This window comes from Desertivirga arenae (assembly GCF_017355785.1).
In the GTDB taxonomy this organism is placed as follows: Bacteria; Bacteroidota; Bacteroidia; order Sphingobacteriales; family Sphingobacteriaceae; genus Desertivirga; species Desertivirga arenae.
In genome coordinates this window covers 57,672-115,342 of sequence record NZ_JAFEWE010000010.1, presented here as the reverse complement: position 1 = coordinate 115,342, position 57,671 = coordinate 57,672, and the positions used below count along the sequence as shown (strand labels likewise).

General features: G+C 41.5%; 37 protein-coding genes (2 of these 37 cut by a window edge). 36 read left to right on the top strand and 1 reads right to left on the bottom strand.

The window, feature by feature from the left end; genetic code table 11:
- From J4N24_RS18455 to J4N24_RS18380, 16 genes are all read left to right on the top strand, one after another.
- Window positions 1–832 carry the end of an L-rhamnose mutarotase gene (locus J4N24_RS18455; protein ID WP_207535195.1) on the top strand. Its footprint begins 1,691 nt before the window's first position, so 832 of the gene's 2,523 nt are visible here — the last part of the coding sequence; the start codon falls outside the window, past its left edge; its stop codon occupies window positions 830–832.
- A gap of 144 nt (window positions 833–976) precedes the next feature.
- Complete coding sequence (locus J4N24_RS18450) at window positions 977–2,062, top strand: Gfo/Idh/MocA family protein (RefSeq protein ID WP_207535194.1); 1,086 nt, start codon at window positions 977–979, stop codon at window positions 2,060–2,062.
- Window positions 2,063–2,064: 2 nt separating this feature from the next.
- On the top strand, window positions 2,065–3,648 hold the full coding sequence (locus tag J4N24_RS18445) for an SLC5 family protein (RefSeq protein ID WP_207535193.1): 1,584 nt from the start codon (window positions 2,065–2,067) through the stop codon (window positions 3,646–3,648).
- Window positions 3,649–3,759: 111 nt separating this feature from the next.
- A complete protein-coding gene (locus J4N24_RS18440; protein WP_207535192.1) occupies window positions 3,760–4,524 on the top strand; it encodes a DeoR/GlpR family DNA-binding transcription regulator in 765 nt (254 codons plus the stop codon).
- 7 nt (window positions 4,525–4,531) lie between these two features.
- Entirely contained in the window at window positions 4,532–5,944 is a 1,413-nt protein-coding gene (locus J4N24_RS18435; RefSeq protein ID WP_207535191.1) for an L-fucose/L-arabinose isomerase family protein, read from the top strand.
- Between the two features lie 14 nt (window positions 5,945–5,958).
- Complete coding sequence (locus J4N24_RS18430; RefSeq protein WP_207535190.1) at window positions 5,959–6,783, top strand: transketolase; 825 nt, start codon at window positions 5,959–5,961, stop codon at window positions 6,781–6,783.
- A 6-nt stretch (window positions 6,784–6,789) separates the two neighbouring features.
- Window positions 6,790–7,755 (top strand): transketolase family protein, encoded by a 966-nt coding sequence (locus J4N24_RS18425; protein ID WP_207535189.1) that lies wholly within the window; start codon window positions 6,790–6,792, stop codon window positions 7,753–7,755.
- A gap of 44 nt (window positions 7,756–7,799) precedes the next feature.
- Window positions 7,800–8,738, top strand: a complete 939-nt coding sequence (locus tag J4N24_RS18420) for a D-ribose ABC transporter substrate-binding protein (protein WP_207535188.1) — start codon at window positions 7,800–7,802, stop codon at window positions 8,736–8,738.
- 3 nt (window positions 8,739–8,741) lie between these two features.
- The gene (locus tag J4N24_RS18415; protein WP_207535187.1) at window positions 8,742–9,380 is read left to right on the top strand and encodes a DUF2291 domain-containing protein; all 639 of its coding nucleotides are present in this window, start codon (window positions 8,742–8,744) and stop codon (window positions 9,378–9,380) included.
- A 10-nt stretch (window positions 9,381–9,390) separates the two neighbouring features.
- Window positions 9,391–10,899 (top strand): sugar ABC transporter ATP-binding protein, encoded by a 1,509-nt coding sequence (locus J4N24_RS18410; RefSeq protein ID WP_207535186.1) that lies wholly within the window; start codon window positions 9,391–9,393, stop codon window positions 10,897–10,899.
- A gap of 7 nt (window positions 10,900–10,906) precedes the next feature.
- A complete protein-coding gene (locus tag J4N24_RS18405) occupies window positions 10,907–11,881 on the top strand; it encodes an ABC transporter permease (protein ID WP_207535185.1) in 975 nt (324 codons plus the stop codon).
- Window positions 11,881–13,356: an FGGY family carbohydrate kinase gene (locus tag J4N24_RS18400; protein WP_242691718.1), complete on the top strand. Its 1,476-nt coding sequence runs from the start codon at window positions 11,881–11,883 to the stop codon at window positions 13,354–13,356. The genes J4N24_RS18405 and J4N24_RS18400 overlap by 1 nt, the downstream gene beginning before the upstream one ends.
- A gap of 97 nt (window positions 13,357–13,453) precedes the next feature.
- Window positions 13,454–15,040 (top strand): glycoside hydrolase family 43 protein, encoded by a 1,587-nt coding sequence (locus tag J4N24_RS18395; RefSeq protein WP_207535184.1) that lies wholly within the window; start codon window positions 13,454–13,456, stop codon window positions 15,038–15,040.
- 239 nt (window positions 15,041–15,279) lie between these two features.
- Window positions 15,280–18,438, top strand: a complete 3,159-nt coding sequence (locus J4N24_RS18390; RefSeq protein ID WP_207535183.1) for a SusC/RagA family TonB-linked outer membrane protein — start codon at window positions 15,280–15,282, stop codon at window positions 18,436–18,438.
- A gap of 17 nt (window positions 18,439–18,455) precedes the next feature.
- Complete coding sequence (locus J4N24_RS18385) at window positions 18,456–19,883, top strand: RagB/SusD family nutrient uptake outer membrane protein (protein WP_242691717.1); 1,428 nt, start codon at window positions 18,456–18,458, stop codon at window positions 19,881–19,883.
- 240 nt (window positions 19,884–20,123) lie between these two features.
- A complete protein-coding gene (locus J4N24_RS18380; RefSeq protein ID WP_207535182.1) occupies window positions 20,124–22,310 on the top strand; it encodes an alpha-L-rhamnosidase-related protein in 2,187 nt (728 codons plus the stop codon).
- A 55-nt stretch (window positions 22,311–22,365) separates the two neighbouring features.
- On the opposite strand, the gene J4N24_RS18375 is transcribed toward J4N24_RS18380, so the two are convergent.
- A complete protein-coding gene (locus tag J4N24_RS18375; protein WP_207535181.1) occupies window positions 22,366–23,136 on the bottom strand; it encodes an IclR family transcriptional regulator in 771 nt (256 codons plus the stop codon).
- 261 nt (window positions 23,137–23,397) lie between these two features.
- Here J4N24_RS18375 and J4N24_RS18370 point away from each other — a divergent pair, with 261 nt between their 5' ends.
- The 20 genes from J4N24_RS18370 to J4N24_RS18275 all read left to right on the top strand — a co-directional run.
- Window positions 23,398–26,532: a SusC/RagA family TonB-linked outer membrane protein gene (locus tag J4N24_RS18370; protein ID WP_207535180.1), complete on the top strand. Its 3,135-nt coding sequence runs from the start codon at window positions 23,398–23,400 to the stop codon at window positions 26,530–26,532.
- 11 nt (window positions 26,533–26,543) lie between these two features.
- Complete coding sequence (locus J4N24_RS18365; RefSeq protein WP_207535179.1) at window positions 26,544–28,085, top strand: RagB/SusD family nutrient uptake outer membrane protein; 1,542 nt, start codon at window positions 26,544–26,546, stop codon at window positions 28,083–28,085.
- 309 nt (window positions 28,086–28,394) lie between these two features.
- Window positions 28,395–31,688: a glycoside hydrolase family 2 TIM barrel-domain containing protein gene (locus J4N24_RS18360; RefSeq protein ID WP_207535178.1), complete on the top strand. Its 3,294-nt coding sequence runs from the start codon at window positions 28,395–28,397 to the stop codon at window positions 31,686–31,688.
- A gap of 54 nt (window positions 31,689–31,742) precedes the next feature.
- Window positions 31,743–32,903 carry an ABC transporter substrate-binding protein gene (locus J4N24_RS18355; RefSeq protein ID WP_207535177.1) on the top strand — a complete coding sequence of 387 codons (1,161 nt, stop codon included), beginning with the start codon at window positions 31,743–31,745 and terminating at the stop codon, window positions 32,901–32,903.
- A complete protein-coding gene (locus J4N24_RS18350; RefSeq protein WP_207535176.1) occupies window positions 32,900–34,045 on the top strand; it encodes a CaiB/BaiF CoA transferase family protein in 1,146 nt (381 codons plus the stop codon). Before J4N24_RS18355 ends, J4N24_RS18350 begins: the two co-directional genes overlap by 4 nt.
- Window positions 34,046–34,048: 3 nt before the next feature.
- Window positions 34,049–35,218: a CaiB/BaiF CoA transferase family protein gene (locus J4N24_RS18345; RefSeq protein ID WP_207535175.1), complete on the top strand. Its 1,170-nt coding sequence runs from the start codon at window positions 34,049–34,051 to the stop codon at window positions 35,216–35,218.
- Complete coding sequence (locus tag J4N24_RS18340) at window positions 35,202–36,434, top strand: extracellular solute-binding protein (RefSeq protein ID WP_207535174.1); 1,233 nt, start codon at window positions 35,202–35,204, stop codon at window positions 36,432–36,434. Before J4N24_RS18345 ends, J4N24_RS18340 begins: the two co-directional genes overlap by 17 nt.
- 7 nt (window positions 36,435–36,441) lie before the next feature.
- Entirely contained in the window at window positions 36,442–37,542 is a 1,101-nt protein-coding gene (locus J4N24_RS18335) for a Gfo/Idh/MocA family protein (protein ID WP_207535173.1), read from the top strand.
- A gap of 112 nt (window positions 37,543–37,654) precedes the next feature.
- Complete coding sequence (locus J4N24_RS18330; protein WP_207535172.1) at window positions 37,655–38,104, top strand: MaoC/PaaZ C-terminal domain-containing protein; 450 nt, start codon at window positions 37,655–37,657, stop codon at window positions 38,102–38,104.
- A gap of 10 nt (window positions 38,105–38,114) precedes the next feature.
- A complete protein-coding gene (fucP, locus tag J4N24_RS18325; protein WP_207535171.1) occupies window positions 38,115–39,425 on the top strand; it encodes an L-fucose:H+ symporter permease in 1,311 nt (436 codons plus the stop codon).
- Window positions 39,425–42,781 carry a glycosyl hydrolase gene (locus J4N24_RS18320; RefSeq protein ID WP_207535170.1) on the top strand — a complete coding sequence of 1,119 codons (3,357 nt, stop codon included), beginning with the start codon at window positions 39,425–39,427 and terminating at the stop codon, window positions 42,779–42,781. The genes fucP and J4N24_RS18320 overlap by 1 nt, the downstream gene beginning before the upstream one ends.
- Window positions 42,782–42,817: 36 nt before the next feature.
- On the top strand, window positions 42,818–44,854 hold the full coding sequence (locus J4N24_RS18315; RefSeq protein ID WP_242691716.1) for an aceric acid hydrolase: 2,037 nt from the start codon (window positions 42,818–42,820) through the stop codon (window positions 44,852–44,854).
- 29 nt (window positions 44,855–44,883) lie between these two features.
- The gene (locus J4N24_RS18310) at window positions 44,884–46,128 is read left to right on the top strand and encodes a ribulose-bisphosphate carboxylase large subunit family protein (RefSeq protein WP_207535169.1); all 1,245 of its coding nucleotides are present in this window, start codon (window positions 44,884–44,886) and stop codon (window positions 46,126–46,128) included.
- A 250-nt stretch (window positions 46,129–46,378) separates the two neighbouring features.
- Window positions 46,379–47,749 (top strand): four-carbon acid sugar kinase family protein, encoded by a 1,371-nt coding sequence (locus J4N24_RS18305; RefSeq protein WP_207535168.1) that lies wholly within the window; start codon window positions 46,379–46,381, stop codon window positions 47,747–47,749.
- A 32-nt stretch (window positions 47,750–47,781) separates the two neighbouring features.
- The gene (locus J4N24_RS18300; protein WP_207535167.1) at window positions 47,782–48,450 is read left to right on the top strand and encodes an aspartate/glutamate racemase family protein; all 669 of its coding nucleotides are present in this window, start codon (window positions 47,782–47,784) and stop codon (window positions 48,448–48,450) included.
- Between the two features lie 4 nt (window positions 48,451–48,454).
- On the top strand, window positions 48,455–49,816 hold the full coding sequence (locus J4N24_RS18295; RefSeq protein WP_207535166.1) for a bile acid:sodium symporter family protein: 1,362 nt from the start codon (window positions 48,455–48,457) through the stop codon (window positions 49,814–49,816).
- Between the two features lie 3 nt (window positions 49,817–49,819).
- Window positions 49,820–51,250 (top strand): sialate O-acetylesterase, encoded by a 1,431-nt coding sequence (locus tag J4N24_RS18290; protein ID WP_207535165.1) that lies wholly within the window; start codon window positions 49,820–49,822, stop codon window positions 51,248–51,250.
- Window positions 51,251–51,333: 83 nt separating this feature from the next.
- Window positions 51,334–53,661 (top strand): DUF5703 domain-containing protein, encoded by a 2,328-nt coding sequence (locus tag J4N24_RS18285; protein WP_207535164.1) that lies wholly within the window; start codon window positions 51,334–51,336, stop codon window positions 53,659–53,661.
- A 100-nt stretch (window positions 53,662–53,761) separates the two neighbouring features.
- On the top strand, window positions 53,762–54,817 hold the full coding sequence (locus J4N24_RS18280; RefSeq protein ID WP_207535163.1) for a nucleoid-associated protein: 1,056 nt from the start codon (window positions 53,762–53,764) through the stop codon (window positions 54,815–54,817).
- A 234-nt stretch (window positions 54,818–55,051) separates the two neighbouring features.
- Window positions 55,052–57,671, top strand: partial view of a TonB-dependent receptor gene (locus tag J4N24_RS18275; RefSeq protein WP_207535162.1) — the 5' portion only. It continues 335 nt past the right edge of the window; only the first 2,620 of its 2,955 coding nucleotides appear in the window; it begins with the start codon at window positions 55,052–55,054; the stop codon falls past the right edge of the window.

The window sequence follows — 57,671 nt, the reverse complement described above, 5'->3', positions numbered from 1 at the left end:
CCTATACACCGATGAGGGTTCCTCTTATTTCTCTGTAAAAAATAATTGGACGACTACAGACAAATATCTTCAGAATGCAAATGGACCTGGTAACGTATGGGAGAATAATGGACCGCAGGTTGCGGATAGCGTTCGGTTAAATGCAGGCCTTGAGAAAAACTATCAGTACCTGCTTAAGGACAAGAGCAAGGCGACTAGCTCGCGAGAGATCAATCATTCTGAGCGTTTCAAGGTTGTTGAGCTGATCGATGATGCGGGAAACGCTCATAATACTGCTAAAATTAAGGCGCTTTGTCAGAAGAACGAAATCGCCGGGGTAGAAATACATCGTTGGAAGAACCATTCAGTTATCTATGGCCGAATAGAGAATCCAGAATCACTTCGTCGTGAACTACTAGCCGCGTTTCCTGGTAACTCTGTCAAGATCTACAATGCTCCTTTTTATGAATTTAACAGGAAGAAGAGTTGCGGAGGTAATGGAATAGTTAAAGAGTGGGATAATATTTTCCTAACAGCTAATCTAGTGAAGGATTCTTTGTTACAGAAAGAATATCTGGATTACCACGCTACGCAGTTCAAAAAATGGCCAGAGGTATCACAGGGATTCTGCAATGCGCAGTTTCAGCAGTTACTTATTTTTAAGAACGGTCCGCAGTTAATGTTGGTAATAAGCATTCCGAAAGGGGAGAGCTTGGATAAATTGAATCTCAAAACGACAGAGAATAATCCGAGGGTAGAAGAGTGGAATAGGGTTATGAGCAAGTACCAGGAAGGCATCCCGGGTACTAAGCCAGATGAAACTTGGGTGTTTCTTGAAAGAACAGACAAATAATTAATTCGCGGTTGGCCTGAATTATCAATCAGGCTTTCCAATAAAGTAATAATTGATATTTTAACAAGGAATTCTAGAATGAATAGCTGGTGCTAACCATCAATCAAGCCCGCTTCCTTCTCTGAAATCCGTACCAGAAAACATATGCTAAAACTTGGAATACTTGGCCTTGGGGAAGGCAGAAGCACAATCTCCGCTGCACTAAGCAGCGAAAAATGGGAGTTGAAAACTATTTGTGATATGAATGAGGATACGTGTAAACAGCGCGCAAAGGAGTTCGATTTTCATAATTACACTACGAAATACCAGGATATGCTGGATGATCCGGAGATAGATGTAATTGCTATTTATACACCTGACCATCTTCATGCTGAACATATTAAGCAAGCTATGCTCCACGGCAAGCACGTAGTATGTACAAAACCTTTTATCGATGACCTTGCTCAAGCAAATGAATTGCTTGAGGTTGCGGAGAAAACAGGTAAAAAAGCTTTTGTAGGTCAGAGCTCAAGGTTTTTTGAACCAGCCAAACGTCAGCGCAAAGACTTTGAAGCTGGATTAATTGGAGAGTTAATTACTGTTGAGAGTCATTACCACGCGGATCATCGTTGGTTTTTAAAGAAGGGCTGGTCTTTGCTTAATTCTTTCAAATGGCTATACGGTGGCTTAAGTCACCCTGTAGATTTCATCAGATGGTATTTGCCAAATGTAGAGGAGGTGATGGGATATGGTATGATCAGCAGTAATGGTGTAACCGCTGGTTTGAAAAATGAAGATACCATGCATTTTATCTTCAAAGCAAGTGATGGCAGGATTGCCAGGGTTAGCGGTGCTTACACTGGTCCAACTCAGCCAGCAAGTCGCGATAGTGGAATGACTGTTATCTTAAGATGCACCGAAGGGGCTTCTCAAGCTGATTATCACGAGCTACGTTATTCTGTTACCGATAAGACCGGGGAGGAGAAAATAGTTCGTTGGGGTGACGATACAATGAAACATTATTTCCGTTTCGAAGGTCAGAGTCACCACGCCGGAGAATATCAAAACTACCTTGATTATTTTGCTGATAGCCTAAACGAAGGGTTCACTGCATACCCGGACATCAAAGAAGGTATTGGAACTATTGCTTTATTGCAGGCGATGGACCGGACACTTCAGACGGGTATGCCTGTAAAGATAAAGGATATTCTGAATGAGTTTGATATATCTCCTGAAAGCATAAGCCTCTAAGTATGAACGGAATTGTATCAAAACTAACCATTTACGACTATGCAATTGTTGTTGCCTATTTGGTGATATTAATTGTTATAGGTTACAGAGCAAGTTTCGTCGACAAAAAGAAAGACGACGAGACCCTTTTTTTAGCTAACAAGTCCCTGGGCTGGTCTAGTATAGGCTTCAACATGTGGGGGACCAATGTTGGTCCCTCTATGCTTTTAGCCTTCGCCAGTATCGGCTACAGCACGGGGATTGTTGCAGTAAACTTTGACTGGTATGCATTCGTATTCCTTATGCTTCTGGCTTTGGTTTTTGCTCCAAAATACCTAGCTGCCAAAGTATCAACCATGCCTGAATTTATGGGTAAAAGATATGGAGATTCAACTCAAAATATCCTCGCCTGGTATGCATTGATCAAGATTCTAATCTCCTGGCTATCGTTAGGTCTTTTTGCTGGTGGTTTTCTTGTTCGTCAGATCCTGGGCATTGCTATGTGGCAGTCTGTAATTGTACTAGTACTGTTTGCAGGTTTGTTTGCTTTTGCTGGCGGATTAAAAGCAATAGCGAAGGTAAATGTATTCCAGATGATCCTGCTTATTGGTGTTTCTTTAACGCTTACTATTCTTGGTATAAGTAAGGTTGGAGGCTTGGATAAAGTATATTCAAGTGTTCCTGCCGATTATTGGAATTTAATACACCCTGCAACTGATCCCAAATACCCCTGGCCCGCCATCCTACTTGGTTATCCTGTGGCAGCTGTAGCCTTTTTCTGTACAGACCAGGCTATGGTTCAGTCAGTTTTGGGCGCCAAGAACCTTGAACAAGGTCAGTTGGGAGTGAACTTTATCGGCTGGTTGAAGATCCTTTCGTTGCCGTTGTTTATCCTGACTGGAGTGCTTTGTTATATCTTGTTTCCAAATTTGAAAGATCCGGCAGAGGCCTATATGACTATGGTTACTAATCTTTTTCCTCCGGGGCTAAATGGTTTGGTGATCGTTGTATTAATTGCTGTGCTTGTAGGAACGATCGGTTCTTCTCTTAATTCATTAAGCACGGTATTTACTATGGACATCTATGTTAAAAAGATCAATCCTGCAGCATCTAACAAACAGATCATCCGTACTGGAAGAATGACCATCCTGGCCGGATGCGTATTTGCCGTATTAATGGTTCTGGCAATAGACAATATTAAGGGACTTAATCTTTTTGACGTATTTCAATCGGTTTTAGGCTTTATAGCTCCTCCATTGTCCGTTGTGTTCCTGCTGACTGTGTTTTGGAAGCGGACAACACGAAAGGCAGTAAACTTCACTTTATCTGCGGGGTCTATCTTTAGCCTTACAGTAGGAGTAGTTTACTTGTGGATATTAACTCCTGACAAGTTCCCATTCTGGCCGCATTACCTATTGTTATCATTCTACATCTTCCTGTTCTTATTATTACTAGCCATGCTAATTTCCTTAACGGACAGAACTCCTCAGGTTTATATTGCAGACGAGACTGTTGTTATTGCGAAGCCAACTGCAAGGGTTAAAATAGCTTGGGCAGCCCTGGTTATTGTTATGGTATTACTCTATCTGATATTTACGGGGCATTAGCCCCTTTTTTATTATTTCTTTCGAATAGTTTCGTTTATTAATTATTTCTTTTATTTTTGATATGTAATCATTATAACCGAAAATTGCTTTTCAACCAATTAGGAAAAGCTTATGCTTGCAAATCAAAGAAGAGATAAGATACTCGACCTGCTCAAAGAAGATGGGTCTGCAAAAGTCGCTGACCTTGCCCGGCTGTTTAAAGTAACAGAGGTAACGATCAGGCAGGATCTTGAGAAATTAGAAAAAGACGGATTAGTGCTCAGGGAGCATGGAGGTGCTTTCCTGAAAAATGTAGAGGATCAGGTACGCACATTCTCGCTTTCACATCAGGATAATATGGACAAGAAAGAGCTGATTGCTATTAAATGTCTTGAATTTATCGAAAGCGGAGATACTATCATCCTGGATTCTGGCAGCACAACCACAGAAATTGCAAAAAAGCTGAAAGGGATAAAGAACCTAACAGTTATAACCAATGCATTAAATATAGCCTTGATGCTTGGCGCGGAACCAGGCATTGAGGTAATAATGACCGGCGGTGAGTTTAAACCACCAACACTTTCTCTCACCGGCCAAAAGGCCGCAGATTTTTTTAGCGGCTTGAATGTCCAGAAGTTGTTTCTCGCAACAGCTGGAATATCTTTAAAAGCAGGGCTTACCTATCCTAGCATCAGTGACCTTGTAGTGAAAAAAGCAATGATCAATGCTGCTGACACCACTTACCTGGTGGCAGATTCAACAAAGATCGGAAAGTCATCATTAGCGAGCCTTGGTGCTTTGTCTCTAATTAATTACATCATTACCGACGCGGGTATTGAAGATAAATACAAGAATTTATTTAGCGAGAACGAAATAGAGCTAATCATAGCAAGTTAAACCAAAAATGAAAGAACAAATTAGTTTAGGTGTTATTATAGGCAACAGGGATTTCTTTCCCGACAGACTGGTAGCCGATGCAAGAACGGAAATAATCGAAGAATTAGGAAAGCAAAATATAAAACCAATACTTCTGGAAGACTGGGAATCGAAACTCGGAGGGGTCGAAACCTTTCGGGATGCTCAGAGGTGTGCAGATCTGTTTAAAAAGCACAAAGAGGAGATCGTAGGTGTTCTTGTTGTATTACCGAACTTTGGAGATGAAAGAGGAGTGGCGGAGACTCTTAAGCTAGCAGGATTAAATGTTCCTGTGCTAATTCAGGCATATCCGGATGATTTAGACAAACTTGATGTTGCGCGCAGACGCGATTCATGGTGCGGAAAGATTTCGGTGTGTAACAACCTATACCAATATGGTATAAAGTATACCCTGACTACAAAACATGTTGTCAGACCTTCTGATCCTTCTTTTCAGGAAGATCTTAAAAATTTCATCGGCGTTTGTCGTGTCGTTAAAGGTCTCAGAACGGTTCGTATCGGGGCTGTCGGTGCAAGACCAGGTGGTTTCAATACTGTTCGATATAGTGAGAAGATTCTCCAAAGACACGGTATCTCTGTAGTTACTGTTGACCTTTCTGAAATTCTCGGGGCCGCAAACAAGCTGACGAAAGATGATATCGTGGTACAGGAGCGCTTGCAGAAGATTACAAACTATGCCAATCCCGGACAAACTCCTTCGGATGCCTTAATTCAAATTGCAAAACTGGATGTAGTGCTGCATGATTTTATGCAAGACAATTCTTTAGATGCAACAGCAATACAGTGCTGGACCTCGCTACAAAAGAATTACGGCTGTAACGTATGTACCAGCATGAGTATGATGAGTGAAAATATGCTGCCGAGTGCATGTGAGGTTGACGTTACCGGAACCCTTACCATGTATGCTATGCAATTGGCATCAGGTTCTCCCAGCGCTTTAGTAGATTGGAATAATAATTACGCCTCCGACGAAGAGAAGTGCGTTTTATTTCATTGCGGCAATTGGGCAAAATCTTTCCTTCCCGACATTGAGATCAGTAATGCACCGATACTTGGTACAACCGTAGGTGTTGAAAATACTTATGGTGCCCTGGCTGGTCGTACGCCTGCAATGCCTTTAACTTATGGCAGGATCAGCACAGATGATACCCGGGGTGTTATTAAAGCATATTTTGGTGAAGGCGAATTGACAGACGATGCCCTGAACACTTTCGGAAACCGTGCAGTTGCCAAGATCAATGACCTTCAGGGATTGATGCACTATGTATGCAGGAACGGATTTGAGCATCATGTTGTAATGAATGCATCCAGAACTGCTGCTGTGCTCAAGGAAGCTTTTGGTAATTATTTAGGCTGGGAGATCTACCAACACAACAACTAAAACTACATAGAGACATGACAGAGAGGGAACTTAAAGCTAAATCGGTAGAATATCGCAAAAAGATACTTAAATACATTTATAAAGCTAAAGCCGGACACACCGGCGGTAGCTTATCATGTATCGATATCCTCAATGTACTATATAATCAGGTTTTAAATGTAGGTCCTGATAATTTTAAGTCGCCAGATAGAGATCGTTACATACAAAGCAAGGGGCATTGTGTTGAAGCGCTGTTTGTAGTGTTGGCAGATAAAGGCTTTTTTCCCGAATCAGATCTGGAAACGCTTTGCCAGTATAAATCACATTATATCGGTCACCCGACTCGAAAAGTAAATGGGGTAGAGCAAAATACCGGGGCTTTAGGTCACGGACTGCCTTTAAGTGTTGGTGCAGCTATTGCTGCCCGTCTCGATGAAAAAGACTATAGAGTCTTTACCTTATTGGGTGATGGGGAATTACCAGAAGGATCAAATTGGGAAGCTGCTTTAACAGCTTCTCATTATAAACTGGATAATCTTTGTGCGATTATAGATCATAACAAACTTCAGATTACAGGAAGGACCTCCGAGGTTTGTAATACAGACCCGATAGATCAAAAATTTGAGAGCTTTGGTTGGGCTGTGAGACATATAGATGGTAATGATGTTCAGCAATTAAAGGAGGCTTTCGAAGCTATACCTTTTGAAAAAGACAAACCTAGTCTTATACTGGCTCATACCGTTAAAGGAAAAGGGATCAGCTATATGGAAGATGTTTTGAAATGGCACCATGGAGTTCCAACCGCAGAAGAGTTTGAGAAGGCGCAACACGAACTCGATGAAGCATTAACCTTAATCTAGAAAAACATGGAAGTAATAACAGATAAAAATACAGTCATGGGAATGGCGAATCTGGAAAAATTTTCTGAGACCCTCCAATCGCTAGCCGAAACAGATAAAGATATTATTGTAGTAACAAGTGACTCCCGGGGCTCAGGAAAGCTCGTGCCCTTTGGAAACAGGTTTCCCAAACAACATATTGAGATCGGTATTGCAGAGCAGAACCTTGTTGGCGTTGCAGCTGGAATAGCATCTGCTGGAAAGAAAGTATTTGCAGTGTCCCCGGCTTGTTTCCTTACCGCACGGTCATTTGAACAAATTAAAAATGACGTAGCTTATTCAGATAATCCTGTAAAATTAATTGGAATAAGTGCAGGAGTAAGTTATGGAGCACTGGGTTCTACTCATCATAGCTTGCACGATTTTGCGGCACTACGGGCAGTGAATAATATTATTGTAGCTGCTCCTGCAGATAATTACGAAACTGAGCAAGCTATTCTCCAGGCCTCGGCCTTACGGCAGCCGGTTTACCTCCGTTTCGGTAAGAAGAATGTGCCAGACCTTCCTGGTCAGATAGAAGCTCCGTTTCAGTTCGGAAAGGGAAGGGTGATACGCAGGGGGGAAGACATTGTGCTGATCGGGACAGGTGAAACCGTTCAACCTGCACTTGAAGCAGCAGAGCAGCTGGCTGTAGATAATAATATTGATGCTACAGTAGTAAGTATGCACACGATAAAGCCTTTAGATTACGAGCTTTTAAGTCAGCTGGCCGAAATGGGAAAACCAATTATTACTGTCGAAGAACACAGTGTATACGGTGGCTTAGGTGAAGCTTGTGCTTCATATCTAATGGAAAACAATTACAGAAACAAGTTTAAGATAATGGGAATTCCTGATGAGTATACTGTTACAGGCTCTCAGAACGACATTTTCAGACACTACGGGCTTTCTTGTGAAGGCATTGCAGCGGCAGCACTAAAGCTCTTGCAATAAATAAACACCAGAATTATAACCTTTTACTAACCAATCTATCCTCAATGAAGAGAATTATTAATATACTCTTTCTACTCGTGCTTATTGTGATTACGGGAGGATGTAAGAATCAATCTACCGAAAACACACCAAAGAAAGTGGCAGTTATCGTATCTACTCTCAATAATCCCTGGTTTGTAGTGCTTGCCGAAACTGCAGCAGCTAAGACCAGAGCTTTGGGGTACGAAACGAAAATATTTGATTCTCAAAATAATACAGCTTTAGAGGCTGACCATTTTGAGAATGCTATTACCTCCGGATATAATGCCATCCTGTTTAACTCTACCGATGCTGATGGTTCTATTGTCAATGTAATGAAAGCAAAAGAGGCCGGAGTTCCTGTCTTCTGTATGGATAGGGAGGTGAATTCCACAAAAGCTGCTACATCTCAGATCCTTTCTGATAGCTACTCTGGTTGCATTGCCATTGGGAAGTACTTTGTGCAGAGCCTGAAAAAGAAAGGCAATTACGTTGAGCTTCTAGGTCTGGTGGGTGACAATAATACCTGGGCCCGTTCAAAAGGATTCCACAGCGTAGTAGATAATTACCCCGGCTTGAAGATGGTAGCACAGCAGAGTGCAGACTTCGATAGAAACAAGGCGATGGAGGTGCTGGAGTCCATTCTTCAGGCGCATCCTGATATTGATGCTGTCTTTTGTGGTAATGATGCAATGGCAATGGGAGCCTACCAGGCTCTTGCGGCAGCTGGTAAGGCCAATAGGGTAAAAGTTTTTGGCTTTGATGGTGCTGACGATGCATTGCAGGCTATAAAGGAGGGTAAGGTAATGGCTACTGGGATGCAGTACCCTAAAATTATGGCAGAGACAGCAGCCCTCTACGCTCAGAAATATTTTAATGGGAAACGGGATTTCCCCCAAAAAGTACCAGTTGCAGTTGAGATGGTAACCGGAGAAAATGTTCGTAACTATATTACTAAGAACTAAGCTATGAATAGAAGAAATATAAAATTACTTGTAGCTTTTGTTCTTGTTGCGGTAGTTGGATATAACTCTGTATATATCCGGAAATTAAGCGAGGTTAAAGCTCAGGGAGTAGGAACAAAGTTCAATACAACTAAATACAGCAGAGAGTTCTGGGATAGCAAGCTTATTCCTAATCTGGGAAAGGCCATTGAGGTTAACCAGTTGATGCAGGAGATGCATGCGGATAAAGATAGAACTTTTAATACTTATGCTCACGCCTTAGGGATAGGAAACCTTCAATATTTTATGATCAAAGGAGAAGGCGAAGTGCTGGCGGTAAATGAAAATACGGTTACTGTAAAAACACAAGCAGGTGCAGAAACGCAGAACCTGCAAATAGAAACCGAATATGTTTACGGGAACGCAGTCAGAGACGCTTCTGGGCTATTGAATATGAATGCCTTTGATAATACTACTGAATTTAATGAAGTATCTGCCGGAATCAATAAGATCATTAGAGAAGAAGTAATTCCATCATTCAAGAAAACAGTTGCCGCCGGATCCCGGATAAGCTTTGTTGGAGCAATTGAATTAAACAAGAAGTTTCTGGATACCAGTAAAATTACACTTACACCTGTTCAAGTCAAGTTTTTAACTAAATAAAAAAGCCTATATGCTTGTTGTAGAGAATGTAACCAAACGTTTTTCAGGCGTAACAGCTTTGGAAAATATAACACTCGAAATTCATGGAGCTGAAGTAACTGCAATAATTGGAGAGAACGGAGCAGGCAAGTCTACCTTAATGAAAATCTTGTCGGGAGTTTATCCTGAATATGAGGGCCGGATTATTTTCAAAGGAAATACAGTTCGCTTCTCAAATCCTAAAGAAGCTCAGGAATGTGGTATAGCTATCATCCATCAGGAGCTAAACCTTATCCCTTATTTAAGTATCACCGAAAATATATTCCTGGGAAGGGAAATGGAAACATCTTTTGGTGCTTTAGATAAAAAAGCAATGCGAAATAAAACTCGTGAATTGCTGGAAAAGCTAAAGCTAAAGGTAGAGCCTGATACCTTAATCGTCGACCTTAAGGTTGGACAGCAGCAAATTGTTGAAATTGCGAAGGCGCTTTTAACAGAATCAGAAGTGATTATAATGGACGAGCCGACCTCGGCCATTACTGAAAGTGAAGTGAAGGTGCTGTTTGAGATCATTAATAATCTCAGAAGTGAAAACAAAGCCATAGTTTACATTTCGCATAAGCTGGATGAGCTATTCAAGATAGCCGACCGGTATATTGTTCTTAGGGATGGGAAGATGATCGAATCAGGAAGGATGGATGGAATGAAGACAGATGACATCATTCAGAAAATGGTGGGAAGAGAAATCAACCTGATCCGTCGTAAAGACCTTCAGTGTACATCCGAGGACGTGCTTTGTGTTAAAAATCTGTCCTTAAAAAATCCTAATAGAAAAACCGAAGACTTTCTTAAAGACATTTCTTTTTCATTGAAGAAAGGGGAGGTACTGGGAATCTTTGGCTTAATGGGTGCGGGACGAACAGAACTTCTGGAAACGATCTTCGGACTGCATCCCAAGCTTGCCAAAGGGGAAATTACAATGGATGGAAAGATAGTGCCCATAACTTCCTCTTCCAGTGCTATCAAAGCAGGTCTTGCTTTGGTGCCCGAGGACAGGAAAAAGGATGGACTCGTACTTGGATTAGATGTTCAGAAAAACATAGGTATCACAACACTTAAGGAGAATCAAACACTTGGTGTACTTCTCAATGACGGAAAAGAATCGAAATTATGTGAGAAGTACCGCGAAGACTTGAAGATTAAAACATCCTCGGTAAAGCAAACAGCAGATAGTTTAAGTGGGGGCAATCAGCAAAAGATCGTTATCGCTAAATGGCTAGCTACTAATCCTAAAGTATTACTGCTGGACGAACCGACACGGGGTATTGACATCAATGCTAAGAATGAAATCTATAAGCTTATTCTAAGCCTTGCTGATAAAGGAATGGGTATTATTATGGTTTCTTCCGAGCTTCCTGAAATCCTTGCAGTTTCAGACCGGGTACTTGTTATGAGTGAAGGGGTGGTGACTGCCGAAATACCTATTGCAGAGGCGAGCGAAGAAATTATTCTAAAAGCTGCTATTCCAAATTCAATTTAAACTTCTAATGGAACTGAAATTATATAAGCCATATCTGGTTAAATTCCAATCACTAATTGCACTTCTGATACTGTGTTTATTAATAAGCATTCTGTCAGATAAGTTTCTTACGATGTCTAACGGATGGAACGTGATGAGGCAGATATCTGTAAACATCACCATTTCCGTAGGAATGACCTTGATTGTTCTGACTGCAGGAATTGACCTTTCTGTTGGTTCTGTACTTGCACTGTGTGGTGCTATCACTGCAGGTCTCCTTAAAAATGGAATACCTTTACCCTCGGCTGATTTGTTCGTTGGTTTTACATTATTAGGAGCTATTGTTATTGGTTTGTTACTGGGATTCTCTTTAGGAGGCTTTAATGGTTGGGTAATTACGAAATTCAAAGTCCCTCCCTTTGTAGCCACTCTGGCGATGCTTACTATTGCCCGGGGCCTTACATTCCTGTACACGGAAGGATTTCCGATCTCTGGTATGGGAGAGAAGTTTGCATATCTTGGTACAGGCTGGCTTTTTGGTATTCCTGTCCCCGTATGGATATCTGCTATAGTGGTTGCAATTGCCGGGGTAATTACCAATAAAACCAGGTTGGGTAGGTATATCTATGCTATCGGCGGTAATGAAAGTGCATCGAGGCTATCCGGGATTAATGTTAACAAGGTAAAAATAGTAGTCTATTCAATTGCAGGAGGCCTGGCTGCAACAGGTGGCATTTTGGTAACATCCCGCTTAGATTCCGCTCAGCCTAATGCTGGGGTGAGTTACGAGCTCGATTCTATAGCTGCGGTGGTTATAGGCGGAACGTCTCTGGCCGGTGGAAAAGGAAGTGTTTTAGGAACGGTTCTGGGAGCAATTATTATTGGAGTTTTGAATAATGGACTTGTGCTGCTAAATGTATCGCCTTTCTGGCAGCAAGTGGTAAAAGGTGCTGTAATTCTCCTTGCTGTAATTATTGATAAATCTAATTCAAAGAACGACTGATGAACTCATTTATAATTTCTGTTGATCAGGGAACCAGCAGTACAAAAACCCTTGTATTTGATGAAAAAGGACAGGTTTTTTCGAGGGGATTGGCGCCTCTCAAAACAGAGTATTTCGGGGATGGATTTGTTGAACAAGATCCGGAAGGAATCTACCAGAACGTGCTGGCTTCTGTAAGAGACTGCATAAAAGAATTCAGGGACAAGGGTGGACAGATCACTGATATAAAAGCTTGTGGAATCTCTAACCAAAGAGAAACATTTGTGATTTGGGACGAGGCGGGAAGACCTTTACACAATGCCATAGTTTGGCAATGCAAACGATCGATTAAAATATGTGAGAGGTTAAAGGATCAGGGAATGAATGAGGTGGTACAGTCCAAAACCGGCCTGATCATAGATCCTTATTTTTCAGGTACTAAGTTGTTGTGGCTTTACGAAAATAACGCAGCTGTAACAACAGCAGTAGATGAAGGACGCGCCTATTTCGGTACTGTAGATTCCTGGTTGCTGTTCCGCTTAACTAATGGACAGAAATATTTTACAGACTATACGAATGCATCCAGAACATTATTTTTCAATCTGGCGGAATTAAAGTGGGATGCCGAACTATTAAATTCTTTTGGTTTGTCCCGGCTCAAATTGCCTGAACCCAGGCCTTCCTCTAGTTATTTTGGAGAGTCTGACTTCGATGGGATTTTTGAATTAAAGATTCCAATTTGGTCGATGATAGGTGACTCTCATGCTGCGGCATTCGGGGAGGGTTGTTTTTCTCCTGGCACGGCAAAAGCAACATTAGGAACAGGTTGTTCCATCCTGATGAATGTTGGTGAATTACCTCCTGCATCGGGAAGCGGTATGATCAGAACTGTATGCTGGAGTTCAAAAGATAGGGTTGATTATGCATTGGAAGGGGTAATTGTTTCCTGTGGCGCTACAATAGAGTGGATTAAAAACGAATTGGGGCTCATAAAAGATAGTATGGAAACAGAAGCTATTGCTCTTTCTGTTGATAACAATAATGGGGTATATATTATTCCTGCTTTCAGTGGCTTGGGTGCTCCTTACTGGCAGATGAATAGAAAGGCTTCTATTGCTGGTCTTACCTTTGGTGCTAATAAAAACCACATTATCCGCGCGGCACTCGAATCAATCCCATATCAAATTAAAGATGTAATTTCAGCTATGGAATCAGACACGGGTATTCCGCTCAAGGAGTTAATGGTTAACGGAGGCATTACAAAGAATAAATTCGTGTTGCAATTTTTGGCAGATCTTCTGGAGAAAAATGTTGTCCATATGGGGATGCCTGATGTATCCGCCTTAGGTGCAGCATACCTGGCTGGTTTAGGAATCGGTCTTTTTGAAAGTATAGATCAGTTGAAGATGTTAAATAGCAGAAAGGAAGTGAATACGCCTGCAGCCCATCCCATGGTTCATAGGTCTTATAAAGGCTGGCTCGAAGCTATTGCATAAGATGATTAGTACATCGATGGTTAACAAGCGGACGGTAAGCTGAGCCAGCAGTGTGACTGCCGGAAGAAGGATATCGCAAAAATTATTTAGTTAGATTATGTTTAAAGTATGTCTTGGTTTCTTCATCTGCTTCATAGGTTTACCTTCTTTTGTTTATTCTCAGTGGAAATCTGATCAGGGCGACGGCACTTATAAAAACCCTATACTCTATGCTGATTATTCAGATCCCGATGTTATTAGGGTTGGGCACGATTATTATATGGTTGCATCAAGTTTTACTTGTCAGCCGGGGATCCCTTTGTTACATTCAAGAGATCTGGTTAACTGGACTATTATTAATCATATTTACTCAAATCTACCTTTAGAACGATATAAGAAACCTCAGCATGGGCAAGGGTCCTGGGCTCCGGCAATTCGCTATCATAACAAGAAGTTTTACGTTTATTTCTGTACGCCCGAAGATGGTCTATTCCTTGCAACAGCAAAAGATCCGCGTGATAAATGGAAATTACAATTGGTCCAGGATGTTGGTAACTGGGAGGATCCCTGTCCTTTCTGGGACAGCGATGGAAAGGCCTATCTTTTAAGAGGCAGGGTAGGAGCCGGACCTGCAATTTTACATAGAATGTCTGATGACGGAACAAAACTGCTGGATAATGGAAAACTGATCTATAGGGATGACAATAAACAACCGATTCTGGAAGGCTTTAAGTTTATGGAAAAGCGAGACGGCTATTACTATTTCGCGGCTCCTGCAGGGGGAGTTAGCACAGGCTGGCAATCTGTTTTTCGTTCAAAAAATATCTATGGCCCTTATAAAGATAAGATTGTTTTGAATCAGGGCAACACAGCAATCAATGGCCCTCATCAAGGTGCATTTGTAGAGACCCCAACTGGCCAGACCTGGTTTATTCATTTTCAGGACAAAGGCTTCTATGGACGAATTGTTCATATGCAGCCTGTAGTTTGGAAGAAAGGCTGGCCTATCCCCGGAATAGATAATAATAACGACGGTATAGGAGAACCTGTTGACTCTTACAGAAAACCTGATGTGGCTAGCAAACACCCTATTCAGACCCCTCAAACTTCTGATGACTTTTCTTCAGCGCATCTTGGTTTGCAGTGGCAATGGCAGTCGGCTCCGGAGAAAGATTGGTATAGCTTGATGCCTGAGAAGAAGGTACTCAGACTTAATGCTGTTTCTTCTCCAACTGATGATGGAAGTCTGTTTTACGCAGGGAACTTGTTGCTTCAGAAAATTTCATCACCTAGCCAGACTTTTACCACTAAACTGACTCTTAGTGCAAATTCAGATCTTGTCAACGCTGGTCTCGCTGTAGTGGGGAACTACTACACTTCAATAGCTGTTCGAAAATCAGTCTCAGGCTTCGACCTGGTAGTGAGTGAAGGGAAAAGAGTTGAAAGGAAATTCCAATATCCCCAAGAACTCGTTAAAATCCCTCTTAATAACCCCACTGTCTGGCTTCGCACTATTATTCGTGAAGACGCTACCTGCAGTTATTTATACAGTCTCGATGGAAGGAATTTTACTAGCATCGGTAAAACCTATCCAGTAGAAAAAGGGATGTGGATCGGGGCTAAAGTAGGTATCTATTGTATTAATGGAGGTCTGACCCCTGAGGGGGGACACGCAGACTTTAGTTTTTTTCAGGTTACCAATTAAGCCCTATCAATTTCAAATCTTTTATTATTAATTTCATTTCGCTTTTAATAACCCTATAACTGTAAATAAAAGAAATTTTGTAGTTTCTTTTATTTACGATAAATTGTTTTTAATTTGCTTTTGCTAGCTAATTAAAACATAAGGCCCTGTGCCGTATCTACTATTCAACGAGAAATAATAAGGAGATTTTAACCAATTACTAACCAGTACATGTAAATCATGCACTAAATTTTTTACGTATGAAGCGAATACTATTGCTTTTTCACTTGCTATTGCTATCGGTAGCGGTTTACTCACAGACAAGACTTGTAAAAGGTCGTGTTCTGGACTCTAAAGATGGTGAAGCCCTGATTGGGGCAAGTATTAAAATTAAGGGGGAAGGAAAAGGGGCAACGACTGATGTCAATGGACGATTTAGTATAAACATTAATGATGCGAATCCGGTGTTGGAAGTATCTTACACCGGGTATAAGTCGAAGCAGATTTCTGTAGGAAATCAATCTCAACTGGAAATCAGACTGGAAGCCGATACAAGAAGCCTGAACGAAGTAGTTGTAGTAGGGTATGGAACTCAAAGTAGAAGGGCGGTTACCGGTTCTGTCGCATCGGTGAACTATGAAAAGTTCAAGGACAGGTCGGTTACCAACGTCACCCAGGCTTTGGCGGGGCAACTTCCTGGGGTTAATATCACACAATCGCAAGGAGCCCCGGGACAGTCTCCTAATATCCGTATCAGGGGAACAAGTTCGATCACTGCTGGCACAAACCCTTTATACGTAGTGGATGGTCTGCCTATTGAAAACTTCAATCTAAATTACATCAATCCACAGGATATTGAGTCTGTAGAAGTACTGAAAGATGCTTCGTCTGCAGCTATCTATGGATCACGAGGTTCTAATGGGGTAGTGATCGTGACAACCAAGCTGGGGAAACCTGGCCAGGTAAATATAAGCGCCGACTATGAGCACGGAATTCAGGATGTGACCCGTAAAATAGATCTTATGGACGCACAGCAATTCATCCAATACTATATTGATGCTCACAATAATGCTTATGCAGCTACGGGAGGCAATATTAACAATCCGAATAGTGCAAGACCTGTGCTTTATAGGATACCAGAGGATTTTACTAATCCGACTTTAAGAGCGCAACTTGGGAATGGCACCGATTGGCAGGATGTAATGTTCCGTTCTGCCCCCTCTGATCGTGCACAGGTTTCTGTATCTGGCGGGACAGAAAATACGCAATATTTATTTTCAGGCTCATACCTCGATCAGGAAGCGGTTCTTGATAATAACTATTTCAAACGCTTATCCATTCGTTCAAACATCCGGCAAAAGGTTTCAGAGAAGTTCAGTATCGGCTTAAACCTCGGCCTTACTGGATTATACGACCGCACGGATGGAACTGAAGGAAAGAGTGATGTTGTTAGTTTGGGCTTGCAAAGTGATCCAATATTCCCGGTCTACAATGAAAACGGAAACCTTGGTTTTAAAGATCCAAACTCAGCTTGGTACCGTTTTGCAACCTACACTGACTTGCAATTATGGCATCCTTATTCATTAACCCGTGAGGTTAAGAAACAAAACAAATCGTTCAATAGTCTTGGTACCGCCTTTGCCGAGTACAATATTGTGAAGGGTTTGAAATTCAGAACCAGTATAAATGCAAACCTCTTTAATACCCGTTACGACTTCTTTTGGAACAAGGATCAGAAGTTTGGTTATTCTTCAGCCCTGCCGGCTCAAGGCTCAGCTAACTCCCGATTCATGCTAAACTGGCTATCCGAAAACACCTTGAACTATCAGAAGCAGTTAGGATCACATAACTTCAATGCATTGGTAGGATATACCTTCCAGAAGCAAAGGGATGAATATATGGGAGTAGGAGCAGGAAATTTCCCTAACGATCTGGTAACTACCTTAAATGCAGGTACCGTCAACTCCGGAACATCACTTGCATACGAATGGGCGTTAATCTCCTATCTGGGAAGGTTGAATTATAACTTTAAAAACAAGTATTTCTTGTCAGGGGTACTTAGAAGAGATGGCAGTTCTCGTTTTGGAAAGAATAACAGATTCGGTTATTTTCCTTCAGTATCCGCCGGTTGGCTAATTTCGGATGAGGACTTCATGAAAGGTGTACCCGCAATAAGTAATCTTAAATTTAAAGCCAGTTATGGAGTTTCGGGTAACAATCAGATTCCTAACTATGGTCCGGTAGGTCTTCTTGGTTCTTCAAACTACGTTTACGGAACAAATCTTGCCAATGGTTTAAACATCACAAATATTCAAAATCCGGATCTTAAATGGGAGAAAACAAATATGTTTAACACCGGAATTGAGCTCGGTTTATTTAAGAATCGTGTGAATTTAAATGCGGAGTTCTACAATTCTATTACCAATGATCTATTGCTTAACGTTCCGGTTCCAGACATTACCGGTTTTTCCACACAGTTAACCAATATCGGAAAACTAAGGAACAGAGGGGTTGAGCTCAGCTTGAATACCAAGAACGTAGTGGGTAAATTTAACTGGAGTACAGACTTTAACATTTCTGGAAACAGGAATAAAGTACTACAACTTGGACCAGGTAATGCCCCTTTAATTTATCAGGACTTTGTGGTAGCGGTGAAGACAGAAGTCGGTCAGCCGATCTCAAATTTCTATGGCTATATCTTTGATGGTGTTTATAAGAACCAGGCAGAAATAGATGCGGGTCCAGCAAAAGGAGATGGAGTAACTACTCCTGGGGATCCAAGGGTTAGGGATGTGGATGGCGATGGTAAGATCACAGAGGCAGACAGAACTACTTTAGGAAATAACCAGCCCAACTTTATAGCCGGCTTAACCAACTCGTTTTCGTTTAAAGGTATCGAGTTTTCATTCATGCTTCAAGGTTCATTTGGAGGAGAGATTACTAATCAGCTGGTTCGTTATAATGGAATCTGGAACGGCGGTCGTAACGCGTATGCGGAAGTTGCGAATTATTGGAAATCAGAAAGTGACCCTGGCGATGGCAAGCATTTCAAACCTACTATCTCGCCAAAGGGCTATCAGGAGAAATTTTCTTCCTATTGGGTTGAAGATGCAACTTTTGTAAGACTAAGAAACATTCGTGTCTCTTATGCACTTCCAACAAAACTATTTGCAAAAACACCAGTCAAAAAAGCAAGGGTGTTCCTGAATGCCGAGAATGTTCACTTATGGAGCAAGTATTTAAACTATGATCCTGAAAATACTACTTACAATTCTACTTCATTTTCCAATATCTATTCAAATGCAACACCTACCGCTACATCTGCTGTAACGGTACCGACAGGAGCATTTATAGGCGTAGATTATGGATCATACCCTAATCCTCGCGTAATCACCTTTGGTGCTAAACTTGATTTTTAAACCTCAATTGAAAGAAGATGAAACTCAACATAAAGAAGCTAATCGTTTTATTCTTTGCCGGAAGCATTCTAGCAGGCTGTGAAGGAAAACTTGATCTCGCTCCAATATCTAACTCGAACGCTGAGAATTTCTATAAAACAACTCAGGATTTTGATCTCGCTGCAAATGCGGCATTCGCTACTCTTTATACTTTCTACAGTCCAACCAGTAGTGTATCATATTTTGCAGAGCAAATGTCTGACAATGCAACTATGTACAACGTGGCTGGTATCCAGGCCGACAGAAAAGCATTTAAAGATTTTGATCTCAAGCCGTCCAATACCGAAGTGTACCGTTTCTGGCAGGAGAATTACAAGGCGGTATATAATGTAAATGTGGTATTGGAAAAGATTGAAGCAGCTAGCTTAAGCGACCAATACAAAGAGTCGGCAAAAGCTCAGATGATGTTTCTGAGAGCCTTGTATTATTTCAACATGGTCCAGATGTGGGGCGATATTCCTTTAGTGACAAGTCCCCTAACTGCTGCCCAAAGTTATAATGTGCTCAGATCCCCCGCTTCGGACGTCTATAATCTTGTAATATCAGATCTTAAATATGCTGTAGATCATCTTCCTTTACCTGCAGCTGTTGCATCTACACCCGGAAAGCCTACAAAGTATGCTGCCGAAACTCTTCTCGGTAAAGTGTACCTGACTTTAGGAAGAAAGCCTGAAGCTGCTCAGGTTTTGATGGACGTATATGGAAAGTATAGCCTTGTTCCAAATTACGCTAACTTATGGGGAGCCACTATAAAAAATACCCCTGAGTCTATCTTCGAGATTCAGTATAAAGGAGGAGCTGGTAATCCATATAGTAACTACTGGACTGAATTCGCTCCTACAGAAAACTTTGTTCTTACACTTTTTGGTGGAGGAATGAACCAGGTTACAGATGATCTATACAATGAGTTTGAGGCTAACGATGTGAGACGCGATGTTACTATTGCGCCCGGTTATACAAATAAGGCAGGAACATTCATCCCTATCAAATTTCCTAACAAATGGGTAGACAAGACTGCACCGGCACCAAATGGACGGGAGTTAAGCAATAACAATTTTATGGTGCTTCGCTATGCCGACGTTCTATTAATGCTCTCGGAAGCAACGGGCGACCCCAAATATCTGAACGAAGTACGTGCAAGGGTAGGGCTTCCATTATTTGGAACAGCTCAATATCCTGCTAATCTATATCCTAGTCTTGATAGAGCAATTGAACATGAGAGAAGAGTTGAACTGGCCCTGGAGTTCCATCGCTTTTTTGATTTGAAAAGAACAGGTAGGGCGGTAGAAGTTGTCAAGAAAACAAAGCCGATAAAAAATGAAGGTCAATTAGTATTGCCAATCCCTCTGAACGTGATTCAGCAGAACCCCTCCATTTCCCAAAATTCAGCCTATCTTAATATGTAGGCCGAACTCGAAAATGTCTCGTATATTAGAAGAATCCCGTACAGAAATGGCGGGATTCATTTGATTTTATGATAACATCTTCTAATAACAAGTTAAGATGCTTGAATAACTGAGGGAACTAAGCCTTTAATTTTACCTTTGCTATGTTTCGCTCAGGGGGTATTCATGAACCACCTCAACGAGGAATACCTGGGAAAAGACTAACGCCATTGTAACACCTTAGATTACATTTAATACTTTATGATGTTTAAACCTTTTAAACGACTGTTAACAGCAGGTTTTTTATTTTCTTCACTAGCAATGTCTGAAATTGCCGTTGCGCAAAGTAAGGCTACATGGATCTGGTATCCTGGCGATTTTGAGATCTGGTTGGGAAATAATATGCAGAATCGCCGTACAGAAAGGGCTTCTTTTTTTCCTCCCTTCTGGAAACTGGACAGTCACTATCCTTTAATTGACTTTCACAAAGATTTCGATTTGCCAGCAGCTGAAGAAGTAGACCTTTTTGTTGAGGGACAATATAACGTCAAGATAGATGGGAAAGCTATCTCAGGCTATCCGAAACATATCCGAATCCCTGCTGGAAAGCATAAATTAAGTTTAAAAGTTTTTAATCAGGCTTCCGTTCCGGCAATCTATGTAAAAGGGAGCAAAGTAGTTAGTGATGATTCGTGGTTGGTTACTTTCGAAGATAAAGAATGGATTGATGAAACAGGTAAGACTTCTGATAAATCAGGAACAACCTGGTTGAATGCCGGTGCCTGGAATTTCAATACTCCTCAAAGTACTCCCTCCAAGTTTAAACTAGCAACTAAAGCCCAGTCCGCCGTTAGTGTTCAACGGAATGGCAAATCATTACTTCTGGATTTTGGTAAAGAAACGTTTGGTTACATAAAGCTTCATGGTTTAAAAGGTAAAGGAAATGCAAACATTTACTATGGAGAATCTAAAGAGGAAGCTTTAGCTACTGAAACTTGTGAAACTCTGGATCACCTGGAGTTGAATCAGGGAGCTAAGAAAGATTCGGTTATGGAACTTACGAAAGCTTTTCGTTACGTGAATGTCCAATACGATGGGTCGGTTTCCCTCGATTCGGTTTCAATGCTTTATGAGTATCTTCCAGTTGCTGATCGCGGCGGCTTCCGCTGCTCTGATGACGAGATCAATAAGATCTATGACGTAGCGAAATATACCTTCCACCTTAACACCCGGGAGTTTTTTATCGATGGTATAAAACGTGACCGTTGGATATGGTCTGGAGATGCCTATCAAAGTTATTTGATGAACTATTACTTGTTATTCGATTCTCCTTCGGTAACCAGAACGCTTCTTGCTAACCGGGGCAAGGACCCGGTAACAAGTCACATCAATACCATTATGGACTATACCTTCTACTGGTTTATAGGTATTAACGATTATTACCAGTATACAGGCGACAAGTCTTTCATTAAACAGTTCTATCCTAGAATGCAAAGTTTGATGGAGTATTGCTTGTCAAGAAGGAATAAGAACGGAATGATGGAAGGTTTAGCAGGTGACTGGGTATTTATTGATTGGGCAGAGGGATTAAGTAAAAAGGGAGAGGTAAGTTTTGAACAGATCCTTTTAGCGCGAAGCCTGGAAACAATGGCAACGAGTGCAGAAATAGCAGGAGACACGGAAGGAAAAGCGAAATACAGTCAGTTAGGAGCAGAGCTAAAATCAAAGATATTTAAGAACTACTGGAATGATCAGAAGAAAGCTCTTGTACACAGTATGGTTGATGGAAAGCAAACAGAAAATGTGACACGCTATGCTAATATGTTCAGTATCTTCTTTAATTACTTCAACGAGGAACAGAAACAAGCGGTAAAACAGAGTGTGCTACTAAATGATAACATTCAGAAGATCACTACACCGTATATGCGTTTCTATGAGCTTGAAGCTCTTTGTGCTTTAGGTGAGCAAGCGTATGTTACCAAAGAGATGAAGGATTACTGGGGAGGCATGCTTAAGCTTGGGGCCACTTCCTTCTGGGAAGAATATAATCCTTCAAAAAAAGGAGCTGAGCATTACGCAATGTATGGCCGTCCGTTCGGGAAGAGTCTTTGCCATGCTTGGGGAGCTAGTCCTTTATACCTCTTAGGAAAGTATTATTTAGGAGTACAACCTACGGCACCGGGATATAATACTTATGTAGTAGAGCCAAATTTAGGTGGTTTAAAATGGATAGAAGGCAAAGTTCCTACCCCTAAAGGAGAGATAAGTGTTTATGCAAGTACGTCTCAAATAAAAGTAAAAGGAGATGAAGGCACAGGAACCTTGCGTTTCAAGAGTAAAAGTAAACCATCTGTAAAAGGTGGAAAGATCTCGGCGAAGGGTAACGGACTTTATGAACTTACTGTAGAAAAAGGTAAGGATTATATAGTATCTTATTCTTCCATATAAAAACAAAAAAGAGCAGGATTAACGCCTGCTCTTTTTTTAATTCAATTTCTCTATATCATAATCCTATTCTCTTCCTTATTCTATCAGCGCATAAAAACGCTTCTTTCAATATTTCCTCATTTTTTCTTCCCTTGTTGATATTCAAGGTTGTTAGTCTTGACACGGTAAGACACGCAACAACATTGCTGTCCTTATTTCCCACGGGAACGGAGATGTCTACTACTCCCTCAGCAAGATCACTCGTTTTTATGTAAGCCCCCTCCGTTTTAATTTGCTCTAATGAGTTTAAGAAGCTTCTTTTTTCAGTCGCACTAAATTCCTTATAGTGTGCATTTTCTGAAAGAAGCTTGTTCCTTTCTGCCGCCGGCATGTAAGCAAGCAACACCTTCCCGGAAGCAGTTAGCGGCAGGGGAAACAGATTACCCTCTTCCACGGAAAGAGCTATTGGCTCTGGACTTTTAACGTGTAGGACAACCATTAACTGGTCGAGATATAAGATGCTTAAATGACAGGATTGTCTAACAGCTGCGGCAAGTTCTTCTATCGGAAATTGGGCAGCTTTACATAACTCATCTATAGGTGAGTGCCTATGCGAAAGATGATAAAGCTTTAATGATAGCCGGTATTTCCCTGAAATTTCATCCCGCAGAACATAACCGCGCGTTTCCAGGCTTACAAGCATCCGGTAGATCTCATTTGAACTCCTGCTAATACCCGTTGCTATCTCCGTTTGGGAGAGGGGAACAGATTGTGATGATAAATACTCTAATATATCAAGGCCTTTATCTAAAGCAGGAGCCTGGTATTTGGATTCGTTTTGAGGCATTTAATAAAAGGTTGAGTCGGCTACAAACATAGTAATAGATTAGTTTTTGCACAGAAGATTTACAAGTTCGATAAAGATTTAAATATGAAAAACAGTTTCATATCTGAAATGTTCTCTTATTGCTGTAGGTCTTTAGACCGGTGACTAACTAATCAAATTTATAACCTATTATTCTATGGAATTATCAGGCTGACATTCGCGGCTTCATTTAAGCCCTTTCATTTACCATCATTTTTATTTCTACTAACCAATCAAAATTTTATGGAAACTTTAAGACATGCCTCCGGTGCTCATTGGAGGAAATCTCTGCCTTCGTGGCTGTTTTTAACGCTTTTTAGCTTATTTCTTTCCAGTCCCGTTTTTTCTCAGGAAGTAGTGATTACCGGAAAAGTTGTGGCTGCAGATGGGGAAACTCTTCCCGGTGTATCAGTTAAAGTAAAAAATAGCACAACTACTACAACAACTGATATTAATGGAAACTATCGGATTTCGGCTCCGGGTACCGCTACTTTAGTTTTTTCTTTTGTAGGATTTGCGGCTCAGGAAGTTGCAGTTAATGGAAGATCAACCGTAGATGTGCGTTTAAGTGCTGATACAAAATCGTTGGAAGAGGTGGTGGTAGTAGGATACGGAACTCAGAAAAGGGTTAATCTTACTGGTTCCTTGTCAACAGTATCTGGTGAGACATTAACTCAGAGGCCTGCTCCAAATGCAGCGAACTTGCTTCAGGGACGAGTTACTGGTCTACAGGTTACACAGCCATCCTCCGAACCAGGTCGCGACAATCCACAATTTTTAATTCGAGGTCGAGGAAGTTTCGGTGGAAGTACAAATCCTCTTGTATTAATAGATGGAGTAAATGGGTCGCTCAATAATTTATCACCCAATGATATCGAAAATATAACGGTATTAAAAGATGCTTCCTCTGCTGCAATCTATGGCTCGAGGGCGGCAAATGGTGTTATTTTAGTTACAACTAAGAAAGGTAAAAAAGGAACTCCAGAAGTCAATTATAGTATGAATATCGGCCAGCATACTGCTATAGGCTTACCCGATTTGATCACTAACTCCGCTGACTATATGGAGATGTATAATATGGCGGCAGCAAGGAGTGGTCTAAACACTTCTACTTATTATGCTCAGTCGGAGATTGACAAGTACCGTAACTCCACCGATCGCAATCAGTATCCAAATTTTGATGCAATTGACTATTACTTTAAGCCAGCGACAGTAACTAACCATAATCTTTCATTATCAGGAGCCAACGAGCAGACAAATTATAATTTATCTCTAGGTTATCTTGATCAAAAGGCTTTTTTTAAACAATACGACTTTAAGCGCTATAATGCCTTATTGAACTATTCCAATAAGGTTAACAAGAATATCACTGTAGGCACCAATATGAACCTGACGTACAGGAATAGGGAAGAGCCACCAGTGAGAAGTGAGTTTATGGCCTTAACTGTTTACGCAACGGGACCGCTATATGGGCCTTATCTTCCAGACGGAAGTGGTCGTGTGGTGGCAAGGGCGTATAATTTTGAAGGCAGGAACCGGAACGTTTCGGAGTATTATCTAATGGGTGACCAGCAAACAAAGGAATATAACCTGAATGGCCAGGCGTATATGGACCTTAAGTTCCTGAAAGATTTTACCTGGTCATCTAAAGTTGCTGTAAACTATGGTGATGAATTTTTTAAAATGCATCAGGTTCCATACGATGTTTATTTATTGCAGGAAAGAGACGCAGTTACCGGTGACTATTTAAAGATCAATGGCTTCGGTCCTGATATACTAGGTGTTACTGATCAGTATTCCAAAACTATCACAACCACATTCTATTCCACCCTAAACTATAACAAGACTATCGCAAAAGACCATAATATTGGCGCACTTGCCGGGTATGAGCAGCTATCTACAAGGTTTAGGACCTTAAGGGCAAGGAGGCAAAACACCATAGCCCCCGCAATTGATGAGATTTCGGGATATACGACGACCAATGAGTTTGTTAACTTCAATCCAACTCATCCTCGGTTACCTTCTTTGTCAGATCCTTACGAATGGGCTCTTCAGTCGGTTTTTGGGCGTGTAAATTATAATTACAAAGGAAAGTACCTAATTGAAGGAAATTTACGTTACGACGGAACCTCAAAGGTATCCCCAGATTACCGCTGGGGTTTATTTCCATCAGCTTCTGTTGGTTGGAATGTAGCCCAGGAGGATTTTGTCCGCAACAAGTTTAACTGGATCAATAATTTGAAATTAAGGGCCTCCTATGGTACTCTCGGAAATCAGGACGTCGCTGTTTATCTATATCAAAACACGATCAGTTCCGGTAGCAGCTATCCATTCGGAAATACTACCCCTCAGGCTGCTGCTTTGGTTAATTCTTTTAGAGATCAAAGCCTGCGTTGGGAATCAACCAGCGTTGCCGACATTGGTCTTGATTTCTCTGCATGGAGAGGTTTGCTCGGTATTACGTTTGATTGGTTCAACAAAAAGACCTTTGATATATTAGCTCCACAGCCTATTCCATTAAGTCTGGGTCTCGATGCTCCCACATTCAATCTTGGTAAACTACGGAACAGGGGATTTGAATTGGAGTTAAGTCACCAAAATAAATTAGGAGATTTCAGTTATGGCTTTAATGGTCAGCTTTCCCGAGCTAAGAATAAGATCCTTGAACTAAAGGTGCCTTCACTGGGTTCAACAATACGCGATGTTGGATATGAGATTGATGGACATTACTTGTATGAATGGGATGGGATTTTCCAGGAGTCTGATATCAGCAGTGGAAGTTATCCAAAGCATGCTTTGAATCCGAACCCTAAAGCCGGAGATCTTAAGATGAAGGACCTTGATGGAAACGGAACTGTTGACGCTGCGGACCGTACGTTCGTTAAGGGAGCATATCCTGATTATATTTACTCGTTTGGCTTAAATGCAGGATACAAAAATTGGGGCTTTAGTGCATTCTTCCAGGGTGTTCAGGGAGTTAAGAGTCGTCAAACGGGTTGGGGAGTAGATCCTTTTACCCAAGGTACAGCACCAACTGAAAAATGGAGAAATGCCTGGACTCCAACCAACCCATCTAATACTTTACCTGCAATTTATGCCGGTAGCTATGTTGGAGTTACAAGTTACCAGTCGTCTACATTCTTCTTATCTGATGCGTCTTATTTGCGCTTAAAAAATGTAGTACTTTCTTACAATTTACCTCAAAAATTGCTATCCAGAGTTAAGTCTAAGTCGGCGCAAGTGTATGTATCTGCCGATAACCTTTTCACCATCACTGATTTTGAATTTGGTGATCCAGAACGCGCAGGAATATCTACAGGTACTCCTCCTTATCCGCAAGCAAGAATTTTCAGTGCAGGACTTAATGTTAAATTTTAATTGAAAAGAACATGCGTATTAAAAATATAATCTTGTTTTCCCTGATAGCAGCTGCCATCGGAACAAGCTCATGTAATAAAGATTTTTTAGATAAAGATCCATTAAAGGATCCTTCAAGCGGAACGTTCTGGACATCGGAGGCCGATGCACAAGCAGCGTTAGCTGGTGTTTACGGCCGGCTTCAGGCAAACTTTATGGGTTATCAGCGGGTATATCTGGATGGTTTGAGTGATAACGCTTATGGTGACCCGCAGAATTCCTTCCTTCCTAATATTGCTCAGCTAACCACTGGTGGTATCAATGCAGGCCTGGGTAGTGGATCTCCAATAGGAGTATTGTACAGTACCCCGTATCGTATTGTAACCTCATGTAACTACTTCCTTGACAACATTGACAAGGCCCCAATCTCGGAAACAAATAAAAACGTGTATAAAGGGGAGGTTCGTTTTATCAGAGCTCTAGCTTATTTTGACCTGGTTCGCGCTTTCGGGGGTGTTGTTATTTATGATCGTTTTCCTGAAACCTTAGAATCTGCTAAAATTGCTAAAAGTTCTCGCGAACAGGTATATGCGTTCATAGAACAAGATCTTGATTTCGCGATCACTAATTTGCCTGTCGCAAAATACAACGGCCACGCTGTAAAAGGATCAGCGCAAGCATTAAAAGCCAAAGTTCTCATGACCCAGCGGAAATGGGCTGAGGCTGTCCCGCTGCTGCAGGCGGTTATCGATTCGAAAGTCTTTGGATTAGCAAACGACTACGCCGGCATATTTAAAACTGCTGGTCAGGCGAATGCAAATGTCAATAAGGAGATTATTTTTTCAACCCAATACCTTGCACCAAATAACATTCAAAGGGCTCTTAATGGGATGGATTTAGAACTCGGCAATTATGCGCTACTTCAACCATATAAGGACCTGGCGGATGATTATGAAATGATAGATGGTAAGCTTCCTTCAGAGTCTCCATTATACAATCCTGCTAATCCCTACGCTAATCGTGATCCTAGGCTGGATTTGACAATGAAGCTGCCTAACGAAATCTGGAAAACGCCGAGCGGAGCTACCTTTACTCCCGCCAATATCTCCAGCACTGGTTTTATGATGGAGAAATATGTCGATTTGTCCAGAACTCCATTCCAGCCGGCAACTACGGCTAATCAAACCGATCAAGACTATGTCCATTTAAGATATGCAGATGTTTTATTGATGTATGCAGAAGCAAAAAATGAAGTGAGTGGCCCGGACGCAACTGTTTACGGTGCTATAGATGAAATAAGGGCCCGCGTTGGTATGCCAGCCGTTGACCGGATAAAATACAATTCGCAGGCTTTACTGCGCGACTATATCCGCCATGAAAGAAGGGTAGAGCTTGCGCTCGAGGGTGAGCGTTATAATGACCTTAAACGCTGGAACATTGCCCATATTAAGCTTCCAACACTCAAAACACCAGCAGGAACATCTTTAGTGTTTGATCAAAAACATTATACTTTACCATTCCTGCAATTTGAGCTGGATAATAATCCTCAGTTGGTGCAGAATGATGATTATTAATAAATTTGATAAGGCAGACAGGAGTTCCTTATCGACTGTCTGCCTTATTGATACTTCAAAATTTGATGCTTTAATATGAAATTTATAAGTAGCGTTATCGTTTTCTCACTTTTGTATTAAGCTTTCTGATCCTCATAATGCGAAGGTAAAATCGTATAAAAGTAGGGGAACATGGTATAAAAAACCAATTAAGGGGTAATTTACATTTGCTAAACTGACCTGTTCTATAAACCTGGAATAACGCGTGACTTAGGTTTATATGCAGCCTGCTTTTTTATAACATACACTTTTTTAATCCGGTTTCTTTAGATGAAACGATACTTATTGATTGTTCCGATTCTTGCACTAGCTGTGAATTCCTATGCTCAGCTGGTAGACAAAACGCCTGCTGCTGTCCCTGTAGTACCTACTATCTATAATAGAGAACCATGGGAAGATCCATTAGTAAGCGGCATTAATCGTGAACCTTCCCGTGCTACAGCTTATTCCTTTCCAGATGTTAATTCGGCACTAACTGGGAACCGGGAAAAAAGCAGCAGGATGATCTCTTTGAATGGGAACTGGGATTTCTCTTTTGCTTTCAAACCGGCTGATGCTCCAAAGGATTTTTATAAAAGCCGGGTTTCCGGCTGGAAGAAAATCGAAGTTCCCTCAAGTTGGGAAATGAAAGGTTACGACAAGCCTATATATAAAAGTGCTGTTTACCCGTTTCGTCCGGTAAATCCACCTTACGTTCCTCATGATTATAACGGAGTAGGAAGCTACCAGAGAACTTTTTCCCTTCCCGACAATTGGAAAGATATGAATATTACACTTCACTTTGGAGGAGTAAGTTCTGCTTATAAAGTTTGGATTAACGGTAAGTTCTTAGGATATGCGGAAGATAGTTTCTTATCGTCTGAATTCAATATCACGCCATACCTGCAAAAAGGTGAAAACGTAGTTTCAGTACAGGTGATCCGTTGGAGCGACGGCAGTTTCCTTGAAGATCAGGATCATTGGCGAATGAGTGGAATACATCGCGAAGTAATGTTACTTGCTGAACCTAAGATTCGAATTGCTGATTTCCACTGGCAGGCAAAGCTCGATAAGGATTATAAAGATGCAGTGTTCAGTATTCGTCCAAGAATTGAAAACCTTACTGGCAAGGTAGTTTCGGGTTATAACGTAAAGGCCCAGCTTTACGATAAGCAGGGCAAACCTGTATTTGAGAAAGCTCTGGAAAGATCTGCGGAAAGCATTATTAACGAGATATATCCCCGCCTGGATAATGCCAAATTTGGTCTTTTAGAAACTAAAGTCAAAAATCCTGCAAAATGGAGTGATGAAGCACCTAATCTGTATACACTTGTCCTCTCGCTTCAAGATAGTACGAGCCATGTATTAGAAGCTAAAAGCTGTAAAGTAGGTTTTAGAAGTATTGAGTTTTCTAAAACGGATAGTAAGCTATTAATCAACGGTAAAACAACCTATTTGTACGGTATCAACCGTCCTGATCATCATCCCACAAAAGGAAAGGCCTTGAGCCGTGAAGATATTCTACAAGATGTTCAAACTATAAAACGTTTTAACTTCAATTGTATCCGTACCAGCCATTACCCTATGGATCCTTACTTATACGACCTTTGCGATGAATACGGTATCCTGGTTATTGATGAAGCAAATCTTGAAACTCATGGACTGGGAGGAAAGCTAAGTAATGATCAGCAGTGGACTGGTGCTTACCTCGACAGAAGTATTCGGATGGCGATGCGTGATAAGAATCACCCAAGTATTATAATTTGGAGCTTGGGGAATGAGGCTGGCCGGGGACCAAACCATGCGGCAATGGCTGAATGGCTCCATGATTTTGATATTACCCGTCCTGTTCATTATGAGCCGGCAATGGGTAATCCGCGCCTGGAAGGTTATATTGATCCTTCTGACCCACGCTACCTGAAGTCAAACGACCACTCTCATCGTATTCAAAATCCTCAGGATTCATACTACATTGATATAGTTAGCCGCATGTACCCGGGTATTTATACTCCTGAACTTTTGGCGAACCAGCAGAATGGAGATAAACGTCCGATTTTCTTTGTCGAATACGCCCATGCTATGGGTAACTCCGTTGGAAATATGAAGGATTTCTGGGATAAATTCAGAAGTACGCCAAGAGTGATTGGTGGTGCCATCTGGGAATTTAAAGATCAGGGTCTATTACAGAAAGACAGTGCCGGGGTAGAATATTACGCTTACGGTGGCGACTTCGGTGAGAAGTACTTCGATAACTTTACTATTAAAGGAGTAGTTGCTTCTGATGGCCGTCCGAAAGCAGCAATGTGGGAATGTAAACGCGTTTATCAGGGTGCACAAACCAACCTTGCTGATGCTTCCAAAGGTCTGATAAAGGTACTTAATCGACATGCTGTTAAGTCACTGGGAGACTATCTTGTTTCTCTCGTGGTAAGGGAAGACGGCAAGGTTGTAGTTAACAAAGTACTGCCAAGAATCAACCTTGCGGCAGGAAGAGACACTTTGATTAGTATTGCTAAATACCTTCCTATAATGAAGGCAGGGGCTGAATACCTGGCAGATATTCATTTTAGTTTAGCCACCGATCAGGTTTGGGCACCAAAAGGGTTTGAAGTTGCTTCCAACCAGTTTGCGCTTACTCCCCTAGTAAAACCTGCAACAAATAAAGTTCCATCAGGAAAAGTGGCAGTTAACGATGCTGATAATAGGATTACAGTTAATGGTAATGGCTTTGCAATAGGTTTTGATAAGCAAAATGGAGCTTTAACCTCATACAAAGTAAATGGAATTGAGCAGATTTTTGCTCCCTTATTGCCTCATTTTACACGCCCGCAAACGGATAATGACAAACGGGGATGGAAGACACATAAAAAGCTTAAGCAGTGGTTTGAACCCGCAATGAAATTGGTTGAAACTCGTTCTGAAAGTGTGAATAACGGCCAGAGTGTGAAAGTTTCTTCTAAATACTCTTTAATAAATGACAGCGCTGCTGTTCAGGTAAACTATACGATTTCTGCCTCAGGATCAGTTAAAGTAGATTATGCTTTGTCTGTAAAACCAGGTTTACCAAATATCCCTAAGGTTGGGATGCAAGGAGGTATTGCAAGAGCTTACGACCAGATTACCTGGTATGGAAAGGGGCCTTTAGAAAACTATATTGACCGTAATTATGGCTCTGATGCGGCCATCTATTCGCAACATATCATGGATTTTATGGAACCATATGCTGTTCCTCAGGAAAATGGTAATCGTACAGATGTACGGTGGATGTACCTGGCAGACAAGAAAAAGAATGAGGGCCTTTTAGTGCTTGCTGATAGCCTTTTAAGTATGAGTGCCTGGCCTTATACCGAGGAGAATATTAGCAGCGCAAAGCATACTAACAAATTGAAAGATGCAGGTTTCCTTACGCTTAATATTGATCTGATTCAAATGGGAGTTGGAGGAAATGATAGCTGGAGCGATGTAGCTGCTCCTTTGGATATCTATCAAATCCCGGCTAAATCCTATCAATACAGTTTCTATCTGATGCCAGTTAAAGCGGCAGCCGACAAGATTCAGGAAAAGGTAAGGCAGATAAAGAACTAACAAAAAAGATAACCTATACCGCCGGATTCTGGTCCGGCGGATTGTAATAAACCAATGACGAACAGGAAAGTATTAAAAGGAATTACCTGGAACCATAGCCGAGGCTTTGTTCCAATGGTAGCAACAGCACAGCGATTTTCAGAGTTAAATCCAGATGTAGAAATCCTATGGGAGAAAAGAAGCTTACAACAGTTTGCTGACTTTTCAATTGAAGAACTGGCAAAGCGTTTTGACCTCTTAGTGATTGACCACCCATGGGCGGGATTCGCAGCAAAAACCAAGTCCATTCTGCCCCTTGATCAATATTTATCTGCCGAGTATATCGAAGATCAACAGGCTAACACTGTGGGTCATTCTTGTACAAGTTATTCTTATGATGGGCATCAATGGGCTTTAGCCATTGATGCTGCTACGCCGGTTGCCTCTAGCAGGCCGGATCTTTTTGAACAGCATAAGCTTGCTCTTCCTAAAACATTTGAAGATCTGCTTGAACTGGCAGATCGTGGATTAGTGGCTTTTGCTGGTATTCCTATAGATGTTTTAATGAGCTTTTACATGTTCTGCTGTTCTTTAGGAGAGGACCCATGTCAGGCAGAAGACAGAGTGATCTCTGAAGAAACAGGGACAAAAGCCTTGCAACTTTTCAGACAGCTGGCTACTAAAATAGATCCAGAAAACTTTGAAAGAAATCCGATAAAAGTATATGAGGCAATGACGCAAACGGATGAAGTTGCGTATTGCCCCTTTGCTTACGGATATTCAAACTATTCGAGAAGAGGGTATGCCCGTAAATTGCTCCATTTTCATGATATGATCACTTTGGATGGCAAGACAAATTTAAAAAGTACGCTGGGAGGAACGGGCCTTGCTATTTCATCCTCTTCAGAACACGTTGATATTGCAGTTGAGTATGCTAAATATGTTGGCTCTGCAGCGTGTCAGCAAACATTGTTCTTTGAAAACGGCGGTCAGCCAGGGCATTTAAGCGCATGGTTAAACGATGAGGTGAACAGGCAAACTGCTGATTACTTTGCAAATACCCTTCCTGCTCTTCAACGGGCATTTTTAAGACCACGATATCATGGGCATATGTATTTCCAGGATCATGCTGGTGATATGGTACGCGATTACCTGATGCAAGGAGGTAATGAAGGAAAGGTACTGAACAACCTTAACGAACTATATCTGAAATCCAGAAATTTAGAGATGGCATGAACAGACCGTTAGAGGGATTACTCGTGTTGGAGTTCTGTCAGTTTCTGGCTGGTCCATCGGCAGGATTGAAACTTGCTGATATGGGTGCCCGCGTGATCAAAATAGAACGTCCGGTAAAGGGCGATGCTTGTCGTCAGCTTGCTATCAAGAATCTTTTTGTTGAAGATGATAGCCTGTTGTTTCACACGATCAACAGAAACAAGGAATCTTATGCGGCTGATCTAAAGAATCCTGAAGATCTGGAGAAGGTAAAGCAATTGATATCCAAAGCTGATGTCATGACACACAACTTTCGTCCAGGAGTGATGGAAAAGGTAGGATTGGATTTTGAGTCTGTCCGGGCAATAAATTCAAAAGTTATTTATGGAATAGTTACCGGCTACGGAACAGAAGGACCCTGGGCTAGTAAGCCTGGGCAGGACCTACTAGTTCAGTCGGTTTCAGGTCTAACCTGGCTTTCAGGATGTGACGAAAACGGTCCGGTTCCTTTTGGGCTTTCGGTGGCGGACATCATGTGTGGAAATCACTTGGCACAAGGAATCCTTGCTGCTTTGATAAAAAGAGCAAGAACAGGTAAGGGAGTGCTTGTTGAGGTTAGCCTTCTGGAATCTGTACTGGATATTCAATTTGAAGTTCTAACCACTTACCTGAATGATAGTGGGAAGCTACCTAAAAGAAGTACGGTTAAAGGGAGCGGACATTCTTATTTAAGTGCTCCTTATGGAATATACGGTACTGCTGATGGCTATATAGCTTTGGCTATGGGTAACCTTACTCAGATCAGTTCAGTTATCGGTTGTGACATATCAAATTTGTACATAGATACCGATTCTTCCTTCCAAAATAGGGATGAACTATTGACCTTATTTGGCCAAACCCTGAAAAATAGGACAACTTCTGAATGGCTGTCGGTTTTAGAGACGGAAGGGATTTGGTGCGCTGATGTCCTTAAATATCAGGATGCTGTTAATCATCCTGCTTTTGCTTCTGCGGGACTTACCCAAATTATTAATACTGGTTCTAATGGCTTGTTAACCACCCGTAATCCGGTGCAGCTGGATGGAGAGAAATTGTATTCTTCTAAAGCAGCTCCAAAGGTAGGGGTGTCTAATGACCTAATTAATCAGGAATTTAATCTCTAAGTTATGCTGCCACTAGAAGGATATTTAGTAATAGACTTTAGTCAATTCCTGTCAGGTCCGTCAGCTAGCTTACGACTAGCAGATCTGGGAGCGAGAGTGATTAAAATAGAACGTCCCGGTACTGGCGATATATGCCGTACTTTGTACACATCAAACCTGGTGATGAACGGAGTTTCTTCCGTGTTTCATGCAATTAACAGGAATAAGGAAAGCTTTGCAGCAGATCTGAAGAAAGCCGAAGATGCTGACTTGATCCGGGAGCTGTTGAAAAAGGCTGATGTCGTCATGCACAACTTCCGGCCAGGGGTAATGGAACGCTTAGGTTTTGATTATGCTTCTGTCAAGGCAATTAATCCAAATGTTATTTATGCTGAAATCTCTGGTTACGGTAGCGAAGGTCCGTTTAAAGCAAAACCTGGACAGGATCTTTTACTTCAATCATTAACAGGATTAACCTGGCTAACCGGAAATGCTGATGATGGTCCGGTGCCAATGGGTCTTTCCATAATAGATATGCTCGCTGGTGCGCATTTGGCGCAGGGTATTCTGGCATGCATGTATCGTAAAGCGATAAAAGGAGAGGGTGGGCTTGTTCAGGTGAGTATGCTTGAATCTGCTTATGATTTTCAATTTGAAACTATTACCACGTTTTTAAATGATGGAGGTTTGAATCCAGAACGTTCTGCAAAAAGTAATGCTAATGCATACCTTGGAGCTCCTTACGGTATTTACCCAACAGAAACTGGTTACCTGGCCCTGGCAATGGGTTCCATTCCTTTTCTGGCTAAACTTCTGGAATGTGAAGCTTTGTTTATATATAAAGATGGAGCTGAAGCGTTTGAGAGAAGAGATGAAATAAAAGGAGTGCTCGCTGATCATCTGAAAACTCGGCCAACATCAGAATGGCTGAAGGTTTTAGAAGCGGCGGATATTTGGTGTGCTGATGTGCTTGACTGGAACCAGCTATTTGAGCATGACGGCTTTAAGGTACTTGGGATGGTGCAAAAGGTAACGATGAACGATGGTTATAGCTATGATACCCTTCGTTGCCCTATACGTATAGATGGAGAGAAGCTATATTCATCGAAAGGATCGCCAAAACTTGGTGAAGATAATGAAGCCATTATCAAAGAATTTATAGGTAGGGAGGATGTGTATGAGGTCGGAAAATAAATTCAGGATAGCAGTTAGGAAATTTGGCCCGTTTGAGTCGGCAATGGAGAAGTTATGGAAGAAGTTCTGTGATTTCTCGGGATGCTCACTCGAGGCCGAATTGGTGCCTTTGGACCTGCATCCGCTTTATGAAGCGACTATCGCTGCCGGTGGACTGAAATCAGGAGATTGGGACGTAGCTCATATCAATACGGATTGGATCTTTGAAGCCTGGACGAACGGAGACATAGAGAACTTAAAAGATTATATTAAAGACAAGCCTCCTGTAGAGTATCCACAGGGCTGGAGTGATTCGCTTTTGCAGTTGCAGCAGTTCGGTGAGGATGTTGCTGGTCTTCCGTTTCACGATGGACCAGAGTGTTTCATTTACCGCAAAGACCTTTTCGAGGATCCAATCGAACAACAAGCCTATCTTGGAAAATACGGTAGTCCTCTTGGTGTGCCAGAGACATGGCAGGAATTTCATCAGGTAGCACAGTTCTTTACCCGTCCTGAACAAAATCTTTACGGAACTCTTTTCGCCTGTCTTCCTGATGGCCATAACACCATTTTTGATTTTTGCCTTCAGTTGTGGACAAGAGGGGGCAGGGTGATACGCCCTGATGCTTCTGTTCATTTAGACACCCCTGAAGCAATTGCCGGATTAGACTTTTACCGTACGATAGTTAAAGATCAATCAGCTGTTCACCCTAAAGCCTTCGACTATGAGTCGGTACAAGCAGGTATGGCCTTCGCCCGTGGAGAGGTCGCAATGATGGTGAACTGGTTTGGATTTGCATCAATGTGCGAAGTATATGAAGAATCAGCTGTTAAAGGAAAGGTTGATATTACAAGACTACCGCACGACGAAAACAGCGAGTCAGCTTCTCTGAATGTTTATTGGCTTTATACAATAGGCTCAGGTAGTCGAAATAAAAAGATAGCCTACGATTTTATTCATTTTGCCACCAACCAGGAGAATGATAAGTTGCTGACCCTTGAGGGAGGAATTGGCTGTCGCCTATCTACCTGGAATGATCCGGAGATCAATAAGGTAATCCCTTATTATCATAAATTAGAAATGCTTCATAAAGAAGCGAGGTCACTACCTCAAAAAAGCAATTGGGCGCAGATTGCTGAAGTTATCGATCAAGCAGTTCTCAAGGCCCTTAACACAGATATTCCTTCAGCGGAAATATTAAGACAAGCCCAGGAACAAATTACAGAAACTAACTAAAAAAAACATGCATATACCCTATAAACCACTATTGCCGAAAACGGAGCTACCTATAATAATAATAGGGGCAGGGGGAATTGTTAAAGATGCTCACTTACCTGCGTATAAACAAGCTGGTTTTAAGGTTTTAGGAATAACCAACCGGACAAAGCAGCGTGCGGAGAATCTTGCGGCTGAATTTGGAATACCTAATGTCTATGAGTCTGTAGAAGATGCCGTTGCTAATGCTCCTGAGAACGCAGTTTATGACATTACCATAATGCCCGAAAAATATGTTGAAACTCTTGAGGCTTTACCTGACGGAGCAGCAGTATTGATACAAAAACCTATGGGCGACTATTTCTGGCAGGCAAAAGAAATACTTGCCGTTTGCAGAAGAAAGAAACTGGTAGCGGCCATTAACTTCCAACTGCGATATGCTCCCTTTGTAAGTGCTGCAAGATATATGATAGAACAAGGAATGATAGGCGAACTGTATGATATGGAGGTGCGGGTAACGCTGGTAACTCCCTGGGAATTGTTCCCTCATGTAATGGTCCATCCGCGTTTGGAAATACAATATCATAGTATTCATTATGTAGATATGATGCGTTCTTTCTTAGGCGATCCTTTCAGCGTCTATGCAAAGACCCTAAAACATCCGGCAAAAAGTCTTTCTTCATCAAGGTCTACGATCATACTCGACTATGGGGATACGATGCATGCCGTGATCAATACAAATCACGATCACGAATTTGGAGCACATAACCAGGAAAGCTTTATTAAATGGGAGGGAACTAAGGGCGCGATCAAAGCAAAAATGGGATTATTGATGAATTATCCTGACGGGGTACCTGATAAGTTTGAGTATTGTTTGGTTGAGGAGGGAAAGCAACCGGAATGGAATACATTGGAATTGGAAGGATCTTGGTTCCCTGAAGCATTTATCGGTACAATGTCCAACTTAATGCGATTTAAAGAAGGTTCAGATGAAGTGCTTTACACAAGCGTGGAAGATGTAATAAAAACGATGGCTGTTGTAGAAAGTGCCTACATTTCCAGCGATAAAGGAGGAGTTGTTGTAGCGGATCAACTAAAGGAAGAAGACCTGGGAATAATAAGCAATTAATTAGAAGGCATTCACTCACTGATTCATTCATTCATTCATTCATTCACTCATTCACTCATTCACTCATTCACTCACTCAATCAATCACTCACTCATTCATTATTTAGCTCCACATGTATTTCAGATCAATATATTTCGAAGATTACCAGTTAAACGATAAAAGAGTTACCCTGGGGCGTACCATAACTGAAACTGATTTCGTTGTCCACGCCGGACATACCGGAGATTTCTTTCCTCATCATATGGATGCTGAATGGTGTAAAACTCAACCCTTCAAACAGCGGATTGCTCATGGAACAATGGTATTTAGTATTGGTATAGGGCTTACAGCCTCTGAAATCAACCCTGAAGCTATGTCCAAAGGTTATGATCGCCTCCGTTTTGTGAAGCCGGTTTTTATAGGTGATACGATACATTCTGAAATAACCATTTCAGAAAAAGCTGATGCTAAGAAACCGGAGTATGGTACTGTAACAGAGCATGTAGAGATCATTAATCAGCATGGTGAAGTAGTGCTAGTATGTGATCACCTGTTGATGGTAAAACGGAAAAATAACCTGTAAACTTAAAATTATGGCATTTGCACCTCAGGAAACATCAAATGTTTCAGAGCAAAATATAAATCATGGAGGCGGAAAGACATATCTTCTGCCCTTTATCCTGGTTACATGTCTTTTCTTCCTCTGGGGAATGGCTCACAACCTCGATTCTATTCTGATCCCACATCTTAAGAAGGCCTGTCAATTAAATAATCGCCAGTCAACCCTGGTTGATACAGCTGTTTTTCTGGCCTATTTCTTAATGGCTATTCCAGCTGGAGCAATCTTGAAAAAATGGGGATATAAGAATAGTATTATACTCGGACTTCTTGTCTTCGCTGGAGGCGCATTTTTATTTGTTCCGGCGGCCAATACAAGAGCTTACGAGATCTTTTTAATCGCTTTGTTTATTATTGGTTGCGGCTTAACTATCCTTGAAACGGCAGCTAATCCTTACGCTGCGGTTCTTGGAGATCCGGCTGGTGCATCAACCCGTCTGAATCTTGCAGCTTCATTTAATGGGTTGGCCGCTATGGTCGCTCCTGTTATCGGGACAACCTTCATACTTTCTGGGAAAGAATATTCCAAGGCACAATTAGATGCTATGCCGGATACGGTACGGTTGAATTACTTCATGACGGAGGCCGCCTCTGTTAAAATGCCCTACATTGTTTTAGGTTCAGTGTTGGTAGTGATTGCCTTGTTATTTTACTTCATGCATCTGCCTGAAGTTAAGGCTGTGGCTGATACAAAGACAGAAAGCAGGGGAGGTTTTTTTGAAGTGTTAAAGCATAAACATTTATCATGGGCTGTTGCAGCTCAGTTCTTCTATGTTGGTGCACAGGTATGTGTAACAAGCTTCTTTATTAGAATGGCTCAACAAGGTGCCAGTGTAGATGAAAAAACTGCAGGATACTATTTGACGGTTTACGGAGCTCTCTTTATGGGAGGAAGGTTTGTAGGTACAGGCCTTCTAAAATTTATTAAATCTCATAATCTGCTTTCTATTTATTGTGTTCTCTCCGTTTTGCTTTGCCTGGTGTCTATCTATGGTGAAGGTATTTATGTAATTTATGCTCTAGGTGGTTTAGGATTTTTTATGTCGATTATGTTTCCCACCATTTTCGCATTAGGCATAAGTAATTTGGGAGAAGGAACAAAGGCTGGATCTTCCTGGCTTATTATGTCCATTGTTGGTGGGGCAATCCTTCCTTACGCTATGGGCACTATCATTGATATGAATGGGGATAGTATCCAGATCGGATATATTGTTCCTCTTATTTGTTTTTTAATTATTCTATACTTCGGAATAAAGGGTTACAAGCCTTCTGAATTTTCTAAATAATGAGTTTTAAAGGAAAACATTTTCTTGTTCTTACAGCGCTATTGTCGCTATTCTCCCAGCTTCGTACTTATTCACAAACAGCTGATTCGGCAAAGCCATGGGTGGCCTGGTACTGGGTTCAGGCTGCGGTCTCAAAAGAAGGAATAACTGCCGACTTAGAGGCGATGAAACAAGCAGGCATAGCTGGAGCTTTTTTGATGCCTGTAAAAGGCGCAGCAACGCCTCCAGTTTATAGTCCGGCAGCAGAGCAATTGAGTCCTCTTTGGTGGGAGATGGTTATTCATTCTCTTAAGGAGGCCGATCGTTTGGGGTTGAAGATCGGAATGCATATAGGAGACGGTTTTTCACTAGCTGGAGGTCCCTGGATAACTCCAGAGCTATCTATGCAGAAGATAGTTGCTAGTAAGACTTTAATAGCCGGTGGCAAGTCACTTAAGATTAACCTTCCTCAGCCAGAGACAAAGGTAAATTACTACAGGGATATTGCTGTTTATGCTTTTCCTTCAATTATCGGCTCAGGAGTATCAAGCGAAACTACTGTACCGAAAGTAAGTACCAGTACAGGAGCGGAGGCTTCTTTCCTCGTTCAGAAGGGTAACAAGCAAGCCTTCCGTTCTGGCGAGCCCGTATGGATCCAATATGCTTTTGAAAAGCCTTTCACTGCCCGTTCTGTTTTCATTCACACAGATGGTAACAACGTCCAGGCTCATCGTCTCAAAATAGAGATAAGTGATGATGGAAAAGTATTTCGTCCGGTAACACGACTGGAGCCTCCCCGACATGGATGGCAGGATTCTGAACAGGAAATTTCTCATTCCATCAAGCCTACTACAGCAAAGTTCTTTAGGTTCAGTTATAATCCCGAGGGTACCGAGCCAGGTTCTGAAGATATGGAGAATGCCAAATGGAAGCCATCGCTGAAACTAGTAGGACTAACTTTATCTGCAGAACCGGTTATTCATCAATTTGAAGGTAAATCAGGGGCTATCTGGAGAGTTAGTAAACGTTCTACACCCGCCGAAATTAGCAAGGATCTCTGCATCCCATTAAATAAAGTGATCAACCTTACGAATAAGGTCAATGCTGACGGATCTCTTACCTGGAACGCTCCTAAAGGTAATTGGACTATACTGCGTATTGGTCATACGTCAACCGGTCAAACGAATGCAACTGGCGGAGCGGCGAGAGGTCTGGAATGTGATAAATTCAACCCCGATGCTATTAAGCTTCATTTCGATAACTGGTTTGGTGAAGCTGTTCGAAGAGCTGGCCCAAGTTTAACTCCCCGTGTCTTAAATACCTTCTTTATGGACAGTTGGGAGTGTGGGAGTCAAAACTGGTCACCTGTTTTTAAAGACGAGTTTAAGAAAAGAAGAGGGTATGACTTGATACCTTACCTACCGGTAATGGTTGGACTTCCTGTTGAAGATATTGAAACATCAGAAAAAGTACTTTATGATGTAAGAAAAACGATTGCAGAGTTGGTCGTCGACAAGTTTTATGGTACGGTAGCCCCCTTGGTGAAAGAAAAGGGATTACACTTCATAACAGAAAATGTTGCTCCGATCATGGTAAGCGATGGTTTGGCTCATTACAAGAAAGTAGATATGCCCATGGGTGAGTTTTGGTTGAACAGCCCTACTCATGATAAACCCAATGATATGCTGGATGCTATAAATGGAGGACACATTTATGGTAAAAATATTATTGGCGCAGAGTCTTTTACAACGGTAAGGATGGCTTGGAATGAGCATCCTGGAATGCTTAAGACGCTTCAGGACCTGAATTACTCTTTAGGTCTTAATAAGGTTTCTTATCACGTATTCGTTCAAAACCCCTGGCTCGACAGAAAACCTGGGATGACTTTGGACGGGGTAGGACTTTATTTTCAGCGGGACCAAACCTGGTGGAAACCAGGAAAGGCCTGGGTTGAATATGCTGAACGTTGTCAGCAATTATTGCAAAAAGGTAGGCCAGTGGCAGATATCGCTGCATTTATTGGTGAAGAACTTCCTCGAAGATCTATTCTTCCAGACAGGTTAGTGCCTGTTCTTCCAGGCTTATTTGGAAAAGACGTAGTTGAAGCTGAAGCGAAGCGACTGGCAAATGTGGGTCAACCTATGCGCCAATTACCAGCAGGCGTTAATAACTCCGCTAACCGGGCTGACCCTGAAAACTGGGCTAATCCGCTTCGTGGTTATGCTTACGATTCTTTCAATCCGGATGTTTTATCTACCGCTACTGTAAAAAATGGTAATGTTGTATTTGAAAGTGGTGCCTCATATAAATTATTGGTGATACCAGGCCGCATGGCTATGAATCCGAACTCTTCTTTCATGAGTATTGAAGTTGCAAGTAAACTACTTGAACTTTTAAAGGAAGGAGCAACAATACTGATGATTGAAAAGCCTCTTGAACAACCCGGATTACAACAAGCGGATAAAGCTGCATTTCAAAAAGTTGTTGACGAGATTTGGAATGGTAATTACAAAGGGAAATTGCTGAAGGGGCCGTACCAGCAGGAGACGCTGTCCTCAATCGGATTAGAAAGAGATTTCATTGTAACAGAAGGAAGCGGAAATTATGCCCGCAAAATAGCATACACGCACAGACAAAACGGAGCCGAGGAAATCTATTTTATTTCTAACCAGGAAGACAGAGAAAGAACCTTAAATCTATCTCTTAGAGGGTCAAAAGCGATGGTAGAGATTTATGATGCGGTTAGCAATAAAAGATGGCTAGCTGAGCACTTCAGTACTGAGGCTGGACGTACGTCTCTTGATATAAGGCTTGACCGTAATGCCTCTTTATTTATCATTCTTAAAGAGGGAAATAAAGCAGCTTCAAATCAAAATGCACGCAACTGGAAAGAATATTCTGAATTGAAAGCAGTTACGGGAGCGTGGAAAGTGCAGTTTGATCCTAAATTTTACGGACCAGAAAAAGCAGTTGAGTTTAGGACTTTGACAGACTGGTCAGCTTCGGCAGACACGCTCATTAAGTACTACTCGGGTACAGCAATATATAAAACCAATTTCAAGGCAGACAAGGTTACAAGGCCAGTATTTCTTGATCTTGGCGAAGTTGCCAATCTTGCCGAAGTAAAAGTGAACGGAGTTTCCTGCGGGGTAGTTTGGACAGCTCCTTATCGTTTGGATATAACTTCTGCATTGAAAAAGGGAAATAACGAATTAATAATAGAAGTAACCAATACTTGGGCAAACAGGCTAATGGGAGACCGTAGGTTGCCTGAAGCTGAACGGTTAACCAAAACAACGGCTCCCTACCGTTTAGAAGGGGCTCCGTTGCAAAAAGCAGGATTGTTAGGGCCGGTTAGATTGCTGGAGGAAAAATAAGAAGTTTTTTAAGATCGAATTATAATAAGATTACCAATGATGATTAATCGAACAATTGCTAAAGGAACAGTTGCACTTTTTGCTGCTGCATTAGCTTTAAATTCTAATGCCCAGGAGAAAAGCTTGGTAAATACGTCAAAAAGTCCTTATGCAAAATTGCAGAGTGTAAACATGGGAGACGTGAGCTGGACGAATGGCTTTTGGGCCGACCGCTTTAAAGTAGCGAAGGATGCGATGGTACCAAACCTGTGGAGGATTTACAATGATGCTAACATTAGTCACGCGTTCAAAAACTTTGAGATAGCTGCTGGTCTGGATACAGGCTCTCACAAAGGACCGTCTTTCCATGATGGTGACTACTATAAAGCGCTTGAAGCAATGGCCAGTCTGTATGCAGTAACAAAAGATAAGAAGCTGGATGAAATGATGGATAAAGCTATCGCTGTTATCGCCAAGTCTCAGCGTGCTGATGGCTATATTTACACGAAGGCCATGATAGAGCAACGTAAAACTGGTAGTAATAATCAGTTTCAAGACAGATTAAGCTTTGAGGCCTATAACATCGGACACTTGATGACTGCTGGCTGTGTTCATTATAGGGCTACTGGAAAAACTAACTTGCTAAGTGTTGCTAAGAAGGCTACAGACTATTTATATAACTTCTACAAACAAGCATCCCCAACATTAGCCAGAAACGCAATCTGCCCGTCCCACTATATGGGAACAATTGAGATGTACCGCACCACGAAAGATCCAAGATATCTCGAGCTAGCTAAACATCTTATTGATATTAAAGGAAAGATAGATGATGGAACCGATGATAATCAGGACCGGATTCCTTTTCGTAATCAGAAGAAGGCGATGGGACATGCAGTGCGCGCTAACTACCTTTATGCCGGGGTAGCTGATGTTTACGCAGAAACTGGTGATAAAACATTATTAAACACACTTGACCTTATGTGGGATGATGTAACTTCTCACAAGATGTATGTTACAGGTGGCTGTGGTTCTTTATATGATGGTACTTCTCCTGATGGAACATCTTACGATCCCAAAGATGTACAGAAGATCCATCAGGCATTCGGTCGCGATTACCAGCTTCCAAATTTAACAGCACATAATGAAACCTGTGCTAATATTGGTAATGTACTTTGGAACTACAGAATGCTTCAGTTAACAGGTGAGGCGAAGTATGCGGACATAATGGAGCTAGCTTTATACAATAGCGTACTTTCTGGAATCAGTCTTGACGGAAAGAAATTCCTTTACACAAACCCGCTTGAATTTTCTGACGACTTGCCTTTCAAACAGCGCTGGTCAAAAGATCGTGTAGAATATATTTCTCTTTCAAATTGTTGTCCTCCAAACGTAGTTCGTACGATTGCTGAAGTTAATAATTATGCTTACAGTGTATCAGACAAAGGTATTTGGTTGAACCTGTATGGCGGAAACAACATCAGCACTACATTGAAGGATGGTTCAAAAGTTAAGTTAACTCAGGTGACCAATTATCCATGGAACGGTGATGTAAATCTAACCGTTAATGAAAGCTCTTCTAAACCCTATTCCATCTTTTTAAGGATTCCGGGCTGGGCTAATAATGCTCAGGTTTTAGTTAACGGTAAGCCAGCTGGTATCACAACTAATTCTGGCAGTTACGCGGAGTTAAACAGAAAATGGAAGTCGGGCGACAAAATTCAGTTAGTCCTTCCGATGGACGCTAAACTGGTTGAAGCTAATCCTCTTGTCGAAGAATCCAGGAATAGAGTAGCCGTAAAACGCGGGCCAGTAGTATATTGCATTGAGTCTGCTGATTTGAAGGATCAAAAACTTTACAATGTAGTTGTCCCTGCTAACATTTCATTTCAGCCTCAGCCGCTAAAAATTGATAATGCAGAGGTAATGACCCTGGTAGGTAATGCAAAAGTTCTGGAACCTAAAGAATGGAAGAATACACTTTACAGAGAAGTATCAACTGCCGATAAAACAGCGCAAATTCGTTTAATCCCATATTTCGCATGGGGTAACCGTGGTCATGCCGAGATGCAGGTTTGGATGCCTGTTTCTAGATAATTCATTGTTTACCTTTTACCTCAACAAGCATGGAAAGAATTAGAGCGAAATATTATATCGAGACACCCTATGAGCTGGAGAAGGCAGCTCAGGTACTTGCAGGTGAGCAATCTTCCGGAACTTTTGTGGAAATTCCGGGAGAGACCGAAGAATTGAAAAGTCGGTTTGCCGCAAGGGTAGAGTCAATAACACCTTTGGAAACAGTAACTGAACCAGCCATCCCAGGAGCAAAGTCGCCTACCGGGAAATATCAGCGGGCAATGTTGGAAGTGTCATGGTCTATTGAAAATTTTGGATATAACCTTCCTGTTTTGATCTCAACCCTTCAGGGGAACTTGTATGAGATCACGCAGTTTACAGGTCTTAAATTAATGGATATTGAATTTCCTGAGTCCTATTCAGAAGCCTTTAAAGGACCCCGATTCGGAATTGAAGGTTGCCGGGGCTTAACTCAGGTTTATAAAAGACCTCTGATCGGTACTATCATAAAACCCAGTATCGGACTTTCTCCCGAGCAAACTGCAGAGTTGGTAAAAACTCTTGCTGAGGCTGGTATTGATTTTATTAAGGATGACGAATTGCTTTCCTCTTCTGCTAACTCTCCTTTTGCCAAGAGGGTGAATGCCGTAATGAAAGTTATTAATGATTATGCCGATAAAACGGGCAAAAAGGTGATGTATGCCTTCAATATAAGCAGCGAAATTGATGAGATGCAGCGCAACTATGACAAGATCGTGCAGTCTGGGGGAACTTGTGCCATGATCAGTTTAAACAGCGTAGGGATCTCAGCAGCCAAAAAGATCTGTGACAACGGTGCTTTAGCCATTCATGGCCATCGTAACGGTTGGGGAATGATGAACAGGCATCCATTATTAGGGATCGAATTTCCTGCTTACCAAAAGCTTTGGCGACTTGCAGGGGTAGATCAGATTCACGTAAACGGGATCCAAAATAAGTTCTGGGAATCTGACGATTCTGTTGTTCGTTCTATCGAAGCTTGTTTAAAACCTATGTTTGGTGGTTTCTCTGTCCTTCCGGTGGTATCCTCCGGACAATGGGGAGGACAAGCACCTGAAACTTTCCGCCGTACCCAAACCGTCGATTTGCTTTATATGGCAGGTGGAGGAATAATGGGGCATCCTTTCGGACCAACAGGAGGGGTAAAAGCTCTGCATCAGGCTTGGGAAGGTGCCGTGGAAGGACTGAGTGTTGAACAAGCTGCAGAGAAATATCTGGAGTTCCGGAAGTCTGTGGAGAAGTTTGGAAAGAAATAATCACTAAATAAACACGGATTACTCGTATTAACACGAATAGAAGAAACTCGAAAAACACACGGATTATGACGTCGAGACTGGAGAATTAAGGCAGGATTTAAATATGTACATATGCTTAGTGGCTTTAGATTGATTAGTCAACTATGATTTGTGAGAATTAGCGAAATTCGAAAAAATCGTGTTGGTTAGTCAACTATCCTTTGTGTAATTCGTGTAATTCGAAAATTCGTGTTCATTCAATTGATATAATATGCAGGAGCGCATTCTATTAGCTTATTACGGGGATGATTTCACCGGTTCAACCGACGCCCTGGAGTTTCTTTGTCGGGCCGGAGCTAAAACTATGCTCTTCATTGAGCCTCCTTCAAAAGAAAAGCTACAACAATTTGAAGGATTACAGGCTATAGGTATAGCTGGAATGACCCGGTCAATGGCGCCGGATGTGATGGACAGAACATTGAAGCCAGCATTCGAAGCGTTAAAAGAATTAAATCCTGTTCACGTTCATTATAAGGTTTGTTCAACTTTCGATTCTGCTCCCCATCTCGGAAGTATCGGTAAAGCAATAGATACAGGTGCTGCTATTTTCGTAAGTAATTATGTTCCTTTATTAGTTGCTGCTCCGGCCCTTGGGAGGCACTGTGTATTTGGTAACCTGTTTGCAAAAATGGGAATCGGAAGCGATGGGGCGATCCATCGCTTAGACCGGCACCCTTCTATGAGTAGGCATCCGGTGACTCCGGCGACTGAGAGCGACTTGCGACTTCATCTATCAAAACAAACAGATAAAAAATCTGGACTTATAGATATTCTTCAAATAGAGGAAGGTTTTGAAGAGAATAAGACCCGAATTGGAAAGCTGCTGAAGGAGGGGAACGAAGTGATTCTGTTCGACGCTTTATATCAGCATCAGATGGCTGCTATAGGTCGGCTAATTCAGGATTCTTCACATCCAGATAAACCTTTGTTTTCAGTTGGCTCATCTGGTATCGAGATGGCCCTCGGAGCATACTGGAAAGAAGAGAGTACTCTTAAACCTCAGACTAGCCTTGGTCAAATAACCGATCGTGGGCCGATCCTTGTGATTTCTGGAAGTTGTTCACCTGTGTCTTCGCGTCAGATATCGTTTGCTTTACAGAACGGCTTTAAAGAGATTGCTTTAGATACCGAGGGCTTAGTTAAGCAGGGAATCCTGGAAGTGGAATTTGAAACCTATGTAAACAATGCAGTAAAATATCTTCAGGGTGGTAATGATGTTATTATCCATACCTCATTGGGGAATGATGATCCTAGAGTTGTGAAAACAGGGGAGATGTTAAAAGGAGAGGAATTTGCACATATAGATACCGCGCTGATTTACGGAACTGCACTAGGCCAGCTTGCCAGAACAATTGCAGAAAGGTCAAGCCTGGAAAGGATTATCGTAGCAGGTGGAGATACTTCAAGCTATGCTGCTCGGGCCATGGGAATAGAGGCCGTTGAAATGATTGCTCCGCTTGCACCCGGAGCCCCGCTTTGTAAAGCTTATGCTCCTGGCTCTTCAATTAATGGAAAGGAAGTGAATTTTAAAGGAGGTCAGGTAGGAAAGGAAGATTACTATTTAACAGCACGCGGATATTAATTAATTATATAAAAAACCATCAATTATAAACCATGAAATTAAAAACATTAGGATTAGTTCACACTTCAGCAACTCTGGTACCAGTATTTCAAAAGCTCTGTGCCGACTACCTGCCAGGAGTGAATGTATTCAACATTGTGGATGACAGTCTTATTAAAGATGTTATTTCTAAAAACGAATTAACCAGCCTAACCTCCCGTCGTGTAGTAAATTATGTTGGCTCAGCAGAACTTGCCGGAGCTGATTTCATAATGGTTACCTGTTCATCTATTGGTGCTGCGGTAGAGGCATCTGCTGCTTTAACGGGCGTTCCCGTTCTCCGTGTAGATCAGCCCATGGCTGACCTTGCTGTTCAAACAGGCAAAAAGATTGGAGTTATCGCAACTTTACCCACCACACTTGGTCCCACCAGCGATTTGGTCAGAAGACGAGCAGAGGCCGCCGGTAAGGATATAGAATTAACATCTCGCTTGTGTGAAGGGGCTTTTGATGCTTTAATGGGCGGTGCTCCGGAGAAACATGACGAGATGGTAGCTAAGGCTCTTACTGAATTATCTGAGCAAGTGGATGTAATTGTACTTGCTCAGGCTTCAATGGCCCGGGTGGTAGATACCTTATCTGAAAGCGTAAAGCAAAAGGTGAGTATTTTATCAAGTCCGGCTTTAGCCATTCAACATATCGCGGAACAGTGTAAAGAGTAGGGGTATGAAAGGTCTGCGAAAAATTTGCCTTGGGATAAGTGTATTATCTCTTGTAATGTTATTATTCGGTTTATTTACTTCTAACCTAGAGGTATGGCAGCCTGCTGCGGTTGCACTCGCTGTTAGTGCTGCAATTGGAATAGGAGCCATTCCTTTTCTTTCTCCTTATCAATATACAGCCTGGATTATAACTGCTGTGGTTGCTGGTATGATCTACCCTGGAGCTTTTACCAGATGGGGAGATTTAGATCTTCGCAATAAATGGCTCATACTCGTGGTAGTGCAACTGGTTATGTTCGGAATGGGTATTCAAATGAGTCTTCGCGATTTTACAGGCCTTGCTAGTACCGGTAAAGGTGTCCTCATTGGCTTAATTTGTCATTTTTCGATTATGCCTTTAATGGGACTTCTCCTTACGAAAGTATTCCATTTTGATACTGAAATTGCCGCAGGAATTATTTTGATTGGATCTTGTTCCAGTGGTTTAGCTTCCAATGTAATGGTTTACATCGCAAGGGCTAACCTTGTACTTTCTGTTACGGTTACCGCCATGGCAACTATGGTCGCTCCCTTTATGACGCCTCTGTTGATGAAACTACTTGCCGGAACATTGATCAAAATAGAGTTTGTATCTATGATGATGGAAATCGTAAAGATTGTAATTGTACCTATAGGGGCAGCTTTAATTCACGATTTCCTGAAAACAGCAACAGCTAAAGACTGGCAGCGGATAAAATTAATTGCGGCCCTTTCAGCAGTGTGGCTATTTGTTTTAGCGCTTGGACTTTGGTCATGGTTAGCTGCAGCTACCTCAACTGAATTTATGCATTCCGTAGAGATCTTTAGTTTCTTTTGCGGTGCGTTTATCACAGGCGTTCTTTATCATCTGGTTACAAAAAGAGCTATTAAACTGGATAGTATTATGCCCTATATTTCCATGTTCGGTATAGTTTATTTCACTACTGTGACTACTGCTGCCGGGAGAGATAATCTTCTTAAAGTTGGTTTTATACTCTTTATTTCCTCTGTTATCCATAATGCTGCCGGTTACTTCTTTGGCTATTATTTAAGTCGCTGGTTTGGTCTTGATAAGCCTTCTGCCCGCACCGTTGCCTTCGAAGTTGGATTGCAGAATGGCGGCATGGCTTCAGGACTTGCAGGCTCTATGGGTAAGTTGGGGACCGTCGGACTTGCAGCCGCTGTTTTTAGTCCCTGGATGAATATTTCGGGTTCTATATTGGCCAATTACTGGCGTAAAAAGGCTTTAAAAGAAGAGAAAGAGATCGAATACCAGAAGGAAAAACAGCCTGTTACACCTAATGTCAATACTCTAACAATGGGTTCTCCTCAAATTGATACACCTTAAATAATGTTTAATATAAAAGTTACCGTTTATTTTTTAATTGCCTTTCTGGGTTTATCTGTGGCAAGGGCAGACGTGAAGCCGGGATCCTTATTTACAGACAATATGGTCCTTCAGCAAAAAGCCATTGTTCCTATCTGGGGTTGGACTGATGCTGGAAAGAAAGTGAAAGTTAGTACTTCATGGAATGGGAAAAACTATAGTTCCACAGCTGATGCCTCCGGTAAGTGGTTGGTAAAAGTTGAAACACCAGTTGCAGGTGGGCCCTACGATATCACCATAAGTGATGGAAAAGCTTTGAAGTTGAATAATGTATTAATTGGCGAGGTTTGGATTTTAGGCGGGCAGTCCAATATGGAAATGCCTATGAAGGGCTTTAAAGGTCAGCCCGTCTTAAATTCCAATGATGCAATCCTTCATTCCAGGAATAATAAGATTAGGGTATACACCGTGCCCCGGTCTTCTATTACCGAAAAGCAAACAAATAGCAAACCTTCTGTATGGAAGGTAGCAGAGCCGGAATCGGTTTCAAACTTTAGTGCTACCGGATATTATTTCGGCAGGCTGTTGAATGAAATGCTTGACGTTCCTGTTGGTTTGATTAATGTAAACTATAGCGGTTCATCGATTGAGGCTTGGATGTCTCCTGAAAATTTGAATCAGTTTCCTGAGATTAAAATCCCTGTAAAAGGAGATACGATAAAAGCGGTTAGTCGCACTCCCACTACCCTTTACAATGGTATGCTTTACCCAATCACAGGATATGGGATTAAAGGCGGAATTTACTACCAGGGAGAGTCAAATTATGAAAGACCTGACCGTTACGAAGAAATGTTTCCGGCATTGGTTAAAGAATGGCGTCAATTATGGGGCCAAGGAGATTTTCCCTTCTATTACGTACAAATTGCACCATATAATTACGAGCAGCTTCCTCCTTTTAACAAAGGCGGAAAATTTAACTCGGCTTATTTGCGCGATGCACAGCGCAAAGCCCTTGCTAAAATTCCTAATTCAGGAATGGCGGTAGTTCTGGATATTGGTGAGGAAAATAATATTCATCCTGCAAATAAGGAAGCAGGAGGGAAGCGATTGGCTCTTTTAGCTTTAGCTAATACTTACGGATTAAAAGGTTTCGGGTCAGCAAGTCCTATGTACAAATCTCTCACTATTAAAGGAAATGAGGCTACTATTAGCTTTGATAATGTTCCAAATGGATTAACGTCATTCGGTAAAGAGCTTTCAACCTTTGAAATAGCTGGCGCCAATAAGGTATTCTATCCGGCTAAAGCCAAAATTAATGGTAGTTCTGTAACGCTTACTTCCGTAAACGTGAAGGAGCCTGTTGCAGTTCGTTATGCGTTTAAAGATTTTGTTGTAGGAGATTTGTTTAATACTGAAGGTTTACCAGCTAGTTCTTTCCGGACAGACGACTGGTAATCCTGTTTAAATAAAATGTTTAATTTCAACAGGCAGGCTTAAGTCCTGTCTGTTGCCGTTTTAAAAAGTCCTCAAAGATTAACATGAAAATCAAATCTTTAAAAATTTACTACGTATTCCTGCTTGCTTTTAGCTTTATTCCCTCGCAACATTCCCTGGCTCAATTGAAGGACTACAATCCCGTATGGACCAGCCAAAGCAAGAACTCTCTGGAATCAATGCCATTAGGAGGGGGGGATATAGGGCTGAATGTTTGGTGTGAAAAGGATCAGGTGTATTTCTATGTGGCAAGGTCTGGCACATTCGACGAAAACAACAGCTTGCTTAAACTAGGACGTTTGAAACTTAGCCTTTCACCTAATCCATTCTCGGGTTCAGCTGGTTTCAAACAAGAACTGCATCTTAAAGAGGGATACATAACCATAAGTACGGTTAAGAATGGGCAAACTACCGATGTAAAACTTTGGGTGGATGTTTTTAATCCGGTAGTTCATGTTGAAGTAAAAAGTCAACAGCCAATGTCGGCGAAAGTATCCTATGAAAGTTGGAGATATACCGACAGGGTCCTTAAGGGTAAGGAGAATAACCAGAACTCCTATAAGTGGGCGCCGCAGGGTGAGGTTAAGACCTTGAAAGATCAGGTTGATTTCCTGCAAAACGGAGTTGAATTCTATCATCAGAATCAAACACATACTGTTTTCGACGTGACAGTTAAGCAGCAACAAATGGAAAGTGTCAAAGACCAGCTTTTCAACCCACTTAAGAATATGATCTTTGGGGGCCGTTTGTTCGGAGAGGGTTTTGTTATAGCCGATTCATCGGAGGGTACCTACATTAATACACCTTATAAGAGCTGGAGTTTGAAGAGTAAATCTCCTTCAAAAAACCATAGCCTGCAACTGGTCCTTCATACACAATACACTCCCTCGCTTCCTCATTGGAAAAGTAATTTACAATCTACTGCTTCCAAAGTCATAAGAGAGAAAAAGCAGTCTGAAAAGAAAACCTTGCAGTGGTGGAATGATTACTGGAACAGGAGTTTTATTAATATTAATGCAAGGCAAAGTGATCCAAACTCTGTAGACTGGCAAATAGGGCGTAACTACCAGCTAATGCGGTACATGCTAGGTTGTAATCTTACTGCTTCTTACCCCACCAAATTCAATGGCGGTTTGTTTACTGCAGATCCATCCTTAACAGATACCACGCTAAAGTTTACTCCTGATTTTCGTAACTGGGGAGGAGGCACTCATACAGCTCAAAATCAACGTTTGGTGTATTGGCCGATGTTGAAAAGTGGCGACTTTGATTTGATGAAGCCGCAGTTCGATTTTTACATGGGTATCCTCAAGAATGCTGAACTGAGGTCGAAAGTTTACTGGAAACATAACGGAGCCGCCTTTACAGAGCAATTGGAAAACTTCGGTTTACCCAATCCTGCAGAATACAATTGGAAAAGACCAGCAGAGTTTGACCCGGGAATGGAACATAATGCCTGGTTAGAATATGAGTGGGACACTGTCCTTGAATTCTGCCTGATGATGCTTGAAACCGAACGTTATAACGGCGATAACATTAAAAGTTATATTCCTTTCATTGAAAGCTGTCTGACATTCTTCGACGAACACTACCAGTACCTGGCAAGGAACAGGGGGAGCAAGGCTTTAAATGCTGAAGGACATCTGGTGATCTATCCGGGCTCGGGAGCAGAAACTTATAAAATGGCTTATAATGCTAGTTCTACTATAAGTGGACTAAGAACTGTTTTAACGAGGCTTCTCCAGTTACCTCCCAAATACACTATTCCCGAGAGAAGACAAGCCTGGGAGTTGATGTTAAAAAGAATACCTGGACTTAGTTTTAGGGAGTTTGAAGGACATCCAACGATTGCCCCTGCAAAAGTTTGGGAACGAATTAATAATACTGAAAGTCCTCAGCTTTATCCTGTGTTCCCATGGGGAATATATGGCATTGGAAAACCTGGTATAGACACTGCTATCAATACGTTTAAATATGATAAAGACGTATTAAAATTTAGAAGCCATATTGGCTGGAAACAAGACAATATTTTTGCTGCCCGACTTGGTTTAACAGAGGATGCCTGGAACCTTACTTCGCAAAAATTGAAAGACTCCGGACGCCGGTTTCCAGCCTTTTGGGGACCTGGGTTTGATTGGGTACCTGATCACAATTGGGGTGGTTCGGGCATGATCGGTCTACAGGAAATGCTCCTGCAGTCCGATGGTGATAAGCTCTATGTACTCCCCGCATGGCCTAAAGACAAGAATGTTCATTTTAAACTTAATGCTCCATATAAAACAACTGTTGAAGCCAGCTGGCAGAATGGAAAACTAGAATTTTTAAAGGTTTTACCGGCAGAACGTAAGAAGGATATAATTATGCCAGAATAATTTCAGCCTAAGGGAATCATCAACATATATTGCTTCCTCGTTATTGTTTTTGCACCTTTGGCCTCTCAATTTTTTACGAGTTTTATAAAAGCTGTTTATAATGATTTTCTCTTTTGAAGCTGCCTTGGCGCATCTTTCCATACATAAAGTAGGCAATAAATTACAGGATGAGTTTTACGCGCTCTCGGATAATCCTGTGCAAATTCAGGACGAGCTATTGCCTAAACTGCTTATGCAATACTTCCTTAGTCCTTTTGAAAAGGTGAACGAAGTATATCGTTTTTTTCATGCTAATGAAGACCTCAACCTGCATGAAGTTCATCACTTTGCGTCGCTGATCTTTGAAGATAACCAAACCTTTCACGAGAATAGTCAACAGCTTGCGAAGCACTTGTTTGAAGTGACAAATCACCCGAAGATCAAATCTGGAGAGGTTTATGTAGCTTATTTTAACAACGTGCAAATAGAAGGGGAGGTGATGGACGCAATCGGTATATTTAAGTCTGAAACGAAAGAAACCTATCTTAAAGTGTATAATGGACAAAATGGCTTCGACGTGGGATATGAGGAAGACGCCATTAACATTCAAAAGCTGGATAAGGGTTGCCTGATTTTCAATTGTGAGAAGGAGGAGGGGTATAAGGTTGCAGTAATTGATCAAACCAACCGTAATTCAGAAGCAGTTTATTGGAAAGATGAATTTCTAAAACTTAAGGTTCGTAATGATAATTACAACCAGACACAAAATACATTAAGTATTTATAAAAATTTCGTAACGGAAAAACTTGACGAGGAATTCCAGATGGATAAAGCGGATAAGATTGATCTGCTCAATCGTTCTGTAAAATATTTTAAAGAAAAGGAGACCTTCGATATTGAGGAGTTTTCAAATGAGGTTATCGGTAACGAGCAGGGGAAAGAATCATTTAAGAACTTTGTAAAGAACTACGAGACTGAGTTTGATACGGTCATTCCCGAATCATTCGAAATATCTGAAGCGGCAGTTAAGAAACAAGTAAGGACTTTTAAAAGCGTTTTAAAACTGGATAAGAACTTTCATATCTATATTCATGGGGATAGGGAGTTGATCGAAAAAGGTTTCGATGACAGTCGTACGATGAATTACTACAAGATCTATTTTAAAGAGGAACAATAATCCTTCTAATCCATTTTAACGAGATTGAAGTGTGTATTCAGGCACTTCCATCTCGTTATCCTAATCCTTACAGTTCTATTTTCCATTTTTTTCAAAAAAGTATTTGCCTATTTCATTTGGAAGTTGTTTATTTGTCTATCAAATCTATAGAGTATACTAATGTTATAATATAGCTAATGTGTCTCTCGGCGTTACAACTTCAATCTTATCATCAGTCAAATACAAGATTTAAAAATGAGGATTTTTACAAAAACAGTTAACAAACTTCTAAAACAAACATTCCTGCTCTTATTACCTCTGCTCTATCTGAAGGCGAGCGGGCAGGGAACTAACCTGATCCTGATCTCAGGAGAGATCGTCGATCAAAGCACCAGACAACCGCTACAAGGCGTAAGTGTTCAGATAAAAGGTTCCATATCAGGAACATCCACCGATTCTAAAGGTAATTTCAGCTTACAAACCAAGGCGAAATATCCTTTCACACTGGTTTTTAGTAATGTGGGCTTTCAAACACAGGAGTTTGAAGTGAAAGGTCCTCAGTCTAAGCTAAACATCGCACTGGTCACTCAAAGTATCCTGGGTAAGGAAGTTGTTGTAACAGCTTCAAGGGTATCAGAAAATATCCTGAAGTCTCCGGTTGCAATTGAGAAATTAGACATTCGCGCTATTCGTGAAAGTCCGGCACCTAGCTTCTACGATGCCTTAGAAAATGTTAAAGGCGTTCAGATGACTACTTCCAGTTTGACCTTCAAAGTTCCGAATACACGTGGATTTAATATTCCGAACAACTTCCGCTTTATGCAGCTGGTAGATGGAGTAGATATGCAGGCAGCAACATTAGGTGTGCCTCTTGGAAATGCTATAGGACCAACGGAGTTAGATATTGCAAGTGTTGAGGTTACTCCGGGTGCAGCTTCGGCACTTTATGGTATGAATGCGATAAATGGTATGTCCAACCTTCTTACTAAAAGTCCGTTCTATTACCAGGGATTAAGCTTTTACCAAAGAACAGGAGTTAACCATGTCGACGGAGTTGATCATGATCCAAGCGTTTTAACAGAAACAGCGTTCCGTTATGCTAAAGCGTTCAATAACAAATGGGCATTTAAGATCAATGCTAGCTATATGCGCGGAACTGATTGGAGATCAAATACCAGATTAGATCAGAACCCAAACAATCTTTCCAGTGCCAATCCAAAGTTTGGAGCTTTAAATGGCGATGCTAATGTTGCCTTTGATGGTTGGAATAAATATGGAGATGATGCTCTTGCTGGTAGTAACCTTGCAACTAATGTTAGCGGACTTACAATTAATGGCCAGGCTAACCAAACACTCCGTGTGGTTCGTACAGGATACTGGGAAACAGATCTTGTAGACCCTAAAGTGGATAACCTGAAATTCGACGCTGCTTTGCACTATCGTGTAAGCGACCATGCCGAACTTTCTTACTCTTACCGTATTGGCAAAATGGATGGTGTTTTTCAGAGGGGTAACAAGGTACAATTGGATAATGTGATTGTTCAAAATCACAAGGTTGAATTGAAGGGTGACAACTTTTCTGTTAGGGGATATCTTTCTTTAGAGGATACCGGTGATTCATTCAATGTTAAGCCCCTGGCAGATAATCTTGATCTTTATGGTGATGGAACCAGAACTGGTGCTAATAGTAGTTTTAGTAACAGCAACTGGGGTACCAGATACAAGAATGCTTTGATCAAGTATGGAACCGATAATGGTGGCTTAACTGATGCTAACCTAGCAGAAGCCAATAGATTGGCTCGTATAGCTGCGGATGCTGGTCGTCCCGAGCCTGGAACCGAAAGGTTCAACGAGCTGAAGAAAACCATCAGGCAGATCAACAACTGGGATATTAATTCAGCTTTAACACCAGAGGCGTCCATGACTGGCGGGGCAGCTTTAATTCAAAAAAGCCGCATGTATAATCTGGAAGGGCAGTATGATCTGTCAAAGTATACAAAAGCTTTCGATTTACTTGTTGGCGCAGATGCAAGGATATACGAAATTATACCTGACGGGAATAACTTTGTCGATTTCTCCCGTCCTATAGAAGACCGTAACAAGCCATTAGAAGATGGTAGCTTTGGCGATAATGTTTATTACAAGAAGTTTGGTGGCTTTGCTCAGGCAACAAAGACCTTCTTTGATGAAAAGTTGAAAGTTTTTGGTTCTGCACGTCTTGATTATAATCCTTACTTTAATCCTAAGGTTACACCTCGCTTAGCAGCAGTTTATACAGCTAATCAAATTCATAACTTCCGTATTACAGTACAGCAAGGTTATAGATATCCTGCCTTATTTGAAGCATTGTCCTATGTGAATAACGGGACGGTGAAGCGCGTAGGTAGTTTATCATTCATTAATGAAGGTCTTGGATACCTTGAAAATAGTTATACACAAACCTCTATTTTCGCCTTTAATGCAGCAGTAAGTGCCGAGGGTAACACTGATGCTGCAGCCAGAAAATATGCAGGCTTGCTTGAAGTCGCTAATCTTCAAAAAGCTCGTCCAGAGCGTATCAATTCTTTTGAAATCGGTTACAAGAGTGTATTGCTGAATAATAAACTAGTGCTCGACTTCGACGCTTATACCAATCAGTACGATGGTTTCCTTGGTCAGGTGCAGGTGAGCGTACCGAAAGGAACAACTGTGGGAACAGATGCTGCAGTATTAGCCATGATAGATCGGAACAGGGATGCTCAACAAGCACGTTACCGTGTATACACCAACGCAAAGAACACCTACACTAACTACGGTACAGCGTTTGGAACAACCTTCAACTTCTATAAGAAGTATACAGTAGCAGGGAATGTGAGTTTCAATAAAATGAAGTCTA

Excerpts from the sequence above, each read along its gene's own strand:
- J4N24_RS18430 (WP_207535190.1), top strand. The coding sequence starts at position 5,959 with ATGACAGAGAGGGAACTTAAAGCTAAATCGGTAGAATATCGCAAAAAG.
- J4N24_RS18315 (WP_242691716.1), top strand. The coding sequence starts at position 42,818 with ATGATGATTAATCGAACAATTGCTAAAGGAACAGTTGCACTTTTTGCT.
- J4N24_RS18400 (WP_242691718.1), top strand. The coding sequence starts at position 11,881 with ATGAACTCATTTATAATTTCTGTTGATCAGGGAACCAGCAGTACAAAA.
- J4N24_RS18370 (WP_207535180.1), top strand. The coding sequence starts at position 23,398 with ATGGAAACTTTAAGACATGCCTCCGGTGCTCATTGGAGGAAATCTCTG.
- J4N24_RS18395 (WP_207535184.1), top strand. The coding sequence starts at position 13,454 with ATGTTTAAAGTATGTCTTGGTTTCTTCATCTGCTTCATAGGTTTACCT.
- J4N24_RS18385 (WP_242691717.1), top strand. The coding sequence starts at position 18,456 with ATGAAACTCAACATAAAGAAGCTAATCGTTTTATTCTTTGCCGGAAGC.
- J4N24_RS18360 (WP_207535178.1), top strand. The coding sequence starts at position 28,395 with ATGAAACGATACTTATTGATTGTTCCGATTCTTGCACTAGCTGTGAAT.
- J4N24_RS18330 (WP_207535172.1), top strand. The coding sequence starts at position 37,655 with ATGTATTTCAGATCAATATATTTCGAAGATTACCAGTTAAACGATAAA.
- J4N24_RS18340 (WP_207535174.1), top strand. The coding sequence starts at position 35,202 with ATGAGGTCGGAAAATAAATTCAGGATAGCAGTTAGGAAATTTGGCCCG.
- J4N24_RS18335 (WP_207535173.1), top strand. The coding sequence starts at position 36,442 with ATGCATATACCCTATAAACCACTATTGCCGAAAACGGAGCTACCTATA.
- J4N24_RS18435 (WP_207535191.1), top strand. The coding sequence starts at position 4,532 with ATGAAAGAACAAATTAGTTTAGGTGTTATTATAGGCAACAGGGATTTC.
- J4N24_RS18310 (WP_207535169.1), top strand. The coding sequence starts at position 44,884 with ATGGAAAGAATTAGAGCGAAATATTATATCGAGACACCCTATGAGCTG.
- J4N24_RS18320 (WP_207535170.1), top strand. The coding sequence starts at position 39,425 with ATGAGTTTTAAAGGAAAACATTTTCTTGTTCTTACAGCGCTATTGTCG.
- J4N24_RS18390 (WP_207535183.1), top strand. The coding sequence starts at position 15,280 with ATGAAGCGAATACTATTGCTTTTTCACTTGCTATTGCTATCGGTAGCG.
- J4N24_RS18290 (WP_207535165.1), top strand. The coding sequence starts at position 49,820 with ATGTTTAATATAAAAGTTACCGTTTATTTTTTAATTGCCTTTCTGGGT.
- fucP (WP_207535171.1), top strand. The coding sequence starts at position 38,115 with ATGGCATTTGCACCTCAGGAAACATCAAATGTTTCAGAGCAAAATATA.
- J4N24_RS18285 (WP_207535164.1), top strand. The coding sequence starts at position 51,334 with ATGAAAATCAAATCTTTAAAAATTTACTACGTATTCCTGCTTGCTTTT.
- J4N24_RS18425 (WP_207535189.1), top strand. The coding sequence starts at position 6,790 with ATGGAAGTAATAACAGATAAAAATACAGTCATGGGAATGGCGAATCTG.
- J4N24_RS18440 (WP_207535192.1), top strand. The coding sequence starts at position 3,760 with ATGCTTGCAAATCAAAGAAGAGATAAGATACTCGACCTGCTCAAAGAA.
- J4N24_RS18300 (WP_207535167.1), top strand. The coding sequence starts at position 47,782 with ATGAAATTAAAAACATTAGGATTAGTTCACACTTCAGCAACTCTGGTA.
- J4N24_RS18305 (WP_207535168.1), top strand. The coding sequence starts at position 46,379 with ATGCAGGAGCGCATTCTATTAGCTTATTACGGGGATGATTTCACCGGT.
- J4N24_RS18350 (WP_207535176.1), top strand. The coding sequence starts at position 32,900 with ATGAACAGACCGTTAGAGGGATTACTCGTGTTGGAGTTCTGTCAGTTT.
- J4N24_RS18450 (WP_207535194.1), top strand. The coding sequence starts at position 977 with ATGCTAAAACTTGGAATACTTGGCCTTGGGGAAGGCAGAAGCACAATC.
- J4N24_RS18345 (WP_207535175.1), top strand. The coding sequence starts at position 34,049 with ATGCTGCCACTAGAAGGATATTTAGTAATAGACTTTAGTCAATTCCTG.
- J4N24_RS18420 (WP_207535188.1), top strand. The coding sequence starts at position 7,800 with ATGAAGAGAATTATTAATATACTCTTTCTACTCGTGCTTATTGTGATT.
- J4N24_RS18280 (WP_207535163.1), top strand. The coding sequence starts at position 53,762 with ATGATTTTCTCTTTTGAAGCTGCCTTGGCGCATCTTTCCATACATAAA.
- J4N24_RS18445 (WP_207535193.1), top strand. The coding sequence starts at position 2,065 with ATGAACGGAATTGTATCAAAACTAACCATTTACGACTATGCAATTGTT.
- J4N24_RS18375 (WP_207535181.1), bottom strand. The coding sequence starts at position 23,136 with ATGCCTCAAAACGAATCCAAATACCAGGCTCCTGCTTTAGATAAAGGC.
- J4N24_RS18355 (WP_207535177.1), top strand. The coding sequence starts at position 31,743 with ATGACGAACAGGAAAGTATTAAAAGGAATTACCTGGAACCATAGCCGA.
- J4N24_RS18415 (WP_207535187.1), top strand. The coding sequence starts at position 8,742 with ATGAATAGAAGAAATATAAAATTACTTGTAGCTTTTGTTCTTGTTGCG.
- J4N24_RS18380 (WP_207535182.1), top strand. The coding sequence starts at position 20,124 with ATGATGTTTAAACCTTTTAAACGACTGTTAACAGCAGGTTTTTTATTT.
- J4N24_RS18365 (WP_207535179.1), top strand. The coding sequence starts at position 26,544 with ATGCGTATTAAAAATATAATCTTGTTTTCCCTGATAGCAGCTGCCATC.
- J4N24_RS18410 (WP_207535186.1), top strand. The coding sequence starts at position 9,391 with ATGCTTGTTGTAGAGAATGTAACCAAACGTTTTTCAGGCGTAACAGCT.
- J4N24_RS18405 (WP_207535185.1), top strand. The coding sequence starts at position 10,907 with ATGGAACTGAAATTATATAAGCCATATCTGGTTAAATTCCAATCACTA.
- J4N24_RS18295 (WP_207535166.1), top strand. The coding sequence starts at position 48,455 with ATGAAAGGTCTGCGAAAAATTTGCCTTGGGATAAGTGTATTATCTCTT.